The organism is Pseudomonas sp. HN2 (assembly GCF_020736465.1).
Lineage (GTDB): Bacteria > Pseudomonadota > Gammaproteobacteria > Pseudomonadales > Pseudomonadaceae > Aquipseudomonas > Aquipseudomonas moraviensis_A.
Window position 1 is genome coordinate 2,471,145 of the sequence record NZ_CP085885.1, and the last position, 55,833, is coordinate 2,526,977.

Annotated in this window: 56 protein-coding genes and 1 pseudogene (2 of these 57 running past the window's edge); 28 read left to right on the forward strand and 29 right to left on the reverse strand. The window is 61.1% G+C overall.

The features are described 5' to 3' along the window. Both macA and LIS66_RS10815 read left to right on the forward strand, forming a co-directional pair. Positions 1-246, forward strand: the end of a protein-coding gene (gene macA / locus LIS66_RS10810) for a macrolide transporter subunit MacA (protein WP_042609572.1). The gene continues 903 nt to the left of window position 1, outside the view; only the last 246 of its 1,149 coding nucleotides appear in the window; its start codon lies beyond the left edge, outside the window; it ends in the stop codon at positions 244-246. 2 nt (positions 247-248) lie between these two features. After that, positions 249-2,207 carry a MacB family efflux pump subunit gene (locus tag LIS66_RS10815; protein ID WP_042609573.1) on the forward strand — a complete coding sequence of 653 codons (1,959 nt, stop codon included), beginning with the start codon at positions 249-251 and terminating at the stop codon, positions 2,205-2,207. A 10-nt stretch (positions 2,208-2,217) separates the two neighbouring features. Here the strand turns inward: LIS66_RS10815 and LIS66_RS10820 are convergent, their stop codons facing one another. Then, positions 2,218-2,940, reverse strand: coding sequence for a helix-turn-helix transcriptional regulator (locus LIS66_RS10820; protein ID WP_083353080.1), 723 nt, complete (start codon positions 2,938-2,940; stop codon positions 2,218-2,220). A gap of 248 nt (positions 2,941-3,188) precedes the next feature. On the opposite strand from LIS66_RS10820, the gene LIS66_RS10825 reads away from it, so the two are divergent. After that, a complete protein-coding gene (locus LIS66_RS10825) occupies positions 3,189-4,115 on the forward strand; it encodes a Gfo/Idh/MocA family protein (RefSeq protein ID WP_227974225.1) in 927 nt (308 codons plus the stop codon). A gap of 130 nt (positions 4,116-4,245) precedes the next feature. Beyond that, complete coding sequence (ycaC, locus tag LIS66_RS10830) at positions 4,246-4,875, forward strand: isochorismate family cysteine hydrolase YcaC (protein WP_016774235.1); 630 nt, start codon at positions 4,246-4,248, stop codon at positions 4,873-4,875. A 48-nt stretch (positions 4,876-4,923) separates the two neighbouring features. On the opposite strand, the gene LIS66_RS10835 is transcribed toward ycaC (LIS66_RS10830), so the two are convergent. Both LIS66_RS10835 and LIS66_RS10840 read right to left on the reverse strand, forming a co-directional pair. After that, positions 4,924-5,661, reverse strand: coding sequence for a Fic family protein (locus LIS66_RS10835; protein ID WP_227974226.1), 738 nt, complete (start codon positions 5,659-5,661; stop codon positions 4,924-4,926). After that, positions 5,658-5,921, reverse strand: a complete 264-nt coding sequence (locus tag LIS66_RS10840) for a hypothetical protein (RefSeq protein ID WP_227974227.1) — start codon at positions 5,919-5,921, stop codon at positions 5,658-5,660. Before LIS66_RS10840 ends, LIS66_RS10835 begins: the two co-directional genes overlap by 4 nt. Positions 5,922-6,127: 206 nt before the next feature. Here LIS66_RS10840 and ycaC (LIS66_RS10845) point away from each other — a divergent pair, with 206 nt between their 5' ends. Together ycaC (LIS66_RS10845) and LIS66_RS10850 are read left to right on the forward strand one after the other, a co-directional pair. After that, complete coding sequence (gene ycaC / locus LIS66_RS10845) at positions 6,128-6,757, forward strand: isochorismate family cysteine hydrolase YcaC (RefSeq protein ID WP_016774235.1); 630 nt, start codon at positions 6,128-6,130, stop codon at positions 6,755-6,757. A gap of 151 nt (positions 6,758-6,908) precedes the next feature. Then, a complete protein-coding gene (locus tag LIS66_RS10850; protein WP_016774226.1) occupies positions 6,909-7,109 on the forward strand; it encodes a hypothetical protein in 201 nt (66 codons plus the stop codon). 34 nt (positions 7,110-7,143) lie between these two features. Here the strand turns inward: LIS66_RS10850 and LIS66_RS10855 are convergent, their stop codons facing one another. Continuing rightward, positions 7,144-7,770, reverse strand: coding sequence for a helix-turn-helix domain-containing protein (locus tag LIS66_RS10855; protein ID WP_123418540.1), 627 nt, complete (start codon positions 7,768-7,770; stop codon positions 7,144-7,146). Between the two features lie 46 nt (positions 7,771-7,816). On the opposite strand from LIS66_RS10855, the gene LIS66_RS10860 reads away from it, so the two are divergent. Then, positions 7,817-8,512, forward strand: a complete 696-nt coding sequence (locus LIS66_RS10860) for a B3/4 domain-containing protein (RefSeq protein WP_227974228.1) — start codon at positions 7,817-7,819, stop codon at positions 8,510-8,512. Between the two features lie 164 nt (positions 8,513-8,676). Here the strand turns inward: LIS66_RS10860 and LIS66_RS10865 are convergent, their stop codons facing one another. Together LIS66_RS10865 and LIS66_RS10870 are read right to left on the reverse strand one after the other, a co-directional pair. Then, positions 8,677-9,414, reverse strand: a complete 738-nt coding sequence (locus LIS66_RS10865; protein ID WP_227974229.1) for an SDR family oxidoreductase — start codon at positions 9,412-9,414, stop codon at positions 8,677-8,679. A gap of 127 nt (positions 9,415-9,541) precedes the next feature. Next, positions 9,542-10,423 (reverse strand): helix-turn-helix domain-containing protein, encoded by an 882-nt coding sequence (locus LIS66_RS10870; protein ID WP_083201977.1) that lies wholly within the window; start codon positions 10,421-10,423, stop codon positions 9,542-9,544. A gap of 258 nt (positions 10,424-10,681) precedes the next feature. Here LIS66_RS10870 and LIS66_RS10875 point away from each other — a divergent pair, with 258 nt between their 5' ends. Further along, a complete protein-coding gene (locus tag LIS66_RS10875) occupies positions 10,682-11,446 on the forward strand; it encodes an SDR family NAD(P)-dependent oxidoreductase (protein ID WP_227974230.1) in 765 nt (254 codons plus the stop codon). 174 nt (positions 11,447-11,620) lie between these two features. After that, complete coding sequence (locus LIS66_RS10880; RefSeq protein ID WP_064361978.1) at positions 11,621-12,538, forward strand: AraC family transcriptional regulator; 918 nt, start codon at positions 11,621-11,623, stop codon at positions 12,536-12,538. 16 nt (positions 12,539-12,554) lie between these two features. On the opposite strand, the gene LIS66_RS10885 is transcribed toward LIS66_RS10880, so the two are convergent. Further along, on the reverse strand, positions 12,555-13,484 hold the full coding sequence (locus tag LIS66_RS10885; protein ID WP_042609581.1) for a LysR family transcriptional regulator: 930 nt from the start codon (positions 13,482-13,484) through the stop codon (positions 12,555-12,557). A gap of 94 nt (positions 13,485-13,578) precedes the next feature. Continuing rightward, a complete protein-coding gene (locus LIS66_RS10890) occupies positions 13,579-14,289 on the reverse strand; it encodes an SDR family NAD(P)-dependent oxidoreductase (protein ID WP_116657463.1) in 711 nt (236 codons plus the stop codon). A 364-nt stretch (positions 14,290-14,653) separates the two neighbouring features. Between LIS66_RS10890 and ycaC (LIS66_RS10895) the strand changes: the two genes are divergently transcribed. After that, positions 14,654-15,283: an isochorismate family cysteine hydrolase YcaC gene (ycaC, locus tag LIS66_RS10895; protein WP_016774235.1), complete on the forward strand. Its 630-nt coding sequence runs from the start codon at positions 14,654-14,656 to the stop codon at positions 15,281-15,283. A 231-nt stretch (positions 15,284-15,514) separates the two neighbouring features. Here ycaC (LIS66_RS10895) and LIS66_RS10900 read toward each other — a convergent pair whose 3' ends face one another. The 3 genes from LIS66_RS10900 to LIS66_RS10910 all read right to left on the reverse strand — a co-directional run bounded on the left by LIS66_RS10900 (position 15,515) and on the right by LIS66_RS10910 (position 17,769). Beyond that, positions 15,515-16,213, reverse strand: a complete 699-nt coding sequence (locus tag LIS66_RS10900; protein WP_042609584.1) for a tRNA (adenine(22)-N(1))-methyltransferase — start codon at positions 16,211-16,213, stop codon at positions 15,515-15,517. A 130-nt stretch (positions 16,214-16,343) separates the two neighbouring features. After that, a complete protein-coding gene (locus LIS66_RS10905; protein WP_227974231.1) occupies positions 16,344-17,393 on the reverse strand; it encodes an NAD(P)-dependent alcohol dehydrogenase in 1,050 nt (349 codons plus the stop codon). A 148-nt stretch (positions 17,394-17,541) separates the two neighbouring features. Beyond that, positions 17,542-17,769: a hypothetical protein gene (locus LIS66_RS10910; RefSeq protein WP_227974232.1), complete on the reverse strand. Its 228-nt coding sequence runs from the start codon at positions 17,767-17,769 to the stop codon at positions 17,542-17,544. Positions 17,770-17,934: 165 nt separating this feature from the next. Here LIS66_RS10910 and LIS66_RS10915 point away from each other — a divergent pair, with 165 nt between their 5' ends. Further along, positions 17,935-18,144: a DUF2945 domain-containing protein gene (locus tag LIS66_RS10915; RefSeq protein ID WP_051600414.1), complete on the forward strand. Its 210-nt coding sequence runs from the start codon at positions 17,935-17,937 to the stop codon at positions 18,142-18,144. On the opposite strand, the gene LIS66_RS10920 is transcribed toward LIS66_RS10915, so the two are convergent. From LIS66_RS10920 to LIS66_RS10940, 5 genes and pseudogenes are all read right to left on the reverse strand, one after another. Beyond that, on the reverse strand, positions 18,141-19,394 hold the full coding sequence (locus LIS66_RS10920) for an NAD(P)/FAD-dependent oxidoreductase (protein ID WP_227974233.1): 1,254 nt from the start codon (positions 19,392-19,394) through the stop codon (positions 18,141-18,143). The two genes, LIS66_RS10915 and LIS66_RS10920, sit on opposite strands and share 4 nt — an antisense overlap. Then, positions 19,384-20,976 (reverse strand): aldehyde dehydrogenase (NADP(+)), encoded by a 1,593-nt coding sequence (locus tag LIS66_RS10925; protein ID WP_227974234.1) that lies wholly within the window; start codon positions 20,974-20,976, stop codon positions 19,384-19,386. Before LIS66_RS10925 ends, LIS66_RS10920 begins: the two co-directional genes overlap by 11 nt. Positions 20,977-21,039: 63 nt before the next feature. Next, positions 21,040-21,987, reverse strand: a complete 948-nt coding sequence (locus LIS66_RS10930) for a dihydrodipicolinate synthase family protein (protein ID WP_042609590.1) — start codon at positions 21,985-21,987, stop codon at positions 21,040-21,042. A 54-nt stretch (positions 21,988-22,041) separates the two neighbouring features. Further along, on the reverse strand, positions 22,042-22,968 hold the full coding sequence (locus tag LIS66_RS10935; RefSeq protein WP_227974235.1) for a 4-hydroxyproline epimerase: 927 nt from the start codon (positions 22,966-22,968) through the stop codon (positions 22,042-22,044). Between the two features lie 22 nt (positions 22,969-22,990). Beyond that, positions 22,991-24,614: pseudogene (locus tag LIS66_RS10940) on the reverse strand (APC family permease). Between the two features lie 223 nt (positions 24,615-24,837). On the opposite strand from LIS66_RS10940, the gene LIS66_RS10945 reads away from it, so the two are divergent. Continuing rightward, positions 24,838-25,608 (forward strand): AraC family transcriptional regulator, encoded by a 771-nt coding sequence (locus LIS66_RS10945; protein WP_227974236.1) that lies wholly within the window; start codon positions 24,838-24,840, stop codon positions 25,606-25,608. Here the strand turns inward: LIS66_RS10945 and LIS66_RS10950 are convergent. Both LIS66_RS10950 and LIS66_RS10955 read right to left on the reverse strand, forming a co-directional pair. Beyond that, positions 25,605-26,201, reverse strand: coding sequence for a LysE family translocator (locus LIS66_RS10950; protein WP_227974237.1), 597 nt, complete (start codon positions 26,199-26,201; stop codon positions 25,605-25,607). The genes LIS66_RS10945 and LIS66_RS10950 overlap by 4 nt on opposite strands. 54 nt (positions 26,202-26,255) lie before the next feature. After that, a complete protein-coding gene (locus LIS66_RS10955) occupies positions 26,256-27,092 on the reverse strand; it encodes an AraC family transcriptional regulator (protein ID WP_227974238.1) in 837 nt (278 codons plus the stop codon). Positions 27,093-27,533: 441 nt separating this feature from the next. Here LIS66_RS10955 and LIS66_RS10960 point away from each other — a divergent pair, with 441 nt between their 5' ends. Beyond that, complete coding sequence (locus LIS66_RS10960) at positions 27,534-27,869, forward strand: hypothetical protein (RefSeq protein ID WP_227974239.1); 336 nt, start codon at positions 27,534-27,536, stop codon at positions 27,867-27,869. Between the two features lie 77 nt (positions 27,870-27,946). Here the strand turns inward: LIS66_RS10960 and LIS66_RS10965 are convergent, their stop codons facing one another. The 3 genes from LIS66_RS10965 to LIS66_RS10975 are packed head-to-tail and all read right to left on the reverse strand — an operon-like array spanning position 27,947 to position 31,491. Beyond that, positions 27,947-29,185, reverse strand: coding sequence for a nucleoside permease (locus tag LIS66_RS10965; RefSeq protein WP_123418527.1), 1,239 nt, complete (start codon positions 29,183-29,185; stop codon positions 27,947-27,949). Positions 29,186-29,228: 43 nt separating this feature from the next. Further along, on the reverse strand, positions 29,229-30,311 hold the full coding sequence (locus tag LIS66_RS10970) for a sugar phosphate isomerase/epimerase family protein (RefSeq protein ID WP_227974240.1): 1,083 nt from the start codon (positions 30,309-30,311) through the stop codon (positions 29,229-29,231). Beyond that, positions 30,301-31,491 carry a Gfo/Idh/MocA family protein gene (locus tag LIS66_RS10975; RefSeq protein ID WP_227974241.1) on the reverse strand — a complete coding sequence of 397 codons (1,191 nt, stop codon included), beginning with the start codon at positions 31,489-31,491 and terminating at the stop codon, positions 30,301-30,303. The genes LIS66_RS10970 and LIS66_RS10975 overlap by 11 nt, the downstream gene beginning before the upstream one ends. 178 nt (positions 31,492-31,669) lie before the next feature. On the opposite strand from LIS66_RS10975, the gene LIS66_RS10980 reads away from it, so the two are divergent. The 10 genes from LIS66_RS10980 to LIS66_RS11025 all read left to right on the forward strand — a co-directional run bounded on the left by LIS66_RS10980 (position 31,670) and on the right by LIS66_RS11025 (position 43,249). After that, positions 31,670-32,692, forward strand: a complete 1,023-nt coding sequence (locus LIS66_RS10980) for a LacI family DNA-binding transcriptional regulator (RefSeq protein WP_227974242.1) — start codon at positions 31,670-31,672, stop codon at positions 32,690-32,692. A 157-nt stretch (positions 32,693-32,849) separates the two neighbouring features. Beyond that, positions 32,850-33,896 (forward strand): isopenicillin N synthase family dioxygenase, encoded by a 1,047-nt coding sequence (locus LIS66_RS10985; protein ID WP_065617051.1) that lies wholly within the window; start codon positions 32,850-32,852, stop codon positions 33,894-33,896. A 27-nt stretch (positions 33,897-33,923) separates the two neighbouring features. Continuing rightward, positions 33,924-34,733 (forward strand): MetQ/NlpA family ABC transporter substrate-binding protein, encoded by an 810-nt coding sequence (locus LIS66_RS10990; RefSeq protein ID WP_227974243.1) that lies wholly within the window; start codon positions 33,924-33,926, stop codon positions 34,731-34,733. Further along, the gene (locus LIS66_RS10995) at positions 34,730-35,530 is read left to right on the forward strand and encodes a methionine ABC transporter ATP-binding protein (protein ID WP_227974244.1); all 801 of its coding nucleotides are present in this window, start codon (positions 34,730-34,732) and stop codon (positions 35,528-35,530) included. The genes LIS66_RS10990 and LIS66_RS10995 overlap by 4 nt, the downstream gene beginning before the upstream one ends. After that, positions 35,527-36,198 (forward strand): methionine ABC transporter permease, encoded by a 672-nt coding sequence (locus tag LIS66_RS11000; RefSeq protein ID WP_227974245.1) that lies wholly within the window; start codon positions 35,527-35,529, stop codon positions 36,196-36,198. The genes LIS66_RS10995 and LIS66_RS11000 overlap by 4 nt, the downstream gene beginning before the upstream one ends. Next, positions 36,195-37,763 carry a sugar ABC transporter ATP-binding protein gene (locus LIS66_RS11005; protein ID WP_416220750.1) on the forward strand — a complete coding sequence of 523 codons (1,569 nt, stop codon included), beginning with the start codon at positions 36,195-36,197 and terminating at the stop codon, positions 37,761-37,763. Before LIS66_RS11000 ends, LIS66_RS11005 begins: the two co-directional genes overlap by 4 nt. After that, entirely contained in the window at positions 37,756-38,781 is a 1,026-nt protein-coding gene (locus LIS66_RS11010; protein WP_227974246.1) for an ABC transporter permease, read from the forward strand. Before LIS66_RS11005 ends, LIS66_RS11010 begins: the two co-directional genes overlap by 8 nt. A 24-nt stretch (positions 38,782-38,805) precedes the next feature. Further along, a complete protein-coding gene (locus LIS66_RS11015) occupies positions 38,806-39,861 on the forward strand; it encodes a substrate-binding domain-containing protein (protein ID WP_227974247.1) in 1,056 nt (351 codons plus the stop codon). An 81-nt stretch (positions 39,862-39,942) separates the two neighbouring features. Further along, a complete protein-coding gene (locus LIS66_RS11020) occupies positions 39,943-40,608 on the forward strand; it encodes a sulfite oxidase-like oxidoreductase (RefSeq protein WP_227974248.1) in 666 nt (221 codons plus the stop codon). Positions 40,609-40,867: 259 nt separating this feature from the next. After that, positions 40,868-43,249: a TonB-dependent receptor plug domain-containing protein gene (locus LIS66_RS11025; RefSeq protein ID WP_064361955.1), complete on the forward strand. Its 2,382-nt coding sequence runs from the start codon at positions 40,868-40,870 to the stop codon at positions 43,247-43,249. Between the two features lie 227 nt (positions 43,250-43,476). Here the strand turns inward: LIS66_RS11025 and LIS66_RS11030 are convergent, their stop codons facing one another. Together LIS66_RS11030 and LIS66_RS11035 are read right to left on the reverse strand one after the other, a co-directional pair. Then, the gene (locus tag LIS66_RS11030) at positions 43,477-43,938 is read right to left on the reverse strand and encodes a DUF3574 domain-containing protein (RefSeq protein WP_227974249.1); all 462 of its coding nucleotides are present in this window, start codon (positions 43,936-43,938) and stop codon (positions 43,477-43,479) included. A gap of 108 nt (positions 43,939-44,046) precedes the next feature. Further along, on the reverse strand, positions 44,047-46,431 hold the full coding sequence (locus LIS66_RS11035) for a DUF3772 domain-containing protein (RefSeq protein ID WP_227974250.1): 2,385 nt from the start codon (positions 46,429-46,431) through the stop codon (positions 44,047-44,049). Between the two features lie 165 nt (positions 46,432-46,596). Between LIS66_RS11035 and LIS66_RS11040 the strand changes: the two genes are divergently transcribed. From LIS66_RS11040 to LIS66_RS11060, 5 genes are all read left to right on the forward strand, one after another. After that, positions 46,597-47,106: a CinA family protein gene (locus tag LIS66_RS11040; RefSeq protein WP_042609609.1), complete on the forward strand. Its 510-nt coding sequence runs from the start codon at positions 46,597-46,599 to the stop codon at positions 47,104-47,106. Further along, positions 47,103-47,621 carry a hypothetical protein gene (locus tag LIS66_RS11045; protein ID WP_227974251.1) on the forward strand — a complete coding sequence of 173 codons (519 nt, stop codon included), beginning with the start codon at positions 47,103-47,105 and terminating at the stop codon, positions 47,619-47,621. Before LIS66_RS11040 ends, LIS66_RS11045 begins: the two co-directional genes overlap by 4 nt. Positions 47,622-47,628: 7 nt before the next feature. After that, positions 47,629-48,084, forward strand: a complete 456-nt coding sequence (locus LIS66_RS11050) for a DUF421 domain-containing protein (protein WP_227974252.1) — start codon at positions 47,629-47,631, stop codon at positions 48,082-48,084. 86 nt (positions 48,085-48,170) lie between these two features. Continuing rightward, positions 48,171-48,398, forward strand: coding sequence for a PLD nuclease N-terminal domain-containing protein (locus LIS66_RS11055; RefSeq protein WP_227974253.1), 228 nt, complete (start codon positions 48,171-48,173; stop codon positions 48,396-48,398). A gap of 40 nt (positions 48,399-48,438) precedes the next feature. Then, entirely contained in the window at positions 48,439-48,576 is a 138-nt protein-coding gene (locus LIS66_RS11060; RefSeq protein WP_165839178.1) for a hypothetical protein, read from the forward strand. Between the two features lie 77 nt (positions 48,577-48,653). Here LIS66_RS11060 and LIS66_RS11065 read toward each other — a convergent pair whose 3' ends face one another. The 6 genes from LIS66_RS11065 to LIS66_RS11090 form a co-directional block, all read right to left on the reverse strand. Beyond that, positions 48,654-49,835, reverse strand: a complete 1,182-nt coding sequence (locus tag LIS66_RS11065; protein ID WP_064361951.1) for an MFS transporter — start codon at positions 49,833-49,835, stop codon at positions 48,654-48,656. Between the two features lie 110 nt (positions 49,836-49,945). Beyond that, positions 49,946-51,232 (reverse strand): aminotransferase class V-fold PLP-dependent enzyme, encoded by a 1,287-nt coding sequence (locus tag LIS66_RS11070; protein WP_227974254.1) that lies wholly within the window; start codon positions 51,230-51,232, stop codon positions 49,946-49,948. An 80-nt stretch (positions 51,233-51,312) separates the two neighbouring features. Continuing rightward, positions 51,313-52,209, reverse strand: a complete 897-nt coding sequence (locus LIS66_RS11075) for an EamA family transporter (protein WP_227974255.1) — start codon at positions 52,207-52,209, stop codon at positions 51,313-51,315. Positions 52,210-52,240: 31 nt separating this feature from the next. After that, positions 52,241-53,467: an ATP-grasp domain-containing protein gene (locus LIS66_RS11080; protein WP_227974256.1), complete on the reverse strand. Its 1,227-nt coding sequence runs from the start codon at positions 53,465-53,467 to the stop codon at positions 52,241-52,243. 30 nt (positions 53,468-53,497) lie between these two features. After that, positions 53,498-54,829 (reverse strand): ATP-grasp domain-containing protein, encoded by a 1,332-nt coding sequence (locus LIS66_RS11085; protein ID WP_227974257.1) that lies wholly within the window; start codon positions 54,827-54,829, stop codon positions 53,498-53,500. A gap of 71 nt (positions 54,830-54,900) precedes the next feature. Then, a protein-coding gene (locus tag LIS66_RS11090; protein WP_227974258.1) for an ATP-grasp domain-containing protein crosses the window boundary here: on the reverse strand, positions 54,901-55,833 show its 3' portion. 408 nt of this gene lie beyond the right edge of the window; 933 of the gene's 1,341 nt are visible here — the last part of the coding sequence; its start codon lies off the right edge, out of view; the stop codon is at positions 54,901-54,903.

Genomic DNA, 55,833 nt, shown 5'->3' on the forward strand with positions numbered 1-55,833 from the left:
ACTGCGCAAGTCCGCGTGGTGCTCGACACCGCCAAGTCCGTGCTGACCATTCCGGTGGCGGCGCTCGGTGCGCGCAACAGTGACGGCAGCTATCCGGTGCGGGTGCTCGACGCCAAGGGCCAGGCCCAGGTTCGCACGGTGCAGGTCGGGATCAACAACAACGTCAAGGTGCAGATCAACGACGGCCTGGCGGAAGGCGACCGCGTGGTGATCGGTGATCCGGTGTCCGCCGTGGCGGGGTCCTGACCATGGCCGAAGCCCTGCTGCAACTGAGCGGCATCACCCGCAGCTTTACCGCGGGCGACCGCGAGTTCCTTGCGCTGAAAAACATCGATTTGACGATCCACGCCGGGGAAATGGTGGCGATCATCGGTGCGTCTGGCTCTGGCAAGTCGACCCTGATGAATATCCTCGGTTGCCTGGATTACGCCACCGCGGGCAGTTACAAAATCAACGGCCGGGAAACCCGCGACCTCGACAGCGAGGCGCTGGCGGAACTGCGCCGCGATTACTTCGGGTTCATCTTCCAGCGTTATCACTTGCTGCCGCACCTCAGCGCCATGCACAACGTCGAGATTCCGGCGATCTACGCCGGAACCCCGGAGCTGCAACGCCATGCCCGCGCCCGTGAGCTGTTGGCGCGGCTGGGTCTGGAGCGACATCTGACGCATCGGCCGAGCCAGCTCTCCGGGGGGCAGCAGCAGCGCGTGAGCATTGCCCGCGCGTTGATGAACGGCGGTGAAGTGATCCTCGCCGATGAACCGACCGGCGCCCTCGACACCACCAGCGGCAAGGAGGTCATGCACATTCTGCAAGAGCTGCACGCCGCCGGGCACACGGTGATCCTGGTGACCCACGACCCGAAAGTCGCGGCGAATGCCGAGCGGATCATTGAGGTCAGCGACGGCGAAATTCTCAGTGACCGCCGTAATGTGCCGGACAGTGACGCGTCGGCGAACGACGATCGGCTCGCGCCCCACGCGACCGCAGCGCGGCGTCTGGTCGCCAGCCTCGGGCTGTTCAAGGAAGCCTTCAACATGGCCTGGGTCGCGTTGATTTCCCATCGCATGCGCACCTTGCTGACCATGCTCGGCATCGTCATCGGCATCACTTCGGTGGTATCGATCTCGGCGATCGGCGAGGGCGCCAAGCGTTACGTGCTCAAGGACATTCAGGCGATCGGCAGCAACACCATCGATATCTATTCCGGGACCAGTTTCGGCGACAGCCGATCCGCCGCCATCGAAACCCTGGTGCCCGCCGATGTTGCAGCGCTCAATCAGCTGTATTACGTCGACAGTGCGACGCCAGTGGTCGGGCGCAATCTGCTGTTGCGTTACCGCAATATCGATGTCGATGCGCAGGTCAATGGCGTCAGCGATCTGTACTTCCAGGTGCGCGGGATCAAGATGGCCGCGGGCATTCACTTCAGCGAAAGCGATGCGCGGCGGCAGGCCCAAGTGGTGGTCATCGATCACAAGACCCGCCAGCGCCTGTTCGGCGAGCAGGTCGATCCGCTGGGGCAGGTGATTCTGATCGGCAATCTGCCGTGCACGGTGATCGGTGTGGCGGCGGAGAACAAGAACCTGTTTGCCGCGAGCAAATCGCTTAACGTCTGGGTGCCCTACGAAACCGCTGCCGGGCGCCTGCTGGGCCAGCGTTATCTGGACAGCATCAGCGTGCGTATCAAGGATGGCCAGCCGAGCAAAGTGGTGGAAGACAACGTCAACAAACTGATGCTGCAGCGTCACGGCACCAAGGATTTCTTCACCAACAACCTCGACAGCATCATGCAGACCGTGCAGAAAACCAGCCGCTCGCTGGCGTTGCTGCTGTCACTGATCGCAGTGATTTCGCTGGTGGTCGGTGGCATCGGCGTAATGAACATCATGCTGGTGTCGGTCACTGAGCGTACCCGCGAAATTGGTATCCGCATGGCGGTCGGCGCGCGCCAGTCGGACATTCGTCAGCAGTTTCTGGTGGAAGCGGTAATGGTCTGTCTGATCGGTGGCGCGATCGGCATTTCCCTGTCGTATGCCATCGGCCATCTGTTTTCGCTGTTCATCAAGGAATGGGAGATGGTGTTTTCAATGGCCTCGGTAATGACGGCGGTGTTCTGTTCGACCCTGATCGGTGTGGTGTTCGGCTTCGTACCCGCGCGCAACGCTTCGCGGCTCGACCCGATCGAAGCGCTGGCGCGGGACTGACCTCCCGTGGTCAGGGGGAGGCCGGGCTGTCCTGCGGCGAATACATCCACTTCATCAGCGAGTGCCGGCCGCTGATGCCCAGTTTGATCGCGGCGCGCTTGAGGTAACTCTCGACGGTGTTGACCTTCAGCTGCAACTGCGCGGCCAGTTCCGGCGCGGTGTGCCCGGCGAGCAGGCCGATGCACACTTCGCTTTCGCGGTTCGACAGTTTCAGCCCCAACTGCTGCAAACGCTCGTTGAAGCGCAGGCGCAGGGTCTCCAGCCCGCTGGTTTCGCTGGCTGGCGCCAGACTTTGCGCATCGACTTCAAGCGGCTGCACAGCGTTGATGTGTTTTTCCACCATCGGGAGCAGGACCGGGGAGATGTCCTGCAACAGGCTGCGTTCCTGAGCGGAAAAACGTTCCGACTGATCGTTGCGGTACACCGAAATCACGTAGCGGTAACCGTCCTTGCGCCGGGTGAGGTGCAATTGCGTGGCGTCGGCGGCGGTCGAGGATGGCTCGGGTGGCGGTCGGTCGCTGTGCTCGCTGAACAGGGTATCGGCTCGCAGCGCCTCGTCCTTCATCGGCTCGGGTTCGCAGCGCTGCGTCACCGGTTCGACGCGCATCTGGCGGATATGTGTGGCGTCCACCGCCAGTTGCGTGCGGATCAAGTCATGCAGCATGCGCGGGAAATGGCGGCTGCCGGTGCTGGCGATGACCTTGCCGATGTGCGGGAACAGGTGTGAGTTCATGTCTTCATCCGTGAGTGGCATTGGGCGGGGCGTGTTTCTGCGGCACCCGGCGTAGAGCTCCTTGGCCGGAAAAAATCTGCAGGTTTGGATCCTATCCTAGTACAACGTTTCAACTTGCGTTTAATCAAGCGCCAATGTGTGCGTTGCGATGATGCGCGATTTAAATAGTATGACGATTGGAGGCTAGCGCAGAAACACGTACTCTTGCCGCTGCGCTGCAAAGACCAAAACAACAACAGGAGTCTGTAATGCAACCGATTCGTCTCGGCCTGGTGGGCTACGGCAAGATCGCCCAGGATCAACACGTCCCCGCCATCCTCGCCAACCCGGCATTCCAGCTGGTGGCGGTCGCCACCCAGGGCAAACCTTGCGCCGGGGTGGAAAACTTCCAGTCGCTGGGCGAGCTGCTCAAGAACGGTCCGACCGTCGATGCGATTGCGTTCTGCACGCCGCCGCAGGGGCGCTTCGCGCTGGTGCAACAGGCATTGGCGGCCGGCAAGCACGTGCTGGTGGAAAAACCGCCGTGTGCGACATTGGGCGAGGCCATGGCCTTGGTCGATCAAGTCGCCGGGCAAGGCGTCAGCGCTCTGTTCGCCTGGCACTCGCGCTATGCGCCGGGCATCGCCGCCGCCCGTGACTGGTTGGCCGGCCGCACCCTGCAAAGCGTTCGGATCGACTGGAAGGAAGACGTACGTAAGTGGCATCCGGGTCAGGCGTGGATCTGGCAACCGGGCGGCTTGGGTGTGTTCGATCCGGGCATCAACGCCTTGTCGATCATCACCCACCTGCTGGCACTGCCGCTGTTCGTCGAAGCCGCCGAACTGCGCGTGCCGAGCAACTGCCAGTCGCCGATTGCCGCCTCGATCAAAATGTCCGATGCGCGTCGGCTCGACGTGCGCGCCGAGTTCGATTTCGACCATGGGCATGACGAACTGTGGAGCATCGAAATCCGCTGCGCCGAAGGCGTCCTGCGCCTGGACAACGGCGGTGCCGTGCTGAGCATCGACGGCGTCCGGCAAAGCGTATCGGAGGAGGGCGAGTACGCAGCGGTCTACCGCCACTTCCAGCAACTGATCGGCGACAAGGCCAGCGACCTGGATCTGCAACCGTTGCGCCTGGTGGCGGACAGTTTCTTTGTCGGCAGCAGGGCGTTGGTTGAGCCGTTTTACGATTAAGGATCGATTGTCCGGTTTGAGTGGACGGTGAAACGCTTTTCAGCCGATTTATCCCTTTGCTGTGCGTCAGTAATCTGTACCCAACTTGAACGCAACAACAAAACTTCAAACTTGAAAAGGGACGCACACCATGACCACTCCAACCTACAACCGCCTGAACAAAGACGACGCTATCGTGCTGCTGGTTGACCACCAGACCGGTCTGATCTCGCTGGTGCAGGATTTCTCGCCGAACGAGTTCAAGAACAACGTGCTGGCGCTGGCGGATCTGGCGAAGTTCTTCGACCTGCCGACGATCCTCACCACCAGCTTCGAACAAGGCCCGAACGGCCCGCTGGTACCGGAGCTGAAAGAGATGTTCCCGGATGCGCCGTACATCGCTCGCCCTGGTCAGATCAACGCTTGGGACAACGAAGATTTCGTCAAGGCAATCAAGGCCACCGGCCGTAAGCAGATCATCATTGCCGGTGTGGTCACGGATGTGTGCGTAGCGTTCCCGACCCTGTCGGCACTGGCGGAAGGTTTTGATGTGTTTGTGGTGACTGATGCGTCCGGCACCTTCAACACCACCGTGCAGCAAGCCGCGTGGAGCCGCATGACCCAGGCCGGCGCACAGATGATGAACTGGTTCTCGGTGGCCTGTGAGCTGCACCGCGACTGGCGCAACGACATTGAAGGTCTGGGTAACCTGCTGTCGCAGCGCATCCCCAACTACCGCAACCTGATGAACAGCTACTCGGCGCTGACGCAGCAGAAGTGAGTCATCGCTAACTAAAAAGCCTGCTTTGAAAGCAGGCTTTTTGCGTTTTCACTCGATTGGCTGCGTTCTGTAAGTTTTATACAGTTGCTGAATGTCGGGATTGTCGAGATTCGCGTAAATGATTCCTTCCTTATCCAGACCGTCTAGCCCTTTGATACCGCCAATCACTCCTGGCCATTCCTCACGGCCTGAGATGTCTACGACGTGGGGCTTCAGATATTCGTCCAAGTGACCTCTGAAGGGATCGCGGATCTCGTCGCTGAGCGCTCGCAAATATGCATCCTTGTTGGTCTTCGACCAATCGATGGCAAACCTGGCCCGATAGCACAGCTCCATGTAAACGAGCAGGATAGTCCGTCCGTTTCCATCCAGAAACGGATGAGCCGAAGCCAATTGCCCCATCACCTCGCCGGGGCGATCACGGAAGCGTTTTTTGTTTGCAGCGAGCTCCAGCGCATATTCGATGGATCTTTTGATCAGCTCTGGACGCTCGAATGGTGTGTGATGCGGATCGTCTAGCGATCCTTTGAAAACCGCCAGATGGGGAACCAGCTCATTTCTGTCTTTACCTGACCACGGATAGAAACCGGCGAACAGGATTTCATGAGTCTTGAGTACCGCTTGATAGTTGATGGGTCTTCTTTTTGCCAGATAGGCAAGCGCTTCTTCGATACTGGCCTCGAATGAGAGATGTTCCGATTCCTTGACTTCAACCGGGTCTTTCAGCTTGAGCGAGTTGCGAAGGTAGCCTTCAGTTTCGAAATCGCCGAAGGGGTCGAACGTCATGCGCTGAGCTGCTTCTTCGAATGCCTTTTTTCCTGAAGATAACGTCCTTGCAAGGCCATGATTTCAGCCTTGTTCAAGACGCCCTTTCGCTTCAGGTTGACCAGCAGTTGCTCCACACTGTCCAGTTCAACGGCATCACCGGCCAGCCGCGTTATCGTCACTGCCATGCGACTCACTCCGTCACGTTCGGCGCCCACCCTGTGTTTTTCCGCGAGCTTGCGAACTTCGCTCGCGACGCTGCCAGTGGCTGATTCGCTCATCTTCTAACCCCTCGTTGTCTCTGTCGGAGCATAGCATGGCGTCCTTCTGAGGGATTAACCGTCAAGCATGTCGACTTTTGGCATTGTCCGGTTTGAGTGGACGGTGAAACGCTTTTCAGCCGATTTATCCCTTTGCTGTGCGTCAGTAATCTGTACCCAACTTGAACGCAACAACAAAACTTCAAACTTGAAAAGGGACGCACACCATGACCACTCCAACCTACAACCGCCTGAACAAAGACGACGCTATCGTGCTGCTGGTTGACCACCAGACCGGTCTGATCTCGCTGGTGCAGGACTTCTCGCCGAACGAGTTCAAGAACAACGTGCTGGCGCTGGCGGATCTGGCGAAGTTCTTCGACCTGCCGACGATCCTCACCACCAGCTTCGAACAAGGCCCGAACGGCCCGCTGGTGCCGGAGCTGAAAGAGATGTTCCCGGACGCGCCGTACATCGCTCGCCCTGGTCAGATCAACGCTTGGGACAACGAGGACTTCGTCAAGGCGATCAAGGCCACCGGGCGCAAGCAGATCATCATTGCCGGTGTGGTCACGGATGTGTGCGTAGCGTTCCCGACCCTGTCGGCGCTGGCGGAAGGTTTTGATGTGTTTGTGGTGACTGACGCGTCCGGCACCTTCAACACCACCGTGCAGCAAGCCGCGTGGAGCCGCATGACTCAGGCTGGCGCGCAGATGATGAACTGGTTCTCGGTGGCCTGTGAGCTGCACCGCGACTGGCGCAACGACATTGAAGGCCTGGGTAACCTGCTGTCGCAGCGGATTCCCAACTACCGCAACCTGATGAACAGCTACTCGGCGCTGACGCAGCAGAAGTGAGTCATCGCTAACTAAAAAGCCTGCTTTGAAAGCAGGCTTTTTGCGTTCATGACCGCCAGGCCAGCCACCGTTCGTCCATTGTCGGGCACTTGTCATGCGCTGGCATTTCACACGTTCAGGTACCTATCGCTGAATCACATCGGAGACCGACATGGACATTGACGAAAACGCACCGGGCAACCAGTCGCAACAAGCCGTGACGCGCACCACCGACAACGAGACCGGGCACGATCCCAAGCGGGAAAATCCCGAGGTGCCCTTGCCGCCGGACGATGAAGCGCCGGTTGAGGAAGACATGTCGGATGTGGATGCGGCCAACTCGGTTTCGACCGAGCATCCGCCATCACGCTGATCGAGCGATTTGATCGATGCCTCCCACTCTGGAATTAGAGTGAGAGGCTCTCCCGCGCACCCTGATGCAGTTCAGTCACCGACATGGTAAAGACCAGTTTCGACCGGCCATGGTTGGCATATCCATGCGCCACATCCGTACGCGCTACCGCCGAACACCCAGGCCCGACAATCAGTTCGGCATCGCCAACCGTCAAATGCAACGTGCCTTTCTCGACGTGAAACAACTCGGTGGTGCCGTTCGGGTGACCGGCTGAAGCAAACGACTCACCGGGAAACAACTCCCAGCGCCACAACTCGAGCATGTTCGGGCCGCTGGTGCCGGCCAGCAATCGTGCCGAACCGCCCAGCTCGCCGCTCCACAGCGTAGGGATGTCCTGACTGGCGATCAGGTGCGCCGCCGGGGTCGCGGCGACATTGACGAAGTCCGCCACGGACAAGCCCAGCGCCGCGGCGATCTTGCACAAGGTGGCGATGCTCGGGTTGGCCGAGCCTTTCTCGATCTCGACCACCATGCCTTTGCTCACGCCCGAGCGACGGGACAGTTCGTCGAGCGTGATGCTCTGCTGTTTGCGTGCCTGTTTGAGCGTGCGGGAAACCGCTGCGCTGACGGTCTGGACGTCGGCGCCGGCCTCGGTCGGTATATTGACTTTCTTGGTCATTGATAGCTAGCATCGTTGGAAATTCGGGTTTGAGGGGGATTCTGGGATGCTGTCTGTCGTGCCGTCAATCGATCCGGCTGTGGCGCAACTGGCGCCGGGCTTCAGAGCGCTGAGTATTGTCGTGCAAGCCGCACCGATTCTTGACGCTGAGGTGGCAGGTGTTGCGCTGGCCAGAGCCTGCCAGGCCGTCGCCGCCGGTGGCCCGCAGTGGGCCCCTGCGCATTTGCAGGCCTGGGCCGACGTATTCCGCCAGTTCGGCGCCAAGCCGCAGCGCACGCCTTGCTCGGCCGAAGCACTGCGCAAACGCGTATTGCGCGACGGCAACTTGCCGAGCATCGATCCGGTGGTTGATCTGTACAACGCCATCAGCCTCGAATACGCGATTCCAGTAGGCGGCGAAAATGCCGAAGCCTATGTTGGCTCACCGCGCCTGGTCGTGACCGATGGCAGCGAACCATTCGATACGATGAAGGAAGGCCAGCCCGCGCATGAGTTCCCGGACACTGGGGAAGTGGTCTGGCGCGATGACCAGGGCGTGACCTGCCGGCGCTGGAACTGGCGCCAGGGTGTGCGAACCCGCCTTGACGCCCAGGCCCAGCACATGTGGTTCATCCTCGAAAGCCTGCCGGCCATGCCGCTGGAAGCGCTGACCGAGGCCGGCGACAGGCTGATCGAAGGTTTGCAGCAGATGATGCCCGGCGCCGAGATCGAAAGCATGTTGATCGGGCCCGGGGCGCGGTAGGTTCGATAATGTCACTGAATCTTCAGGCTGGCAGAGTTCCCTTGTAGGAGTGAGCCTGCTCGCGATCGCGTTAGGCCAGTCAACATCTTCATTGACTGGCGTGACGCTATCGCGAGCAGGCTCACTCCTACAGTTGATTGGGTTTTTTCAGGAGGAATGTAGCCTCAGTAAGGGCTGGCTGTTGGGCGCACGATCAGTTCGCTGACGTCGACATCTGCCGGTTGTTCTACGGCGTAGGCAATCGCGCGGGCGATGGCTTCGGCGGGGATGGCGATCTTGCGGAAGGACTTCATCTCGGCGCGGCCGCCTTCGTCGGAGATGCTGTCGGCCAGTTCCGATTCGGTCACGCCCGGTGCAATGACGGTGACGCGGATATCGCCACCGACTTCCTGGCGCAAGCCTTCGGAGATCGCCCGTACCGCGTATTTGGTCGCGCAGTACACCGCCGCGGTAGGGCTGACCGCGTAGGCGCCGATCGAGGCGATGTTGATGATCTGCCCGGCGCGCTGGCGCTGCATCAACGGCAGGCTGGCGGCGATGCCGTGGAGTACGCCACGGATGTTGACGTCGATCATGCGGTTCCACTCATCGACCTTCAGGGCGTCCAGCCGCGACAACGGCATGACCCCGGCATTGTTGACCAGCACATCGACGCGGCCGTAATGCTCCACGGCAAAATCGACGAAGCGCTGCACATCCAGCTGATCGGTGACGTCCAGCGCGCGGCACTGCGCGTGGCCACCGGTGCCGTTGATTTCCTCGGCGATCAGCGCCAGACGCTCGGTGCGCCGCGCGCCCAATACCACTTTGGCGCCACGGCTGGCGAGCAGGCGCGCGGTGGCTTCGCCGATGCCGCTGCTGGCGCCGGTAATCACGATCACTTTGTCTTGAATGTTCAGCATGATGTCTTCCTCTTCGCGGTGCCCGGGAGTGGGCTTGGAAGAAGGTTAAGCGCGGCGGCTCACAGGCTATTAATCGATTTCTCCACGGGATTTGCCCAATTCTGCTGCATCGCTTTTCGACAGGTTTTCAGGCCCCGCGTGGCGCATCGCGGTAGGCACTCGGGGTGACCCCGACTTCACGGCGGAACACCTGGGAAAAATGGCTGGGGCTGGAATAGCCAACCTCCAGGCCAATGTCGATCACGCTGCGCGCGGTCTCCAGTAACAGATGACGCGCGCGGCTCATGCGCAGGCGGATGAAGTATTGCGAAGGCGACAAGCCGGTGGCGCGCTTGAAGGTGCGGCTGAAGTGGTAGTCGCTCAGCTCGGCGATGGCCGCCAGATGACCGAGGCTGAAATCTTCCGCCAGATTCGCATTCATCGCTTCAAGCACCCGGCGCAGTTTGTAGGCGGGCAGGGCGTTGTCGCGGCGCGGGTTGCTGTCCGGGTCGAGATAACGACGCAACAGATGGATCGCCAATGCCTGGGCCAGGCTGTGCACCAGCAGTGCGCTGGGCTGGCGTTGCTCGGTCAGTTCGATGCGCAGTTGTTCAAGGATGAAGCTGACCTGCTCGTCACGCGCACCGGACACGTCGATGAACGTCACTGTACCGGCCTGTTCGCCGAACGCTTCCCGCGCCGCTTGTTCGATCAGGCCCAGACCGAGGTACAGGTGCATGACTTCGAAAACCTCACAGCCTTCGGTCTGCCAGCGCATTTCGTAGGGTTCGCGGGTGTTGGTCAGGAAGAAATCGCCGGCCGTGACCTGGCTCGCCTGCCATTCGCCACCCAACGAACGTTCCTCGACCCGCGCGGTGCCGGCCAATACCAGCACCAGCAGCGGTTCGGCCACGCATGGCACGCGAATCGGTTCGAGCAGGGTTTGATGGCGGAACAGTTGTACCACTGCATCCTTGATCTGCGGTCGCGGCGTGGTGGTTTCCGCAACACCGGGCAAATGCTCTGGCATGGCCTCGGCGGCGATGCGCGCGGGCTGGCTGATTGTCGGTGTAGCGGGGCTGGCAGAGGGCACAGGACGCTCCATCAAAAGCTTCGGCTGCGGATGGTTTCGAAGATTAGGGCGGGCGGACAGGAAACTCCAGCGCAAAACTCCGACAGTCCCGGCAATCGCCCGAAAGCCCGGCGGCGGACAGTGCGCGACAGTGAAGCCGTGTTTACGACCGCGCCATCAGGCGCAACACCGATTCGCTATCGAGGAGTTAAAACCATGACTGATTTCAATCACACCCTGCCACAAGAAGTCGCCGGTAAAGTTGCCCTGGTCACGGGTGCAGCCAGTGGCATCGGCAAGGCGATTGCGCTGATGCTGCACGCTCGCGGCGCCAAGGTAATTGCCGAAGATCTCAACCCGGCTGTTGAAGAGCTGGCTCGTCCCGATCTGCTGCCTCTGGTGGCGGACATCACCGAGGACGGCGCCGCCGAACGCGCAGTAGGCCTTGCCGTCGAGAAGTTCGGTCGCCTGGATATTCTGGTCAACAACGCCGGGATCATCATCAACAAAGCGGTGATCGACATGAGTCGCGACGATTGGGAAAAAATCCAGGCAGTGAATGCCACGGCGGCCTTCCTGCACTGCCGCGAAGCGGTCAAGGCGATGATCCCGAACAAGTCCGGTGCAATCGTCAATATCGCTTCCTATGCCTCGTACTTCGCGTTCCCGACCATTGCCGCCTACACCGCCTCCAAAGGTGCGTTGGCACAACTGACCCGCACGCTGGCCCTGGAAGTCATCGAGCACGGCATACGCGTCAACGCCATCGGTGTCGGCGATGTGGTGACCAATATTCTCAATGATGTGGTCGAGGATGGCCCGGGATTCCTCGCGCAGCACGGCGAAGCGGCGCCGATCGGTCGGGCGGCGCAGCCGGAAGAAATCGCCGAGATCGTGACCTTTCTCGCTTCCGACCGCGCCAGTTTCATGGTCGGCTCGGTGGTCATGGCCGATGGCGGCATGACGGTAACCGCAGGCTGATAGCGGGGCGGCAAGCCATGGGCACGTGCGATCACGTGCCCATGGCTTTACCAGAATCTGACCGACGCAGAATCAGGCAAATCTGCAGCATCTTTGATCTAGTCGTCGCTGGGTAAAACTGGCTACTCTTCCTCCGCAGTTGACCCACCTTCGTCTGCTTTCGAGGCCCTTTGCATGGATAACCGCGACGCTTCCATCCTCCACGACACGGCGGTCTACCGCGCCGAACTGGTGCGCTTGCTGACTCAACGCTTCGACGCGCCGGGCACCTACGAAACGGCGATTGCGCCGCTGCACGTGATCCGTCTCGATGGGCCGTCCGAGCTGATCCATGTCGTGCACCGTCCGGCGCTGTGCCTGATCGTGCAGGGTCGCAAGGAAGTCGGGCTGGGCGACGAACGTTTCCTCTATGACCCGCTGAATTACCTGGTGGTGTCGGTGACGTTGCCGGTATCGGGCCGGGTGATCGAAGCCTCGCCCGAGGCACCGTATTTTTGCGTTCGGCTGGATTTCGACCCTGCACAACTGACGCAACTGATTGCCGAATCGCCGCCGACCGGGGTGCCGCAGGAAGCCGGGCGCGGCATGTTTCTCGACAAGATCGACGTGACCCTGCTCGACACCATGCTGCGTCTGGTGCGCCTGCTGGATAACCCGCGCGACATCGGCATGCTCGCGCCAATGGCGTTGCGTGAGCTGTATTACCGCCTGCTGCGCGGCCAGCACGGTCATCTGCTGTACGAAATCGCGGTCAGCGATTCGCAGACCCACCGGGTCACGCGGGCCATCGACTGGCTGAACAGGAATTTCACCGAGCCGCTGCGCATCGACGCGCTGGCGCAGGTGGCCAACCTGAGCAATTCGGCGCTGCACCATCGCTTCAAAGCCGTCACCGCGATGAGCCCGCTGCAGTATCAAAAACAGCTGCGCCTGCAAGAGGCGCGTCGGCTGATCATCAATGAAGGGCTGGACGTGTCCAGCGCCTGCTATCGCGTTGGCTATGAAAGCGCTTCGCAGTTCAGCCGCGAATACAACCGCCAGTTCGGCTGCCCGCCATCGAAAGAACTCAGCCGCCTGCGCCAGACCGGTTGACGGCCTGAGGTTCTGTTTAACGCGCGGGTTCCGCCCACTCATCACGGAACCCCAGGAGAAAATCCACAAACGCCCGTACCCGTTGTGGCACATAGCGGCCGTGCGGGTAGAGCAGGGTATACGGCCGCGAACGGCCGGTGTACGGCTGCAGCACTTCAATCAGGCGGCCATCCGCCAGTTCCTGTTCGACGATGAAGCGGTACGTCTGAAACAGTCCGGCGCCGTGCTTGGCGAGCGTCACACCGCCGAGCACATCGTCGGAGCAGGAGTAGCCGCCGTCGGAAATCACTTCCCGGTCCCGGCCGTTTTCCTGAAACAGCCAGGAAATCCGCCGGCCACTGCTGGGCAGTTCGAACTGGATGCACTCATGCTCGATCAGATCGTCGAGGGTTTGCGGCGTGCCGGCTCTCTGCAGATATTCAGGGGAGGCGACCACCACCAGGCTGGCGTCTTCCAGCAGGCGAGCGATCAGGGTCGAGTCCGGTTGCGCGCGCACGCGTATCGCCAGGTCGTAGCCTTCCTCGACGAAGTCGATATTGCGATTGCCCAAGTGCACGTCCACCGTAACCTCGGGGTACAACGCCCGAAACTTTGGCAGCAGCGGCAGGATGCGGTGATGCCCGTAAGTGGTTGGCAGGCTGATGCGCAGTCGCCCCGACGGCGAAGTCTGCGCGCCCATGACTTCCTGCTGCGCTTCGACCAGTTGCGTCAGGGCCTGGCTGCATTGTTCGAAGAAGCTGCGGCCGGCGTCGGTGAGGCGGATGCTGCGCGTGGTGCGTGCGAACAGGCGTGAACCCAGGCGTTGCTCCAGGCGCAGAATCGACCGGCTGACAGCCGCAGGCGTGACCCCGGCCAGTTGCGCGGCGGCGGTGAAGCTGCCGGCTTCGGCAGCCAGGCAGAACAGTTCGATACTGCCTAATTGCAAGTCTTCAAAATGGCGTTTCATTGTGGCTCGCACCGAAGATCGACGGACGTTCATCCTCTGTGTACCACAACCCACGACGCCGCCGGTATCCACCGGCGGCGTTGCAGGGGTTCGATCAATGGCCGGCGCTCTGGCCACCGTCGACATGCAGGATTTCGCCAGTGACGAACTTCGCGCTGTCGAGGTAGAGGATCGCTTGCACGATGTCGTCGATTTCACCCATGTGGCCGACCGGGTGCAGGCTGCCCAGCGCCTGATGGGTTTCCTCGGCGTGCATCGGCGTCTTGATGATGCCCGGCGACACCGCGTTGACCCGAATGCCGCGCTTGGCGTACTCGATAGCCAGGGATTTGGTCGCCGCGTTGATGCCGCCCTTGGTCAGCGATGCCAATACCGAAGGCACGCCATCAACCGCATGATCGACCAGACTGGTGGTCACGCTGACGACGTGGCCGCTGCCGTGCTTTTCCATCTCGCCGATGGCCAGTTGCGAGATATGAAAGAAGCCACTCATGTTGGTCGCCACGACCTGGGCGTAGTCCGCCTGGCTGTAAGCGGTGAACGGCTTGGCCAGAAAGATCCCGGCATTGTTGACCAGCGTATCGACGCGACCGAACCGGGCCACTGCGGCGCGAATCACTCGCTCAGCGGTTTGTGGATCGGCGATGTCACCGGCGACGGCCAGAATATCCGGGTCGCGCGATTCTTTGATCGAACGCGAGGTCGCGACCACTTGATGGCCAAGGGCGCGAAAGCCTTCGACCAGACCTGCGCCAATGCCTTGCGAGGCGCCGGTGATGACAACTACTTTTTTCGATGTGCTCATGATGGTTTCCTCTGTCGCTTGCCCGTCGGGATGGCGGGTGGCTGTTGGAGGAGACTTTAGGAATTTGCGAGGAGTTGATAAATGGGGGCGCGGGTACTTCATTTGTACTTCGGTGTATCTAATCGGGGATGCGTTTGTAGGAGTGAGCCTGCTCGCGATGGCGCCAGTTCAATCGATAAAAATGGTGGCTGACATGACGCTATCGCGAGCAGGCTCACTCCTACAGGGGGGCATCTTTCGATTGTCCTGCTCAGGTGGACGGTGAAACGCTTTTCAGCCGATTTATCCCTTTGCTGTGCGTCAGTAATCTGTACCCAACTTGAACGCAACAACAAAACTTCAAACTTGAAAAGGGACGCACACCATGACCACTCCAACCTACAACCGCCTGAACAAAGACGACGCTATCGTGCTGCTGGTTGACCACCAGACCGGTCTGATCTCGCTGGTGCAGGACTTCTCGCCGAACGAGTTCAAGAACAACGTGCTGGCGCTGGCGGATCTGGCGAAGTTCTTCGACCTGCCGACGATCCTCACCACCAGCTTCGAACAAGGCCCGAACGGCCCGCTGGTACCGGAGCTGAAAGAGATGTTCCCGGATGCGCCGTACATCGCTCGCCCTGGTCAGATCAACGCTTGGGACAACGAAGATTTCGTCAAGGCAATCAAGGCCACCGGCCGTAAGCAGATCATCATTGCCGGTGTGGTCACGGATGTGTGCGTAGCGTTCCCGACCCTGTCGGCACTGGCGGAAGGTTTTGATGTGTTTGTGGTGACTGATGCGTCCGGCACCTTCAACACCACCGTGCAGCAAGCCGCGTGGAGCCGCATGACTCAGGCTGGCGCGCAGATGATGAACTGGTTCTCGGTGGCCTGTGAGCTGCACCGCGACTGGCGCAACGACATTGAAGGTCTGGGTAACCTGCTGTCGCAGCGCATCCCCAACTACCGCAACCTGATGAACAGCTACTCGGCGCTGACGCAGCAGAAATAAGCCTTCACCCACCGAAAAAGCCTGCCTCGAAAGCAGGCTTTTTTGCGCTCGTGAATTTGAAACGCGGTCACTGTAGGAGTGAGCCTGCTCGCGATTGCATCCACACATTCAACATCTTCATTGACTGGTGTACCGCTATCGCGAGCAGGCTCACTCCTACAGGAGATCGCGTGTGGCCTGACGACACAGTCAACTGTGGGAGCGAGCCTGCTCGCGAAGACGGCGGCACAGTCACCCGAGCAGTTCGCTGATCCACTGCACCTCTTGCTTCAACGCGCGGATTTTGTCCTGCGGCAACACCTGTTGCGCTCTCGTAAACTGCCCCAACGTCTTCTGCCGCTGATTCAGCCTGCGTCGCCACTTTTGCACAAAGGCAGAGCTTTGCGTCTGCAGATGCAGCGGTCCGAAAAACAATTCCCGGGCATCGTAAGTCACCGGCTCAGAGGCTCGTTCGGCAACGATGATTTCGTAGTCGAAGCGGTTCTCGTGCAGCACCTCTTCACAGATGATCCGGTAGCCGTTGTCCATCAGCCACCGGCGCAACGCCTGCTCGCCGCCGTTGGGCTGCAGGATCAGCCGTTCGTTGCCATTAAGGTGGGATTTGCCGCCATCGAAAATATCGCGAATGGTTTCGCCGCCCATACCACAGAGGGTGATGGCGGTGACTGCATCGTCGGGTCTGATCGCCGCCAGACCGTCGGCCAGGCGCACGCTGATCTGGCCGTGCAGGTCGTTGTCATTGACGGTGCGCTGCGCCGCGAGGAACGGCGTGCGCGCGACCTCGCCAGCCACCGCCGTTGCAATCAGGCCTCGACGCATCAGGGCTACCGGCAGATAAGCGTGGTCGGAGCCGATATCGGCCAGCCGTGCACCGAGCGGCACGTGGGCGGCGACGCGTTCAAGGCGCATGGACAATGTCTGTTGGTTCAACGGCGACCCCTGTTCACCCGACGGTGGAAAAAGGGGTGCGACTCTGGCGAGCAACGCTGGCGCTGTCAAATCGCGCCGATGGAATTCCCCGAGCCATCGGCAGCACAGCGCTGCCGATGGCGGCTTGCGCTTAGCCGGCGAGGGTTGCGTTGTCGATGACGAAGCGATATTTCACATCGCCCTTGAGCATGCGCTCGTAGGACTCGTTGATCTGGTCAGCGCGGATCAGTTCGATGTCGGAAACGATGCCGTGCTCGGCGCAGAAATCCAGCATTTCCTGGGTTTCAGGAATGCCGCCGATCATCGAGCCGGCGATGGTGCGGCGCTTCATGATCAGGTTGAACACATTGGGCGATGGGTGCGGCGAGGCGGGCGCGCCGACCAGGGTCAAGGCGCCGTCGCGCTTGAGCAGGACGAGGAAGGCGTCGAGATCGTGCGGCGCGGCGACGGTATTAAGGATCATGTCGAAGCTCTTGGCGTGTGCCGCCATTTCCTCGCCATTGCGCGACACCACCACTTCGTCCGCGCCCAGCGCCCTGGCCGCTTCGCGCTTGGATTCGGAGGTGGTGAAGGCGACGACATGGGCGCCCATGGCGTGAGCCAGTTTGATGCCCATGTGGCCCAGGCCACCGATGCCGACCACGCCGACTTTCTTGCCGGGGCCGGCGTGCCACTGACGCAGCGGCGAGTACGTGGTGATGCCGGCGCAGAGTAGCGGCGCGACGGCGGCCAGTTGCGCTTCGGGATGACGGATGCGCAATACATAGCGCTCGTGCACGACGATGTTTTGCGAGTAACCGCCGAGGGTCCAGCCCGGTGCGTCCGGGGTCGGGAAGTTGTAGGTGCCGATCATGCCGTCGCAGTAGTTTTCCAGACCGGACTCGCAGTCAGCGCAGTGTTTGCAGCTGTCGACGATGCAACCGACACCGACCAGATCGCCAACCTTGTAGTCTTTGACGTGATCGCCAACCGCCGAGACGCGGCCGACGATTTCGTGGCCGGGCACGCAGGGGAATTGCGTGCCAGCCCATTCCGCGCGCACCTGGTGCAGGTCGGAATGGCAGATGCCGCAGAAGGCGATATCGATCTGCACGTCATGCGCCGCCGGCGCGCGGCGGTTGATCTGCAGGGGCTCGAGGGGTTGGTCGCCAGCGTGGGCGCCGTAGGCTTGTACAAGCATGAAAGCATCCTCCATGGTTGGTTCGGACGCCCATTGTTGCGCCCGGGTCCGAATGCGAAGTAGTGCATTTCTGTGAAATGCTTGCCTGATTCTGCCGTTGACTGCAGGACCGAAAGGCAGCCGTATGGCGACGGCTGCCGTTCAGGGCTCAACGCGGATTGGGCTGATCGTCCATCTCGGCGTTATCGGTTTCCTGACGTACGCGTTTGGGATCCAGCCCGGCATCGTCATCATCCAGCGGGATTTCGCCTTCGTTGTTGGGCAGTTCGTCGATGCCACGCTCCTTCATCGGATCGACCTCGGTACGCCCCGGACTCAGCGGATCCGGTGTAGTTGGGAGCGGATCGTCACCTTGCTTGCCTTGATCATTATTCATCTCACGCCTCGCTATGGCCGTTTTGTACGGCGTGTGCAGGTTGGAGGTGCGGGCGATTTTCACCGTTCGATTTTTTTGCCTGCCGGTGGTCGCCTCGCAAAAAAGCGGAATTTCTCCAACGCGTGCGGCTCCATACACCAACAAGCCAGAGGTGAGGAGGCAATGATGAGCAGCTCATTCAAGGTCGGTGACGCGGTGCGCTGGAATTCCGAGGCCGGCGAGATCCACGGCAAAGTGGTCAAGGTGCACACCCGCGACACCGAGTTCATGGGCCGCCACCGGCCAGCCTCGAAAGACGCGCCGCAATACGAGGTCAAGAGCGACAAGACCGGCCACTTGGCCATGCATCACGGCGACGCGCTGAAGCACGCTTAAAAACGTTCCAGTCGGTAGGCCTTAATGTCGGGCAACGCGACGGTGGCGCCCGAGACCATCTGCCCGATCATCTCCGCCGTCACCGCCGCTTGGGTCAGCCCGAGATGTTGGTGACCGAAAGCAAGCAACACCTTGCCATCGCAGACCTGATCGATGACTGGCAGCGAATCCGGCAGCGACGGGCGAAAGCCCATCCACGGTGTTGCGCCATCAGCGTTCAGGTCATGGCGAAACAGACCTTGGCTCAAGCGCTGCAACTGCCAGGCGCGCGCCATGTTGGCTGGTCGCTCCAGTCCGGCGAACTCGACCGTGCCGGCCAGGCGCAGGCCTTCGCGCATCGGCGTCATGATGAATTTGCGTTCCAGCGAGGTGACAGGGAAGGGCAGGCGATCATGCTCGTGCGGCAGCATCAGGTGATAGCCACGTTCGGTGTCCAACGGTACCTGCTTGCCGGTCAGCGCGGCGGTGAGTTTCGCCGAATGCGCACCGCAGGCGAGCAGTACGCGGCGCGCCGTTACACCACCATTGCCGGTCACCAACAAAACACCGTTTTCCTGCACGTAGCCGCCCTGAACCTGCTGCCGGAGAAAACTCACGCCGCTGCTGCGAGCCGCCTCGACCAGTGCACACACCACGCGGTACGGGTCAAGGAAATGCCCGGTGCGCGGGAAAAACAGTCCGCCCTGAAGCTGCTCGCTGAGCTGCGGCGCCGTCTCGCGGATCGCCCCGGCGTGCCAGTAATCCACCGGCACTTGCTGCTGCTTCAGGCGAGTCTGCAAGGCTTCGATGGCCTGTCCGGATTCAGGTTTTTCAAAGACCAGTAAGGATCCGTCAATTTTCAGCAGATCCGTGCGCTGGATATCTCCGAGCAAGCGTTGCCACGCGTCGAGGCTGCTTTCGTTGAGCGCCCGCAAACCTGCGACGGTTTGCTGGAACGGTTCGGGTCGCAGGTTCAGCAGCAATCGGGTGAACCACGGCAGGGCGCGCGGCAGGTATTTCCAGTCCAGACGCAGCGGCCCCATCGGGTCCATCAACATGGCCGGCAAGCGCTTGAGGATCGACACGTCAGCGATCGGAAACACCTGTTCGGTGGCCAGATGCCCGGCGTTGCCGAACGAAGCGCCATGGCCCGGTTCCTGCTGATCGATGACCACCACGCGCAGGCCCTGGCGCGCCAGACGCAGTGCGCAAGCGACGCCGATGATCCCCGCGCCAACCACGGCGATGTCGTGCGAAGGATTATTCGCCATGGCGTGTCGTTTCCCGTTGACCATCGAGCAGCCGCCGCAGGTGCAGCGGGTTGGCCTGTTGCAGCGCCGTCGGCAGCAAGCTGTCGGGGAAATCCTGATAGCACACCGGCCGCAGGAAACGCAGGATCGCTGCGGTGCCCACCGAGGTGCTGCGCGCATCCGAGGTCGCCGGGTAAGGCCCGCCATGGACCATCGCCTCGCAGACTTCCACGCCGGTCGGCCAGCCGTTGACCAGCAGGCGCCCGGCCTTGCGCTCCAGGGTTGGCAGCAACGTACGCGCCAGTGCAAGGTCGGCGTCGTCCACGTGCAGGGTCGCGGTCAGTTGGCCTTCGAGGTGTGCGCAGACCTCACGGATTTCTTCGTCGCTGCTGCATTGCAGGATCAGCGATGCAGCGCCGAACACCTCAGCCTGCAAACGCTGATCTGCAAGAAAATCCGCCGCCTCGGTGCTGAACACCTGTGCCTGACATTGATTCGGGCCGTTGCCGATCTCTCCAGCCGCCACGGCGCGTGCATGGGGATTGTCTTGCAACGCCGTCACGCCTGCTTGGTAAGCGCTGAAAATGCCGGGCGTAAGCATGGTTTGCGCCGGACTGCTTGCGATCAGCTTCGCAACGGCGCCGAGAAACCTGTCGAGCGCCGGACCTTTGCGGGCAATCAGCAACCCTGGGTTGGTGCAGAACTGCCCGGCGCCCAGCGTCAGCGACGCGACAAACCCTTCGGCCAGCGCCTGCGTGCGATTTTCCAGCGCAGCAGGAAACAGCAATACCGGGTTGATCGAACTCATTTCCGCATACACCGGAATCGGCTCCGGCCGCGCCTGCGCGGCTTTCATCAAGGCCAGACCGCCAGTGCGTGAACCGGTGAAACCAGCGGCTCTGATGCGCCAGTCGCTGACCAGTGCAATACCCACTTCGTAGCCCGAATCGAACAACAACGAAAACACGCCTTCGGGCAAATTGCAGGCCTTGACCGCTTGCGCCACCGCGCGGCCGACCAGTTCGCTGGTGCCGGGATGCGCACTGTGCGCTTTGACGATCACCGGGCAACCGGCCGCCAGTGCCGCAGCGGTATCGCCGCCGGCGACGGAAAATGCCAGCGGGAAGTTGCTCGCACCAAACACCGCGACCGGCCCCAGGGCAATCTGCCGCTGGCGCAGGTCCGAACGCGGCAGCGGTTGGCGTTGCGGTTGCGCAGTGTCGACGCGCACGTCCAGCCATTCACCGGCGCGCACCGTGCGGGCGAACAGGCGCAATTGCGAGCAGGTGCGGCCTCGTTCGCCCTGGAGGCGTGCACGGGGCAAACCGGTTTCGGCGTGGGCACGTTCGATCAGTTCATCGCCGAGTTTTTCGATGTGCTCGGCAATCCTTTCGAGAAATTCGCCACGGGCGCTCAGACTGGTTTCGCGATATTCGTCTTGTGCTGCCCAGGCCAGGGCGCAGGCCTGTTCCACCTGCTCGGCCGACGCGCCGGCGTACTCTGGTTCAAGTGCCTGGTTGGTCGCCGGATTGATCCCGCGAAAGGCTGGACGATTGCCCGCCACGGACTGTTGGCCGATCAGCATGTTGCCCGTCAGAGTCATGGTGTCTTCCTGTGAAATGAGCGAGGCCTGCCGCGAGTCGTGACGATCCGCGGCAGGTGGCGGTCAGGCAAAGTTCTGCTCGGCGGACCAGTTTTCGTACCAGTGCCGGAACAGCGAATACTGCTTCTCGGCATAGCGCCGTTGCGAGTCGCTCAGCACATCGGTTTCGTTGAAGTGCAGGGTGTATTGCTTGTCGCCGTTGAGCACCATCAGGTGTTTGTAATACAGCACCAGATCACAGCCTTCGTCGAACGACGACAGCACCGCCAGCGCCGATTCCAGCTCCCGCGCCTGACGCCGGGCCTTGGCATCGCCCTGCGCCGCCTGCTTGCTCAGCGCCACCAGTTGCAGCACTTCGCGGGGCAGGGCGTTGCCGATGCCGGTGATGGCGCCGGTGGCGTTGCAGTTGACGAAACCGTGGACGACTTGCGTATCGACGCCGACCATCAACGTCACGTCATCGTCCTTGGAGGTGATGTTCTCGGCTGCATAGCGTAGGTCTGCGCCGCCGCCGAACTCCTTGAAGCCGATCAGGTTCGGGTATTCTCGACGCAGTTCGAAAAACAGCTCGGCGCGGGTGGCGAAGCCGTAGTAAGGACTGTTGTAGATCACCGCCGGCAGATTCGGCGCGGCTTGCAGGATGGCGGCGAAGTGCGCCTTTTGCGCCGTCGCGGAAGCACCACGGGAGAGGACGCGCGGAATGACCATCAGGCCTTGCGCGCCGACTTTCGCCGCGTGTGCTGCGTGGGAAACCGCCTCACGGGAGTTCACCGCACCGGTGCCGACAATGGTCGGAACGCCGGCAGCGACCAGCCGTGCCACGCCTTCCTGGCGCTCGGCTTCGGTGAGCAGCGGCCAGTCGCCCATCGAGCCGCAATAGACCACGGCGCTCATGCCGATATCGATCAGCTCGCGACCCTTGGCCACCAGCGCATCGAAGTCCGGTTTGCGCTGGGCGGTGCACGGGGTCATCAGGGCCGGCATGCAACCGGTGAAGATGTTGTCGCTCATGGTTCAACTCCTTGGCATTGCGTTTGATTCGGGGTGGAAAATCGGCGTGGCGGCTCAGATGCCCCACGCGAACGGGTCGCTGTCGTCGATCAGCAGGGTGCTGTCGGCGGTCATGTGGGCGCGGCCGGTGATGAACGGGCGAATGCGTTCACCTTCCCATTCGAAACGGCCTGCGAACTGGCTGCCAGTAATGCTCGCCTGAATCCACGGCGCGCCGGGTTGCAATTTGTCGTCGGCGGCCAGGCAGGCGAGTTTGGCGCTGGTGCCGGTGCCGCACGGCGATCGGTCGTAGGCTTTGCCGGGGCACATGACGAAGTTGCGGCTGTCGGCATTGGCGTCGTCGGCGAACAGTTCGATGTGGTCGATGACCGCGCCGTCTTCGCCAAAGATGCCCTGATCTTCAAGGGCTTTGAGCATCGCCCAGGTGTAAGCGGTCAGGTGTTCGACGTTGTCCATGGTCAGTGTCTGGCCATGTTCGGAGACGAGGTAAAACCAGTTGCCGCCATAGGCGATATCACCGACTACGCGACCAAAACCGGGCACGTCCACCGGCACCTGCTTGCGGTACCGGTAAGCGGGTACGTTGCCGAGGGTGACCGAGCCATCGTCGTGCAGCCTCGCGCTGACTTGCCCCACCGGGGTGTCGATCTTGTGCACGCCCGGCTGGATTTTTCCCAGATGCTGCAACGAATTGATCAGGCCAATGGTGCCGTGGCCGCACATGCCCAGATATCCGGCATTGTTGAAGAAAATCACCCCGCAGGTGGCGTCCGCCGACACCGGCGGGCAATACAGCGCGCCGACCAGCACATCGTTGCCACGCGGCTCAAGCAGACAGGCGCGGCGCCACTGGTCATGCTGGTTGCGCAAGGCATCGCGTTTCTCGGCCATGCTGTTGCCGGACAGCTCGGGGAAGCCGCTCATCACCAGCCGCGTCGGTTCGCCGCCGGTGTGGGAGTCAATGACGTGTACTCGTTTCATGAAGAGATCCCGTTGGATGATTTCAGTAGGCGCCGGCAGGGCGGGCGTTGACGGTGGGCGAGGGTGCAGGGCTTTCGCTTTCCTCGTCCTCGTCGTCCAGACGCAGCAGATGCGCCGGCACACCGGTCGCCGCGCCCCAGTAGTAAATGCCCGTGGCGCAAGCGGCGACGACGATCGTGTCGAATGGGTGAGCGAGGATGCCCAGGCCGCCGAAGGTGCCGAGTTTCGACAGCACGATGGTCACCGCGTAGAACGCGATCAGCCACGCCGATGAACGCACCTGACGCGTCAGACTCAGGTGCGCCGTCGGCACGAAACGGCCGCAGAGCAGGTAGATGACAAACATCAGGATTTGCAGGCCGAGCAGCCACGACACGGTGTTCCAGCCCGACCAGTAGACGATCAGCGCGGCGATGATGAACGACACCGGCCCGAGCAGGCCCATGCTCTTGACCCGGAACGGGCGCGGCATGTCCGGCGCATTGCGACGTAGTGCAGCGACCGACACGGGCGCTACCGCATAGCTCAACACCAGCGCCGCGGAGACCACGTTGATCAGCGCTTCCCACGATGGAAACGGCAGGGTCCAGAACACCGACAGGGCGAAGGTCAGCCACAGCGCCGGACGCGGAATGCCGGACTTTTCGTCGATGTGGGTGAAGACCTTGAAGAAGGTACCGGTTTGCGCCCAGCCGTAGATCACTCGCGGAGTGGTTCATGTAGATGTTGCCGCAGCCGCTCGGCGAGATCACCGCATCGGCGACCACCAGCCAGGCCAACCAGCCCACACCGAGCGCCAGGGCGATGTCGCGATATGGCAGGGCGAACTCCTTGCTGATGCCGGCCCAACCGTTGGCGAGCATTTCCGTCGGAATGCTGCCGAGAAAGGCCATTTGCAGCAGCACGTAGATCAGGGTCGACAGCAGCACCGAGAGAATCAGTGCGATGGGAATGGTGCGCTGTGGATTCTTCACTTCGCTGGCCACGGAAATGATCGGCGTCAGGCCCAGGTAGGCAAAGATGATCCCGCCAGCGGAGACGGCCATTTCCACGCCAGACAGTCCGAATGGGGCGAACCCCTGAACCTGGAAGTTCTCCGGTCTGAAGAAAGTGAACAGCACGCCGATCACCAGCAGCGGCACGATGAACTTGAACACGCTGACCAGATTGTTGGCCTTGGCGAAGGTCTTCACGCTGCGGTAGTTGAGCAGGAAAAACACGCAGAGCAGGCCGAACTGCATTAGCCAGCCGAGGATTGTCGGATCGCCGCTGCCAGCCTTGGTCAGGCCGGGAAACCACGCCGCCGCGTATTGGCGCGAGGCAACCACTTCGATCGCCACCAGACTGGAAAACGCGATCAGCGTGATGAAGCCCATCAGGTAGCCGAGCAGCGGCCCGTGGGAGTAAACCGGGTAGCGCACCACGCCGCCAGCACGGGGCAATGCGGCGCCGAGTTCGCAGTAGACGATGCCCAGCAGCAACACGGCGAAACCGCCCAGCAACCAGGAAAAGATCCCCGCCGGACCGGCGATCGCCGAGACATGGCTGGCGGCGAACAACCAGCCGGAACCGAAGATTGCTCCGAGTCCGATAAAGGTGAGGTCGATCAATGAAAGCTGTTTTTTGAACTTGCCTTGGCCTGACATGGCATCGCCTTCTTGTGAGTTATTGGATAGGCAGTTGTGTCACGGGGGACGACCAGACTTTGCACCGGTCGACGGCGGCGGCGATTGATGTTTTATGCAGGGAACGGTGACGAATTCAGCACAATGGCGCCGATGAATGCGCGACCTCGACAGGGCCGCAACGTTGCTGCAATCTGCTCGCGAACGGCTTTTCTGGCGGTTCATTTCGAGGAGGAAGTCTTTGATGCAGTCTGCGTTTTCGATCCTGTGCCAGAGCACTGACGGCTTGCGTCCGCAGACGCTGGAAGAGATGGTCGCCGCTGCCGCGCAGCTGTTGCCGATACTCGATGTGATCCCCAATGCGGCGATCTTCATCAAGGACCTGCAAGCGCGCTATGTGCTGGCCAATCGCACGCTGGTGCAGCGTTGTGGCTTGAAGGATCTGCACCCGTTGCTCGGCAAGACCAGTGCGCAGGTGTTCCCGGCGCAGTTGGGCCCGGGGTACACCGAGCAGGATCGCAAGGTGCTGGAGGAAGGTTTTGTGCTGGAGGATCAGCTCGAACTGCACCTGTACGGCAGTCGCGAACCGGGCTGGTGCCTGACCCACAAACGACCCATCTACGATCGTGAAGGGCTGATCATCGGCCTGGTGGGGATCTCGGTGGATTTGCAGTCAGCCAGCGAAACCCACCCAGCGTTCGAGCGCCTGGCGGCTGTAGACGAATACATCCGTGGCAACTTCAATCGGCGGGTGACGCTGGGTGAACTGACGCGGATCGCCGGGATTTCCGTGGCGCAACTGGAGCGCTACTGCAAGCGGGTTTTTCACCTGACGCCACGGCAGATGATTCAGAAAGTCCGCCTGGAACACGCGCATCGCTTGTTGCACAGCGACTTGCCGATCACCGAGGTTGCGCTGCAATGCGGTTATACCGATCACAGCGCTTTTACCCGCCAGTTCAAGGCCTCGACCGGGTTTACCCCGCGCGAATACCGGCAGGCGACCTGGCATTAGACCAACACCGCCAGCCAGGCCGAGAGCAGCAGAATAAAGGCCAGTGCCGCGTTCATCCGCTTGAATGCCTGCGGTGAACCGAGCAGCCGTGCGCTGCCGACGCCGAGCAACGCCCAGAGAGTCATGCACGGCAACGACACCAGCAGAAACGCCAGTGACAACACCAGCAGGCGCAACGTCTTGTCGCCGCCGCCTACAAATACGCTGACCACGGCCACCGCCATCATCCACACCTTGGGATTGACCAGTTGCAGCAGCGCCGCGCCGAATACGCTCAAGCCTTGTTCTTGTGGCGCATTCGGGTCCAGCGACGGCGGCGGACTGCGAAAGATCTGCCACGCCAGCCAGCTCAACCAGAGCACACCCGCCCAGGCCATCGCTTGCTGCACACGAGGAAAGCGCAACAGGGTTTCGCCAGCGCCCAGCCCGACCACCAGCACGATCAACGCCGCCGCCCCACAGGCGCCAAAAATGATCGGCAACGTCGCGATCAGCCCACGTCGAGAGCTGTGGCTCAACACCAGAATATTGGTCGGCCCCGGCGTGATCGAGGCGACGAAAGCAAACAGCAGAAAGGGCAGTAAAGAAGCCATGGTGCAGATTCCTGAAAGTCGAGACAGGACACCATGATCGTCAGGGGCGGGGCCTCAGTCTGGAAGATTTGAGCAGCGTTTGCGGTAGTCCGCCGGAGTCAGTTGATAGGCGCGGCGGAACCAGCGCCCCAAGTGACTCTGGTCGGCAAAACCGAGCACGCTGGCGACCTGCGCCGGTGTCTCACCGCGTGCAAGCAATTGCCGCGCCTTGGCCAGTCGCAACTGGATCAGGTAAGCGTGGGGGGCCAGGCCGAAAGCGGCCTTGAACGCGCGGGTCAGGCGAAAGCGGTCCACGCCGCAGGCCTGCGCAAGATCATCGAGGCCGATGTCTTCATAGGTGTGGGCATGCAGATAGTCCCGCGCGACCTGCGCAACCAGTGGCAGGCGCGGATCGAAGGCCTGACGCTTGCGCCAGTCGAGGTGGCGGGTGAGGGGCGCCAGCAGGCCATCGATGGCGGTCTGGCGGACGATGCGCAGGTCACCGTCGTGCAATGCGTGGAAGGCTTGCATGATCGCAGTCGACAGGCGCGGGTCGTGGCTCAGCGTGTCGGCAAAGCCTGGCTGACTATCGGCGGGCGCCTCTTCGAACAGCGCGTGCAGTTCGCGCTCCAGCCAGCACGGATCGAGGTACAGCATCGAGTAGGTAAAGCCATCGTCGGTCGGTGCGTGGCCATCGTGGATTTCACCCGGTTCGAGCAGGAACACATGCCCCGGCGTGCTGCGATGACGCACACGGCGACAATTGAATTGCTGCACGCCTTGCTCGGTGACCCCGACGAGAAAGCTGTCATGCCAGTGCGGATCGTAGGCATGCCCACGGAAATGCGCACGAATCGACTCGATCCCGGTATCGACATCCTGGGACAGGGAGATCCAGTTGCGTTTGTCCATGGGAGTACTCCAGGGGGCGGTTGAGCAGGGGCGTTTTTACAATACCGCGCGGGGGAGGAGAAGGTTTAGAAGATTTGTGCAAGTGAGATGCGGAAATCGAGAAGGGTGTGGCGATGGGAGAGGGTTTCGCAAGAAAACGCAGGCGAAAAAAAACCGCCTTCGCGGGGCGCTTTTTTCATACCTCGGTTTGGAGCCGAGGCCGTGTGCATCACTAGCCACACCAACATGTCCGCGCATGGTATTGAGCTTCGGCCACCAGCGCAACGTAGGTTTATCGGGATGTGGGAGGTTTTTTCGGAGCGTCTAGCGCATGCAACTGCTCCTGCTCCACCACTCATTGATCGCGTCAATAACAACCATTAAGTCAATGAAGTTCTCATATCCGTGGCGCGGCGTAAGATCGGCTCCATACCCAACCACTGCACCTCGGAGCACATCATCATGAAACGCCAGACTATCCTCGGTATCGCTTTCTCGGTTTTTGCACTGAATGCCTTCGCCGCCACTGAAACCGACCCGCTGTTCAGCGACGCGGTCGCCGCTACTCAAACCGACCGTCTGTTCAGCGACGCCGTAGCGGCCACCGAAACTGACCCGTTGTTCAGCGACGCCGTAGCGGCCACCGAAACTGACCCGTTGTTCAGCGACGCCGTAGCTGCTACCGAAACCGATCCACTGTTCAGCGACGCAGTAGCCTCTGACGGTTCCGATCATCTGCAAGGCAATCGGGTCGCTGAAGGCGGTGCCGATCGCTTGCTAGAACGCCGCACTGCTTGAGCGCAACAATGAGCGTCGACAGCGAATGCCGCCTCAAGTACGGGGCGGCATTCGTATTACTCAAGCACCACCCTCAGTCAAACCGCCGTCGGCAGCACAGCCTTGTCGCGATCGCGGCCCCTGAATGTCGCCCAGAAACACAGCAGCACCGCCACAGAAAAACCGGCGGGAAACAGCCAGATACTTGTCCAGTCATGACCCGCACTTGAAGTGAAGTGGTCAGTGATCCGCCCTGCAATCCAGAACCCGATCAACATGCCCAATCCGTACGTGGCCAAGGTGATCAGCCCTTGCGCCGAACTGCGGAAGCGTTCCGGTGCCTTGGCATCGGTGTAGATCTGTCCGGAAACGAAGAAGAAGTCATAGCAGACACCGTGCAGGGCAATACCGATCAGCAGCATGAACGCTTGATCATCGTTATTGCCGAAGGCAAACAGCACGTACCGCAGCGCCCAGGCAGCCATGCCGACCAGCAGGGCGATCTTGATGCCGAAACGATGAATGAATAGCGGTAACAGCAACATGAACAGCACTTCCGAGACCTGACCGATGGCCATCTTCGCCGTCGGGTTGGTCACGCCGATCTCAGCCAGAAACGGGTTGGCATTCTGGTAATAGAACGCCAGCGGAATGCAGATCAGGATCGAGGCGAGGAAGAACACCAGATAGCTGCGATCCTTGAGCAATGCCAACGCATCGACGCCGAGCATCTGTTTCAGGCTCGATGCCCCTGCTGCAGTTTTCAGCGGCGCAGTGTTCGGCAGACTGAAGCTGTAAAGCCCCAACAGCAGCGACGCCACAGCGGACATCAGAAATGTATTGCGCAAGCCACCCGCGGCGATGCTTTGTTGCGAGTCCCAGGCGAACACGAAGCTGATCACCACGCCGGCGACAATCCAGCCCACCGTGCCCCACACGCGAATGCGCGAGAACTCCAGCGCCGGGTCTTTGATCTGCCGGAACGCTACGGCGTTAACCAGTGCCAGCGTCGGCATGTAGACCATCATGTAAGCGAGCACATAGGGATAAAACCCACTGAAATCCGCCGCGCGATAAAGCTGATAAAGCAATACCGCGCCGAGCAGATGCAGCACCGCCAGAATGCGCTCGGCATTGAAGAATCGGTCGGCAATCAGGCCGATGACAAATGGCGCCAGAATCGCGCCCCAGGATTGCGTGGCGAAGGCCATGCCGATCTGGCCACCGCTGGCAGCGAGCGTTGTCGCCAGAAAGGTGCCGAGGGTGACGAACCAGCCACCCCAGATAAAAAACTGCAAAAACATCATCACGCTGAGTCGCGCATTCATTACGTTCATTTCAGATCACCGTATTGTTTTTATGTCGGTAACGCGGATGAAATCAGTCGTCAGCCAGGCCGAGCAGGCGCCGGTTCGAAGCAGCGTCTGCGCTGACCCCGGCGAAATCGTCAAAGGCTTTGGTGGTCTTGCGGATCATGTGCCGTTCGATGAAGGCCGCACCTTCGGCCGCACCCTGCGCGGCGTCTTTGAGGCAGCATTCCCATTCCAGCACCGCCCAGCCGTTGAAGTCGTATTGGCACAATTTGCTGAAGATCGATTTGAAATCGATCTGGCCGTCGCCCAGCGAGCGGAAGCGTCCGGGACGTTCGACCCAGCCCTGATAACCGCCATAGACGCCGGAGCGCGCATCGGGGCGGAACTCGGCGTCCTTGACGTGAAACATGCGGATGCGTTGGTGGTAGCGATCAATGAAGCCGAGGTAATCCATTTGCTGCAGGAGCAGATGACTCGGGTCATAGAGGATTGCCGCGCGAGGGTGATGATTCACCGCTTCGAGAAACTGCTCGAACGACGCGCCGTCATGCAGGTCTTCGCCAGGATGGATTTCGTAGCACAGATCAACGCCAGCCTCTTCGAAGCAGTCGAGGATCGGCAACCAGCGCTTGCCCAGCTCGGCGAAGCCTTGCTCCACGAGCCCGGCAGGACGTTGCGGCCACGGATAGACGTACGGCCAGAGCAGGGCGCCGGAAAAGGTGGCGTGAGCGGTAAGGCCCAGACGCTGGCTGGCGCGGGCAGCAAGTTTCAACTGCTCAATGGCCCACTCGGTGCGCTCGCGCGGTTTGCCGCGCAGCGCGGGCGGGGCGAAGTCGTCGAACAGGCTGTCGAACGCCGGATGTACCGCGACCAGTTGGCCTTGCAGGTGCGTCGACAACTCGCTGATGACTACACCGGCGCGGGCGCAGACGGCGAGGAGTTCGTCGCAATATTCCTGGCTTTGCGCCGCGCGCTGCAGATCAATGAAGCGGGTGCCGAGGGTCGGTAACTGAACAGCTTTGTAACCTTGCGACGCGGCCCATTCGGCGATGTTGGCGAGCGAGTCGAATGGCGCCTCGTCGGCGATGAATTGCGCAAGGAAAATCCCCGGACCTTTCAGGCCTGTCGCGTTCTGCTGATTACTGTTCATTCTGCGGGGCTCCTGTCAGTTGGCCGGGGATCTCGCTCCACTTCTCGGTGCCAAGGTGATTGGCGATCGCCGTTTCGATAAACGCCATGCCGCGCAGGCCGGTTTCAATGCCCGGAACCCCCGGCGCCTGATGGCCTTCGGCGCCTTGTAAAATCGCCTCGGCGAGGTCGCCGTACAGATTGGCCATGGCTTCCAGATACCCTTCGGGATGCCCGGCGGGCAGGCGCATGCGCTGGTTTGCGGCGGCACACAACCACGGCTGACCGACCCCGGATCGCAGAACGCGCATCGGCTCGTTCAACGGTCGATGAATCAGACTGGCCGGCTCCTCCTGACGCCATTCAAGCCCACCCTTGTCGCCGTAGACGCGAATCTTCAGCGGGTTCTCTTCACCCGCGCACACCTGGCTGGCAAGCAGTACGCCGCTGGCGCCGTCGTTCATCTTGAACAACATCGCCACATCGTCATCCAACTGACGGCCCACGACATGCGCACCGAGCATTGCGCTGATGAACTGGATCGATTGCCCGGCGACGAACTCTGCGAGGGAAAACGCATGGGTGCCGATATCGCCGATGCAGCCGCCGATCCCGGATTGCGCCGGGTCGTCGCGCCAGCCGGCCTGTTTGTTGCCTTGCCCGGCAATGTCGGTGCTGAGCCAGCCTTGCGGATACTCGACGATGACTTTGCGCACGTGCCCGAGTACGCCGCTGGCGACCATCTCGCGGGCCTGCCAGACCATCGCGTAACCCAAGTAAGTGTGCGCAAGGCCATAAATGCGCTGACTCTTAACGACCACCGAATGCAGCGCCTGCACCTCGGCGAGGTTCAGCGCCGCGGGTTTCTCGCTGAACACATGAAAACCGGCGCTCAATGCCTCCCGGGCAATCGGTGCGTGCAGATGATTGGGCGTAACGATGATCAGCAGTTGCATGCGCTGCTCGGCGGGCAGGGCCGCCTCGCGGGCGAGCAGGGTTTGCCAATCGTCGTAACAGCGCTCGGTGGCCAGACCCAGCGTGGCAGCGGTGCGCTGATTGTTCTCGGAATCGCGGCTGAACGCGCCGCAGACCAGTTCGAAGCGTCCATCGAGGCCGGCGGCTTGCCGGTGGGCGCGGGCGATGAAGGAACCTTCACCGCCTCCGACAAAACCCATTCTTATTTTTTTTGCGGCAGCGTACATGGCAGTCGTCTCGGTTGCTGGGTGCAATTCTGATGAGTGATGTAACCGGTTACATCGTGGGCGAAATCTAGGCGTGAATTAGCCGAGTGTCAAATGCCAGCGGATGATCGACAGCGTTTCGATCCCTCGTCGCCTGCGGTAAGCTCCGCGCCTGATCGACATGAAGAATGAGGTGGTTTTGTCCAATATTCGCGAAGTGGCTCGGCTGGCCGGCGTTTCCGTGGCGACAGTGTCTCGTACGTTGAAATCGCCCGAGCGCGTTCTCGCGCCAACCCGTGAGCGCGTCATGGCCGCCGTGGAGCAGGCCGGCTACCGGCCGAATCTGATGGCCGTGCAGTTCCGTTCGCGGCGCACCGGCAATCTGGTGATTCTGGTGCCGACCATCGCCAACACCTTTTTCGCCCGGGTGATCAGCGGCGCGCAGCAAGCGGCGCAGGCGGCCGGTTATCGCTTGCTGCTCTGCGACACCCAGGGCCGGGAAGAACTGGAGCGGCAATTCGCCGAGCTGGTCTACGCCTATCAGGCCGACGGCGTGATCCAGTTGCGCGCCTACGACCCGTTCGAAAACGCCCCGGCCGACGCCGATCTGCCGCCCATCGTCAACGCCTGCGAAGTGATCAAGGCCGGGCGTTATCCGACCATCAGCCTGGACAACGTCGCCGCTGCCAAAGCCATGACCGATCACCTGATTGCATTGGGACACCGACGCATCGGCCTGATCAAGGGCTCGAAGAACAGCCCGCTGACCCGAGATCGCCTGGCTGGCTACGAAGCGGCATTGCGCGAAGCCGATATCGCCTTCGACGAGGCACTGATCTGCCATGGCAACTTCACCCTCGAGGCCGGCTTCGCAGGCGCGGAAAAAATGCTCGCAATGGCTGAGCGACCCACGGCGCTGTTCTGTGAAAACGATGAAATGGCCATCGGTGCGCTCAAGCGCATCCGCCAAGCGGGATTGCGTGTGCCTGAGGACATTTCCCTGGTGGGCTTCGACGACATTCCCATGGCTGCCTACTGCGATCCGCCGCTGACCACTATTTCGCAACCGGCCGAATCCTTCGGTGAGAAAGCCGTCGAGATGCTGATCGCCCTGATCGAAAAACAGCCGCTGCCAGAGAGGCATGTCATCCTGCCGTTCGAGCTGACACCTCGTGGCAGCACGGCAACTCTCAGTGGACAGGGCAAATCACTGAAGAACTAAGGTAATGCGAAAAAGATATTGGATCGGTTTTTTTAAGATCGTTTAGTTTTGTCTCTCGACGAATCAACGCATCAAACCGATTGACCCCCGATTGCCATGACGGCACACGCTGAATCGATCAAAGGCTCATCAGGTTTGGTTCACACGGGAGTGAATCATGCCGCATACCCTCGACATCAGCACATTGCCAACCCTCGACCTGTCCCTGTTCGAAGGCACAGCGCAACAGCGCTACGAATTTCTTGAAAGCCTGCGCCATGCCGCGCGTGACGTGGGTTTTTTCTATCTCACCGGCCACGGCATCGACAGTAGTTTGCTCAAGCAGGTACAGGCGCTCGCCCGGCAATTCTTTGCCTTGCCCGACAGTGAAAAACACGCCGTCGGCATGCTCAATTCGCCGCACTTTCGCGGCTACAACCGCGCCGCTTCCGAGATCACCCGAGGCCAGCCCGATTTGCGCGAGCAGTTCGATCTGGGCGCCGAGCGCGAAGCCCTGCCGGTGACTGCCGAGAGTCCATATTGGGCTCGTCTGCAAGGCCCCAACCAATGGCCGGCAGGGTTGCCCGAACTCAAGCCGTTGCTCCTCGAATGGCAGCAGGCGATGACCCGCATGTCCCTGCGTCTGTTGCGCGCATTTGCTCAGGCGTTGTCACTGCGCGCCGATGCGTTCGACCAGCTCTACGGTGACAAGCCCAACGAACACGTGAAGCTGATGCGCTACCCCGGCCAGGCCGCCGACGCCAGCCAGCAAGGTGTCGGCGCCCACAAGGATTCCGGCTTTCTCAGTTTTCTCCTGCAAGACCAGCAGGCCGGCTTGCAAGTCGAAATCGAAGAGGGGCGCTGGATCGACGCGCTGCCCCGTGAGAACACCCTGGTGGTAAACATCGGCGAATTGCTTGAGCTGGCCAGCAACGGATATCTGCGCGCCACTGTGCATCGCGTAGTCAGTCCGCCCGAGGGCAGCGAGCGCCTGTCCATCGCCTTCTTTCTCGGTGCGCAACTCGACGCCGTGGTGCCGCTGTATCCGCTGCCCACAGCGCTGCTTCGCGAGGCGCGGGGGCCGGCCAGCGATCCGCTCAATCCGCTGTTTCGCGATGTCGGCTGGAACTACCTCAAGGGCCGCCTGCGCTCACATCCGGATGTTGCGCAAAAGTTCTACGCCGACGCGCTGCTGCCTCCCGCGGCGGTTCGCAAAACTGCCTGATGCACCCCTCGATCAAGGATTGCGCTCATGATTAAAAAAGCAAGTTTGACCCTGACCGTGCTCGGCGCGCTGATGACGTCATGGGGCGCTCAGGCGCTGGAACCGTTGCGGGTTGCCGTGGACCCGGTGCCCCATGCGCAGATTCTCGCCTACATCCAGAAAATCGATCCGCAGCTCAAGCTCGACATCATCGAAATTCCCAACGGCGTGAACTCCAACGAGTTGCTGGTGCACGGCGATGTCGACGCCAATTATTTCCAGCATCTGCCGTATCTGAAATCCCAGGAACAGGCCCTTGGCGAAAAACTGGCGGTGGCCGCTACGGTGCATATCGAACCGCTGGGCATTTACTCTCGGCGGCATAAAAACTTCGCTGACGTGCCGGAGAAAGGCACGGTCGCCGTTCCCAACAACGTCACCAATCTCAGTCGCGCCCTGTACCTGTTGCAGGACAACGGATTGATCAGGCTCAAGCCCGGTTTCAGCGACCCCGCCGCCGACCAGGCCTCGCCCAAGGACATTGCCGAGAACCCGAAACAGCTGAAAATCCTCGAAATCGAATCGCCGCAACTGCCGCGCTCGCTCGACGATGTTGACCTCGCCGTGATCAACGGCAACTACGCGCTCGACGCCGGGCTGGTGCCGGCCAGGGATGCGCTGAGGTTGGAGAAGGCGGAGCACAATCCCTACGCCAATATTCTGGTGACCACGCCCAGGCTGCAGAACGATCCACGCATCGTGCAACTGGCCAAAGACCTGACCTCGCCGCAGGTCGCCAAATACATCACCGAGCACTTTGCCGGTTCGGTGATTCCAGTGGCGGGCGGCAAGCCATGATCGCCGTCGAGCAGTTGAGCAAAACCTACCCGTCGGCCTCCGCACCGGCGCTGGATCAGGTGTCGCTGAATATCCCAGACGGCGCGGTGTACGGCATTCTCGGACGCAGCGGTGCGGGCAAATCGACGTTGCTGCGCTGCCTCAATCTGCTCGAACGCCCGGACAGCGGGCGGGTTGTGCTGGATGGTGTGGATCTGCTGACGCTGTCCGATAGCGAACTGCGCCAGCAACGCCAGCGCATCGGCATGATATTTCAGGGTTTCAACCTGCTGCATTCGCGCACGGTATTCGACAACATCGCGGTGCCGCTGGAGATCGCCAAGGTCGGCAAACCGTGGCGCCATGTGCGGGTTCGCGAGCTGCTGGAACTGGTCGGCCTGAGCGACAAGGCGCAAGCGTTTCCCTCGCAATTGTCCGGCGGCCAGAAGCAGCGCGTCGGTATCGCCCGCGCCTTGGCAGCGGAGCCGGCCTATCTGCTCTCGGATGAAGCCACCAGCGCCCTCGATCCGCAAACCACCGAGTCGATTCTTCAACTGCTGCGCGACATCAACCGCCAGTTGAGCGTGACCATCGTGCTGATCACCCACGAGCTGGAGGTGGTCAAAGCGATCTGCGACCACGCCGCCTACATGGCCAACGGGCGCATCGTCGAAGCCGGGCCGGTGCCGCGCCTGCTGGCGGATACGCAATCGTCTCTCGGTCAATCGCTACGCCCTGCCTGTGGCTTGCCGCTGGGCCACGATGCGCCCGGGCTGAGCTTTCTCAGGCAATACGGCGTGCGGGCGGCCCAGTCATGAACCGCTCGATCAACTGGGATGAAATCCTTCAATTGCTGCTCACCGCCACGGGCGAAACGGTCTACATGGTCTTGCTCGCCGGGCTGTTCACCTTGCTGATCGGCTTGCCGCTGGGCGTGCTGCTGTTCATCAGCCGTCGCCACGGGTTGATGCCGCTGCCGCGTTTCAATGCGGCGGTGAGCGGTCTGGTCAACCTTGGTCGTTCGTTGCCATTTGTGGTGATGCTGATTGCCTTGATCCCGCTGACCCGGCTGGTGGTCGGCACGACCCTGGGCAGCACCGCGGCCGTGGTGCCGATCACCATCGGTGCCTTTCCGTTTTTTGCACGTATCGTCGAGAACGCGCTGGATGAAGTCGACGGCGGGCGCATCGAAGCCATCCTCGCCATGGGCGGCGATATTCGCGACGTGATTTTCAAAGTGCTGCTGCCCGAAGCGTTGCCGGCCTTGCTCGCCGGCATCACCTTGACGCTGGTGATGCTGATCGGCTTTTCCTCCATGGCCGGGGTGATCGGTGGCGGCGGGCTGGGCGATCTGGCCATTCGTTATGGCTACCAGCGCTTCAAAAACGAGGTGATGGTGGCGACGGTGGTGGTGCTGGTGATTCTGGTCCAGGGCGTGCAAAGCCTCGGTGATCGATGGGTGCGTTCGCTGGCGCATCGGCGATGAGCAAACACAGGAGTGAGCCGGTCGCCATGGTCCGTGAACCGCTGATTCGCCTGCGGGAATTGAGCAAGCGTTTTGGCGCGCAGCGCGCGCTGGATCGAGTCAGCCTCGATATCCATCCCGGCGAAGTGGTCGCCTTGCTCGGTGCCAACGGTGCGGGCAAGTCGACGCTGGTGAAAATACTCGCCGGCAGTCAGCCAGCGGACAGCGGCGAAATCCTCGTCGAGGGTGAACGGCGACAGTTCAGTTCACCGCTGTCGGCGCGGCGTGTCGGCATCGTTGCGGTGCATCAGCAGATCAACGAAGGCATTGCGCCTGGCTTGAGCGTGGCGGAGAACCTGCTGCTCGATGAACTGTGCAGGCCAGAGACGGACTTCTGGCTCAATCGTCAGCGTCTGCTGACCCGCGCCGGGAACATTGCTGCAGGCCTCGGGCTGACATTGCCGCTGGAGCAACCCGTCGAGCAACTCGGCCAGGCGGAACGGCAACTCGTAGTGTTGGCGCGGGCCTTTGCGTTACAGCCGCGCCTGCTGATTCTCGATGAACCGACGGCGGCGTTGTCGGATGCAGAAGCGCAGCGATTGTTCGGGTTGATCGACACCTTGCGTAGTCGAGGCGTGGCGATCGTGTACATCTCCCATCGTCTTTCAGACCTGCAGCGGGTCGCCGATCGCGCCATTGTCTTGCGTGATGGGCGAATGGCCGGTGAGTTCACTGCGCAGCAGTTGCCCGCAGCGGTGCACGCCATGCTCGGTCAGGCGCTTGCTGCGCATCGCTACACCCCGCGTCTGCCGGGGCGCGCGGTGCTGGAAGTGCACGGGATGAAAGTCCACCCGCAGTCGCAACCCTTCGATCTGACCCTGCGCGAAAACGAAGTGGTGGTACTGAGCGGATTGCTGGGTGCCGGTAAAAGCGAGATCGCCGAGGTGTTATTCGGCCTGCGCAAACCGGCTGCGGGCAGGGTCAAGCTCAATGGTGCCGAGTGGCTGCCGCGCTCGCCGCGCGAGGCGATTCGCAGCGGCGTGTTTTACGCAGCCGAAGACCGTGCCAATCAATCGCTGGTGGCGGATTTTTCCTTGCGGCGCACGCTGACCCTGCCATTTCTCGAACGCTTCACTCGCGCCGGTTTCATCCGCAATCGCGCCGAAGCGGCCGCGGTGCAAGCGCAGGTCGCAGCGTTGGGCATCAATACCGTCGGCATCGACGTGCCGATGGCGGCGCTGTCCGGTGGCAACCAGCAGAAAGTCATCCTCGGTCGCTGGCTGATGGGCGAGGGCAGGGTATTGATCCTCGATGAGCCGTTTCAAGGAGTCGACGTGCGCGCTCGCCGCGAGATCGGCCAACTGCTGCGCGACAGCCCCCAGGGCAGGGCGACGCTGGTGATTTGCGCCGATGTCGATGAAGCGCTGGAAATCGCCGATCGCGTCCTGCTCGTGCGTGATCACTCGGTGGTTGCCGAATACTCGCGAGCGGCTCTGGATCGCGCCACCCTGGTCGCCGCATTGGCCGGCTCCGAGATCCGTCAACATTCCCCTCAAACCGCGCCAAGGAGCACCGTCAGTGCCTGATTCACATTCACTGCTCGCGCACGCGCCGGCACCCGCCGAGCGCTTTTTACAAGCACTGATCCGCTATGGCCTGTTGTGGCTGCTCGCGCTGATCGTGGTGGTTTTCAGCGTCGCGGAGCCAGCGTTTCTACGGGTTGGCAATCTGTTCAGCATCCTGCAATCGGTATCGATCGTCGCGCTGCTGGCATTGGGTGTGACGTTGACCATGGCCGTCGGCGGACTGGATCTGTCGATCGGCGCAGTGGCCGCCATGAGTTTGATGATTGCCAGTTACGTCATGGTGGTGCTCGGCTGGGGTGCGCTGCCGGCAGTGCTGATCAGTCTGGCGGGCGGCGCGCTGGTCGGACTGCTCAACGGCTGGCTGATCGTCAGACTGCGGGTGCCGGACATTCTAGCGACGCTGGGCAGCATGTTTCTGGTGATCGGCGTGCAACTGATTCCCACTGGGGGGCGTTCTATTGCCGTGGGCATGACGCTTCCCAACGGTGCGGAAGCCGAGGGCAGCTTCAGTGCCGGGTTTCTCGCCTTGGGACGCGGACGTTTGTGGGAGGTGGTGCCGATTCCGGTGTTGATCAGCGCGCTGGTCGCACTGGCCGTCTGGCTGTTTCTCGAGCGCACGCGCATCGGTCGGCTGTTCTACGCCATCGGCGGCAACGAGCAGGCGGCGCGACTGGCGGGGGCGCCGGTGCAGCAGTTCAAACTGCTGGCGTACGTGCTCTCGGCGTTGCTGGCTGCGCTTGGCGGTCTGTTACTCGCGGCGCGGCTCGGGCGTGGCGATGTCAGCTCAGGCAATGGCCTGGTGCTCGATGCGCTGGGCGCCGCATTGATTGGTTTTGCCGTGCTCGGCGCGAAGAAGCCGAACGCTTTTGGCACCCTGGTCGGTGCGCTGCTGGTGGCCTCGCTGCTGAATGGCCTGACCATGCTCAACGCGCCGTATTACGCGCAGGATTTCGTCAAGGGCCTGGTGCTGGTGCTGGCCCTGATGTTCACTTTCGGCCTCGCGCATCGGGTGCGATGAGCCGCTTTCAGCCAAGGAAGTTGTATGCACGGTTCAATCACCCCATTCGTCCGCCGTTGCTTTGCCGTCGCTGTGTTTTCGGCGGTGACATTGAGCGCACAGGCCAAAGCCCTGCCCGGCGCACCGGCGCCGTTCGACCAGGGCCAGGTGCAGATCGCGCTGGTGGGTTATCTGTTTTCCGGGGATTTTCCTGAGGCCTATCTGCGTGGAGTGGAGCAGCAGAGCGCAGCGCTGGGCGCCAGTCTGCGGGTGTTCGATGCGCGGCAGCAGGCGGCGAGTCAGGGCGAGATGATCGATCAGGCGACGGAACTGGGCGTCGACGGGATCATCGTCCAGCTCGGGTTGGCGGAGACCCTCAAGGCACCCATCGAGCGAGCCATTGCCAAGGGCATCAAGGTTGTTGCGTTCGATGTCGACCTGGACACACCGCAGGTGACTCAAGTCGAACAGGATCACCATGCACTGGCACGCCTGGCGCTGGATCAGGCGGTCAAGGACAACGGCACGCGCTTCGACGCCGGTTATGTCTACATCAGCGGCTTTACACCGATGGAGCGGCGCGACGAGATCTGGAGTCAGGTCAAAAAAGCCAATCCGGGCATCGTGGAAAAGGCCCGGTTCGGTACGTTGAATCCGCCGATTGCCAATTCCGTGGCGGATCAGGCCAGCGCCGTACTGCGCGCCAATCCAGACATCAGCGTGATCTTTGCGCCGTTCGACGAGTTCGCCAAGGGCGCGAAAATCGCCGTCGATGAAGCCGGGCTGGCCAGTCGAGTGAAGATCTACAGTGCCGACATTTCCACTGCCGACATCCAGATCATGAAAGAACCGGGCAGCGCCTGGGCGGCGACGGCAGCGGTCAATCCGCAGGTCGCCGGGGCGATCAGCGTACGCAGCCTGGCGATGCTGATCGCCGGTGAGGATCCGGGTCACCAGGTACTTGTGCCTCCGACGTTGATCACCCGCCAGCAGTTGCTGGATCTCGACGTGAAAAATGTCCGTGATCTGGCGCAGAAGCTCCCGGCGTTCGGCGATACCGCGAATGTGGCGCGGGCGTCGTGGATTCCGGTCGCGAATTAGAACATCGCCGCGACATTGTTCTGGTGGCAGCGAGCCTGCTCGCTCCCACAGGGATGGGTGACCTTCGGACAAGGAGTGAAGATGCACACTAAGGCTTCACGCTTACGCAAAAGCCGTTCTCCGAAAGTGGATCCGGCGTCCGGCAATCGCCTGCCGCCGGGGCAGGTGCTGACGGAGCGCTTTCCGATTCTGCATGAAGGTGCGGTACCCGAATACGATACGGGCGACTGGTCGCTACGTCTGTTCGGCACGCTCGACCGGCCAATCGAGTTGGGTTATGCCGATTTGCAGGCGCTGCCGCAACGGGTCTTGCGCTGCGATATCCATTGCGTGACGCGTTGGTCGAAGTTCGATACCGAGTGGGGCGGGGTACACCTGCAGGATTTGTTGCAGACTTTCGATATCCAGCCGACGTCGTCGTATGTCATGGCCCATGCCGACCCCGATTACCAGACCAACTTGTTACTGGACGATTTATTGCAACCGCAAAGTTTGCTGGCCACCCATTACGCCGGCCAACCGCTGACTGCGCAACATGGCTGGCCACTGCGGCTGGTAATAGCGGGACGATACTTCTGGAAAAGCGCGAAATGGTTGCGCGGCCTTGAATTTGTAGCGCAGGAACAACCGGGTTTTTGGGAACAAAACGGCTTTCATTTACATGCTGACCCGTTTGCCGAACAGCGTTTCAGTGGTGAAGAACTGGATATCGCCGAAGATGCCTGGCTGGAAAAGGAGTTCGATTAAGCATTATCGAACACAGATCGACATGTGGGACTTCGCCAGCCGGGGATAGGGTTATATCTGTCGACATCATTGTCCGATGCTAGACCGCTATCGCGAGCAGGCTCACTCCTACACGGACATCTGCAATCAGAGACTGGTGTTTAGATAATTAACCGATGTAATAAAACCCAAACTACAGCAGCCATTACTACGCATTCATTGCCGTCCTTTTAGTGTCGGCAAACGGCCAGGTATTAACTGCAATTCAAGGAGCTGATACATGCATTACCGTTCCCGTTCATTACTGGCCGCTGCTGTTGTGACAGCGATCTGGCAACTTCCTGCTCAAGCTGAAGAGACTTCTGCCGAAGATGAATCCCGCCTCGGAACCGTGCTGGTCACCGGTACCCGCGGTACATCGCGTACGGTGCTGGATTCGCCGGTGCCGGTGGACGTGCTGACCGCCGAAGATCTCAAGTCCGCCGGCGCTGCGGGCGGTGAACTGGGGGCGGCATTGCAGACGCTGCTGCCGTCCTTCAGCCTGCCGCGTCAGTCCAACTCGGGCGGTGCTGACCACGTGCGCGCCGCGCAACTGCGAGGCATGAGCCCCGATCAGGTGCTTGTGCTGGTCAACGGCAAGCGTCGGCATACCTCGGCGGTGGTCAACGATTCGTCGAAAATCGGTCGTGGTACTGCGCCAGTGGATTTCAACTCGATTCCGCTGAGCGCGATCAAGCGCATCGAGGTACTGCGTGACGGTGCCGGTGCGCAGTACGGCTCCGATGCGATCGCCGGGGTGATCAACATCATCCTCGACGACGCCCCCGAAGGCGGCGAAGTCTCGACCAGTTACGGCGCTTATCACACCCGTCAGGACGCGATCGACAAGACCACCACCGACGGCCAGAACAGCGTGACCACGGCCAAGATCGGCACACGCCTGGGCGAGGAGGGCGGTTTCATTCGCGGCGGCACGGAATACAAGAATCGCAACCCGACCAACCGGGCCGGCTTCGATGGCTTCGCCGATACCCCGGGCCAGCGCAACTATGTGATGGGCGACGGCCTCGCGCGCGACGTCAACGCCTGGTTCAACGGAGAACTGCCGCTGGCCGCTGGCAAGCTCTACAGCTTCGGTACCTACAACCAGCGCCACACCACGGGCGCCGCGTTCTATCGCTATCCGTACGAGCAACCGCAGTTCTACCCCAATGGTTACCTGCCGCAGTCGTTGGGCGACAACAAGGACATCTCTGCCACCGCCGGCTTCAAGGGCTTGATCGGGGAAGAATGGGACTTCGACAGCAGTGTCACCCATGGCCGCAACCGCTTCGAAGGCTCGACCCGGCGCACCCTCAACGTCAGCCTTGGCGAGGACTCGCCGACCAGGTTCGATACCGGCGACTACGAACTGCGCCAGACTACTGGCAACCTCGATTTCAGCCGTGAGTTGCGTCTTGGCGAGCGCTCGTTCGTCTTGGCAGTCGGTGGCGAATACCGCTACGAAAACTACCTGACCTACGCGGGTGATGCAGCATCCTATGTCGGTGCCGGCGCGGATGGTGCCAACGGTCTGCGCCCGAGCGAAGAGTCGGATCTGGATCGCAACGTGTTCGGCACCTATGCCGAATTGTCCGGCGATCTCACCGAGCGCTTCTTCATCGACGCTGCCACACGCTGGGAACATTACGATGACGCCGGCAGCAAATTGACCGGCAAGCTCAGTGGCCGCTACAAACTGACGCAACAGTGGGCCTTGCGTGGCGCAGTGTCGAACAACTTCCGCGCACCTTCGCTGGCGCAAAGTGGCTTCCAGCACACCACCAGCAACTTCGGCGATGGCGGTACGCTGACGGACATCCGCGTGCTCTCGGTCAACGACCCGATCGCCCGCGCCCTCGGCGCAGAAAAGCTTGATCCGGAAACCTCGAAGAACTTCAGCCTCGGTCTGACTTTCCAGTTGAACGAACGTTTCGACGCGTCGCTGGACGTGTTCCGCATCGACGTCAAAGACCGCATCACCCTGTCGCAGCGGATCGGCAATGATGCTCTGGAAAGTTACATCGACGACAACTTTGGCGTGGCCGGCGTCCACGACGTCAACTTCTTCACCAACGCCGCCGACACTCGCACCGATGGCGCCGAACTGGTGCTCAACTATCACCAGCCGTTGTATGAAGGGCAACTCGGCCTGACCACCGCGTATACCTACAACCACACCAAAGTCACCAGCACCAAGGGCACGCCGTCGCAACTGACCGCACTGGGCATCGGCAATGATGCTCTGGTTGGCGTCGAGGAGACCAACACCCTGACCGATGCCGCGCCGAAGGATCGCGTCGTGTTTTCCGCCAACTGGACAAGCGAACACTGGGGCCTGCTCGGACGCCTGACCCGCCAGGGCGAGACCACCCGCGTGTTCGATTTCGGTGATTCGCAACCCGAGCAGACTTACGGCGCGGTGTGGCAGCTGGATGCGGAGGTGGCATACAAATTCACCCCGACATTCAACCTCGCTGTGGGCGGCAACAACCTCACCGATAACTACCCTGAGCGCTCGGGCTCAGCGATCAATTATGGCGGCAACCTGCCGTACGACGTGCTGTCACCCATCGGTACCAACGGCGCGTATTACTACGCCCGGGTTACTTATGGTTTCTGATGCCGCCGGTTTGGGGCTCCAGCCTGAAATCGGCGTCAAACCCCGCCCCTCACCCCAGCCCTCTCCCAAAGGGAGAGGGGGCCGACCGAGGTTTCTTGCGTCATCCATCGACCTGAAAGACCCGGTCGATTGTGGATTCACTGAAGTCTTTTCAGGTCGGTGCAGATGCTGAATATCCCCCAATCAGTCCCCTCTCCCTCTGGGAGAGGGCTAGGGTGAGGGGCGTTTCAGAACGACACCTGTGCCGGTTGCGACAGCCGCAGTACCGACAAATCGCCAGTGATCCGCTTGTACGCCAACCTGATGGCTTCGATGTCACTCGAACGCTTTGCGCTGTTCTCATGCAGGATCACGATCACCTTGGTGCTCAAGCGCTCTGGTTCCTTCGCGCCCTTGTCGCGCCATTGCCCGTATGCATCGAACACGCTGAAGCCATCAGGGAAGCGCGGCGTGACTTGCTGATCGAGAAACTCGCGCCAGCGCGCGGGGCTGACAGCGCCTTCCTGGCCATCCAGCGAACCGACGGAAAAGTACAGTTCAGTGCGAATCCACTGGGCCTGCGCCGGCCGTGAGGCATCGCCTTGCAGGGTCGAACTGGCGGGATCGAACGTGTGGACGGACGCAGGAGGAGGGCTGGCGCAACCGGCGACCGTGAGCAAAAGCGTCGCCATTAACAGACGTCGAGGCATGAAGCATCCTTATCGAAAGTGGGGTAAGCCGCTGGAGTATAAGGTTGCGGCCCAAGCGCCAATAAAGACCGAAAAAGCAGCTTGATAGGTGCGTGGGGAATAACCCGATCACGGCGGCGCCGGCGGCTTCGCCAGCGCAATGCCCGCGGCGCCCAGGCGCTTGAGCACTTCGAACAACAGATCACTTTTGGTCAGCCCGACGATCCTCGGACTGCCGACATAACCGGTGACCGTGAGCGTTATGCCGTCCGGCGACAACTTGCTGAAGCGCACGAACGGTGCCGGTTTATCGAGGATGGTTTCATTTTCGTGATAAGCGTCGAGCAGCAGCTGTTTGACCTCCTCAGGATCGATATCCAGTGGAAACATCAGCTCCAGCGACGCCACGCCCTGAGCACTGCCGCCGAGGGTGACGTTGCGCAGGTTCTGCGAGATCAACTGCGAGTTGGGCACGATCACGATTGAGCGGTCGCTGAGCTGGATTTCCGTGGCGCGCACGTTGATCCGGCGGATGTCGCCCTCCACGCCACTGATGCTGATCAAGTCGCCGACCTTGACCGGGCGCTCGGTGAGCAGAATCAGGCCGGACACGAAGTTCTTGACGATCTCCTGCAGGCCGAAGCCAATGCCCACCGATAGCGCACTGACGATCCAGGCGAGGTTGGTCCACTGCACGCCCAACGACGACAGCGTCAGCAGAATCACAAAGGCGTAGCCGATATTGGAAAACAGCGTGCTCAGCGACGCGCACATCCCGGGGTCCATGTCGGTCTTGGGCAGGAACTCTTCGTCGAGCCAGCGGCTCAATGCGCGGATCAGCCAGATGCCGATCATCAGCGCCAGCAGCGCGTTGAGCAGATGCCCCGGGACGATGTTCAGCTTGCGCAAACCGGCGCCACCAAGGATCGACATGATATTGGTCAGCAACTGGCCCAGCGTGGTGCCGATGCCGCCGACGAACAACGAAATCAGCGCCATCAACATCAGTCCCGCGCGGCTGAAACCGGACAGCAGAATGGAAATCTGATCCAGACGCCGATCACTGATGCCGAGCAACTGCTTGAGCGCCTTGCCGCTGGCGTGTTTCGGTGAAAACAGGTGCTCGCAGGCGTCCTTGACCAACTGAATCAGCAGGTAGAAGCCCGACAGCACGATGTAGCTCCACACCAGTTCATAACTGATGAAGCGCGCCAGCGACACGTAACCGGCAAGCAGTGCAATGGCCGTGACAAACATCGAAACGCTGGCGACGCTGTAGATCAGCCCGGCGAACACGCTGTTTGTCGCCGAGGCGTCATTGGCCGCGACCAGTGCCTTGCGCACTTTGCCGACGCGCAACAGCAGGGTGCCGATGATCGCCAGCACCACGATTGAAATCACGCCGCGCCCGGCCATGACGATCTGGCTGCTCATGCCCGTGGCGTTGCCGACCTGCACCAGCGTCACCAATACCAGTAAGGAGCAGGCGAGAATTCGCGGATAAGGCCTGAGGGCCAGCGCCACCGGATCGGCAATGCCCGGCAGGCGCCACGACGGATGCTCGGTCGACAGTAACGCCCGGCTGAGCCCGGTGATCAGCACGCAGGCATACACGACTTTTTCGAACTCTTCGGAGAAGGTTTCCAGCACCGGCGGCAGGGCGTCGTGGCGGGTGCAGGCGTAGAACAGCAATTTCAGGGCGATGGCGGTGGTGATGAAGGTCGCGGCGGCCGAAGCAAACGCGAGGGCACTGCGGCGCAAGCGCCCCTCCGCTACACGATGAATGCAAAACCAGGTCAGCCCGCGCTCAGCCAGACGCCGGCCGAACGTCCACACCAGCAGCGCCAACAGCACCAGCGCGCAGGTGTAAAAACGCTCGCCCGGCGCCCAGACCGTGGCCCAGACGTCACCTACCTGTGTAACGAACAGGCGCAGCCGCTGGCGGTCATCCTCGCTCGGATTGACCAGCGGCGCCCAGAAATGCGGACTCAGTACGCTGCGGGTACTCAGAGTCAGTTCGCTTTCCAGCAATGTGCGGCGGATGCCGGCAATCTGCGTGATCAGATCGGCGGCGTTCTGTTTCAGTGCCGCGAGGCTTTTCAGGGTGCCGTCGACCTTGCTTTTCTGCTCCGCCAGCGCGGCCCGCTGCGCGACGATATCGGCTTGCTCGGCGGCCACCTCGGCGTCTGGCGCCGTGCCCAGAACGCCCAGTTGCACCGCCAGTTGCGCCTGTTGCGGCAACAGCGCAGCCGACAACCGATCAACATCGAGAATGAACGCCTGGACCCGATCCTGCGGGCCTTCGAGCTGGTTGTAATTGTTCGCCGCCGAAATCTGCTGCTTGAGCCCGTCGAGCCGTTGTTGCAAGGCTTGCAGATCACTTTGCGAAATCACCGGCAGCGGCGCCGCGCTTGATTGGGCCGGCGTCGGCAGGTCTGCCGCCCACAGCGAAGCACTGGCCGGAATCAGCAGCAGGAACAAGGCCAAAAACAACGACTTGAATGAACAGCGCATGACGGCGGCGGGCTCGAGTGGATCACACAGTCTATGAGGGTAGGTGATCGCGCCGAATGGGGCGGAAAACTTTCTCGGCGTGGACCATCTGCACACGCGTCAATTCCAGCGGAATGATCAGCGCAGCGTACGGTCAACCGGCAATAAAAGCTTCGAGAGCACGCCATGTCCATCGCCAACGATACGATTGAATACCTGCGCCAACATTCATTGATCATCACCACCGCCGAGTCCTGTACGGCGGGGGAAATCGTCATGCTGTTGTCGGCAGTGCCCGGCAGCGGCGAGCTGATCGAGTGCGGCTACGTGGTCTATTCGCCGCAGGCCAAGCAGCGCCTGCTGCACGTCCGCCCGGCGACCATGGAGACCTTCAACCTGACCAGCGTGGAAGTCGCCAGTGAAATGGCCATCGGTGCGCTGCGCGACAGCACCGCCAACGTCGCGGTCGCCACCACCGGCATTCTTGGCCCCGACGATATGGATGGGATCAAGGCCGGTACGGTGTGTTTCGCCTGGGCATTTCAGTTCGATGACCGGCATTTTCTGTTCAGTACGCAGCAATGGTTTCCCGGATCGCGCTGCGAAGTGCAGACCCGCGCCTCGGAATTCGCCTTGCAGCAATTGCCTGATTTCCACCGTCGCGCCTTGCGCGGTGAAGGAGGGTGGAGTCAATGAAGGATGATGCTGATCACCCCGATCTGCGCAGCAGGCAGTTCCCGGTACAGGAAGACATGGCATATCAGTTGAAGGTTTGGCGCTTCGAACACATCGGTTGGTATCTGCTGGTGGTGTGCATGCTGCTCGGCCTGTTGGGGCTGTTTTCCCGTGGCGTGCTCAGTTCCCGGGATGCCCGCAGCGATGACGGCAAAGTCCAGATCGAGTACGAAATGTTCCACCGCAACGGCTCGACCAACCCGCTGAAGCTCAGCGTGCACACCACGCCGGAGGCCACCGTCGAACTGGACATCGGCGGTGAGATGCTCGACGGCTTCAGCATTGAGACGATGCAGCCGGCGCCCGTGCGAATGCGCAGTTCAGCGCAAGGCATGCGCCTGTGGTTGCAGGCGGATGCGCAGGGCCAGGCGACGCTTTATCTGACCCTGCGCGGCGACGGACTCGGCCTGTATCGCAGTGATATCAAAGCGACGGGCTCGAACGATGTGCAGCTCACTCAATTCATATTTCCGTAGGTGACCCATGGATTCGGTCTTGCGCGCACTCGCGATGTATCTGGCACTGATGGTGCTGTTCAAAATTGCCGGCCGCCGTTCGCTGGCCGAGCTGACCACTTTCGATTTCGTCTTGCTGATGATCATCGGTGAAGCCACTCAGCAAGCGCTGCTGGGCGATGATTTCTCCCTGACCAATGCGTTTCTGGTGATCATCACACTGATCGCCATCGACGTCGGGTTTTCCCTGCTCAAACAGCGTTCCAGCTGGATCTCGCGCCTGATCGATGGCGAGCCGACGATCATCGTCGAGAACGGCAAGCTGTTGCATCGGCGTCTGCGCCATGCGCGGTTGGTCGAGGCGGATGTCATGGAGGCGGCCCGTTCGAGTCAGGGCATTGAAACCATCGAGCAGATCAAATTCGCGATCATTGAGCGCAACGGCAAGATTTCCGTGATCCGCCAGGATCCGGAAGGCGGCTGAGCCTTTGGCACCATGCGGTCGCAATTTTTTTGAACGCTCAAAAGGCCTCGCAGCCCAATGCTTACCAGTCATTGGAGGATCGCGAAATGAACGAGGCAGCGAGTTATTTTTCCATCGCCGTGGCGGTGATCATTCTGCTGGTTGACCTGTGGGCGATCGTCAGCGTGTTTCGCAGCAACAAAAGCGTCGGCGTCAAAGCCGCCTGGGCGATCGGCTTGATCGTGTTCCCGGTGTTCGGCCTGATCGTGTGGGGCATCGCCGGCCCGCGCGGCATCAAGGAAGGGCCTTCGTCGCCGGAGCACAGCAAGGGCTGATATTTGATGCAACCTGACCACTGCTTTTAAGGAGATCGTCATGAAAAAAATCTGTGTATGCCTTGGCTTCTGCTCAATGTTCCTATTGCACGGCTGCTTCGATTCGAACAAAGCCACCAGCAAGGACGAAGACAACAGCAAGGCCTCCGTGCAAATGGAGCAGAAGAAGGCGGATTAACCCGAATAACACGACACACGCGAGCGAGCTTGCTCGCGAAGGCAGTCCATGGTGGACCGCCTCCTTACACGCCGGTGTCAGGCCCCTACGGTTTCGATGGGGGCCTGCCCTCTGGCGAAACGCGTGGCTGAAGTCTGAAGCAGCAGCCCCACGGATAGACACACCAACGCGAAGGGCAACAGCCAGGCATTTTCGATAATCGCCAGTTGCAGCGTCAGTATCAGGAACAGCACGGGCGTCGCCAGCGCATTGGCCTTGCTGACGTAGAGTCCGACGGCGGCTTCACTGTATCGGCAGGCAATCGCAGCACGGATGTGTACACGCGCGCCACCGAACGCCATGCCAAGAATCAACAGGCTCAGTGCTTTGAGTACGAGGGTGTCGGGCATCAGCACCCACATTGCGGTGGCGATCAGTGCCAGCGCGATCAGGGCAAACAGATACGCCAGCAGATTGCGCCCGGTGTTGGCAACGATCACCAGCACCCCGATCAGCGCCATGCCCAGGCCAAACACCGCGTCGAGTACGCCGAGCTCCAATAATGACCAGCCATGGTTGGATACATAAACCGGCAGCATGAAGTTGAACGCCCCGAGGATGGGCCAGATCAGCAGCATCGGCACAAACAGGGTCAGCGGCAGCGGCGCCGGAACTGCTCGCGTGCTGGCAGGCTCGATGACGGTCGGCACACTGTCACGGGTATGGCAGATGCCGGCAACCAGGAGGAAGCCGCCGCTGAGCACCAGAGCAAAACCGATACCGCTCAAAATAGGCATCAGCCCCGCCGCGAGCAGCGGGCCGATCATCAATGCGGCCTGGCTGGTGGCGGTAGTGGCGCCACTGATGCGGCGCACGCTGACTTCGTTCATCCCCCGTTGCAGCTGGGTAAACCACATGTCCAGGCTGGCCTCCAGTGACATCACCATCAACCAGACGAAGAGGTTGGTGATCAGCAGCCCGACGGTGTAGTTCCTCGAAAGTCCGGAGATCATGGCAAGACCGGCCAGGCACAGAATGAACAAGCTGCTCATCTGCCGGCCATTCATCTTGCGCGACAGGCGTTTGATCATCATCGGGGTGATGAAAGCGGGTATGAACGAGCAGAAGATCGCCAGTGCCAACGGCAGGTAATCGTCGTTGCTCTGTTTGAGAATGGTCCAGGTCAGCGACACCAGCAATGCCCCGGAAAACAGCCGGTAGACCGTCGAGCAGAACAGGAAAATCGCCAGTTCTCCGGGAGTCTCGTTGTTTTTATTCATGTCATTGTTCCTGCCCATGGAAAGGCGCGCTTCAATCATTCGAATAGCCGAGGTCAGCCTCAGCCCGCGCAGAAAACGCTGGCTGGAGGCTGACTTCGGTCCAGGCCGGTTCAGGCGAAAGTGCGCATGACCCTGAGGGTTTGCTCGATGTCCTGCGGGGTGTTGATGATCCCGGCGGAGAATCGAACCGTGGAGTGCCGATACGGTGTGGCACTGGCGATGATGTTCTGCGTTTTCAACTTCGCCACCACATCCTTCGGCGTCCAGCCCTGGACATCGCAACAGACGATGCCGGCGGAGAACTCGGCGGAGCAGGGCGTGTGCAGGTGCACGTTGGGCAGCTTCGCCAGGCCTTCTTTCAATTGTCCGTTGAGCTCGGCTACACGATCGGCGATGCGCTTGCGGCCGATTTTCTTGATGAAGTCGAAGGCTTCGATCACACCCCACTGGTTTTCAAATGCGAGGAAGCCGCCGGGACTGACCCAGGCTGCTTGCGTTTGCCCTTGCGGGTCGCGCTCCTGGCGCCAGGCGTTGGCGGGCTCGGCAGCCATGATGGTCGGTATGGTCGGAATCACCTGTGGCCACTGACCCTCGCGAGCCCAGACCAGCCCGGTGCCATGAGGGCCAAGAATCCATTTGTGTGTTCCGGCGCTGAAAAAGTCGCAACCCAGGCTGGCGACTTGCGCCTCGGAACAGCCGAAGCCGTGCACACCATCGATCACATAGATGATCCGGTCAGCCTCTGAGCGGTCCCCGTTGAGCCGCGTGACCAACGCGCCGATGTCCTTGACCGGCAAGCGCACGCCTGTGCCGGAATGCACCCAGGTCATGGCGAGGATGCGGGTCGATGGCCGGATGGCGGCTTCGATGCGCGAGACAATGGCATCGGTACTGACATCCTCCGGACCCTGGTAGAGGTCGATGCGGCGGATGCTGCCGCCCCACTTGAGCACCGCCAGGCGCATGGCCTCGTCGTGGGTATACCATTCGTGATGGGTGGTGAGGATTTCCTGCTCCGGTGTCAGTTTGAGGCCGTTGTAGACCATCGCCAGACCCTGCGTGGTGCTGGTGGTCAGGGCGATGTCTTCGGCTCGGCCACCGGTATAGTCGGCCGCAGCGGCGCAGACTTTGCGCCAGACCATGTCTTCGGGCCTGGCAAACATGTTGTCCTCGAGATAAGTGTAGGGATTTTCATCGAATGCCTGACGGTGACGGGCCATCGCCTCGCGCACGGGTCTGGGATTGGATGCCAGAAAAAAGTTGGAAATGTGCACGAACTGCGGCGACAGATTGAACTGCGCACGCACCGATGCCCAGTCGCCCGGATCGAATGTCGCCGCGGTTTCATCCTGCGCGGGCTCTTGCCCCGCCTGTGCACTGGCAAACCCTGCAATCATGCTGCCTCCAATCAGGGTCGCTCCTACAGTGGCGCCCATGAAATCACGTCTTCCCAGACCCATACCGATTCCCTGTCGATTCATAGTGAAGTGCGCGCAGGGCGCGCGAACATAGCATTGAAAATCCGCTGACCATAGAGGCCGACCGCCAGACCGACCACGATCAGTACCACCGCCAGCACTTTGTTCAGTGGCACGCTTTCGTTGAACACCACGACCGAGCCGAGCATGCCGAAAATCGGCACCAGCAACGACAGCGGAGCGACGGTCGAAACCGGATAGGTCTTGAGTAACGAGTTCCAGATCCAGTACGCGAACAAGGTATTGGGGTAGACCTGGAAAAGGATCGACAAGACCGCCATGGTATCGATCTGGTTGACCAGTGTGGTGTAACCGACGCTACCGTTGACGGCGTAATCCAGCGCAAACAGCGGGATCGGTGCGAAAGCGCTCGACCAGACCAGAAAACCGAAGACATCACGGGTGCTGGCTTTCTTGTTGATGATGTTGGCAACGCTCCACGACGCCGCACCCACCAGGACCAGCAATACCCCGGAAAGGCTTACCGATCCGTCGCTGATGCTGATGATGCACAGCAGGCCGGCCAGCGCGATCAACATTCCCAGAACCTGAAAGCGGGTCAGGGCTTCCTTGAACACCCAGCCACCGAGGAGGATGGTGAAGAATGCGCTGAACTGCAGCACCAGCGAAGCGATGCCCGCAGACAGCCCCGCCTTGATGCCCAGGTTGACCACGCCCCACAGTCCGATGCCGAACACCAGGCCGTAGCCGATGATGTAGCGCCACGGGACATCGGGTTTGCGAATGAAAAAGATCGCCGGCAAGGCGCACAGGCTGAAGCGGATACCCGCCAGAATGAACGGATCTACCGTCGCCAGCCCCAGTTTTATCACCGAGAAATTCACACCCCAGATCGCCGTTATCAATACAGCCAACACTACGTGCAGTGGTTTCATGGTTATTTGCCTTGTGGAGAGGTAGGTCGGCTCACGCTACGGAAGTCAGGTTGCGGGCGAGGCTCACGCGGTCGAACAACGTGCGCATCCAGTCTCGGGTCTGTTGCGGTTCGCTTGTCTTGACGATACCGGCCAGTGGCGCCTCGAACGCGGAGTAGGTCACATGCTCGGGCAGCAAGGCACCTGGCGGCAGTTCGTTCCATTGCACGATGAACGGGCTCGCGCGTAATTCCTCGGCTCCGTCCAGCCCTTGATACAACCGCTGTGAATGCGTGTGACCGGGGAAAACGAACCAGCCGAAGCCCAGATCCGGCTGGCGGTCGGGCAAATGCGCAGTGTTCAATTCGCCGTCCACGTGAATGCGCAGTTCCAGCGATGGCAGGTGAATGCCGGTGGCCAGTTCATAGGTCGCCACCACGTCAGCGCCGCCGACGCGATTACCCACCTCCAGGAACACCGGTTCGTCAGCATCCATGATCGCTTCCAGATGGAATGCGCCGTTGTGAATCTGCACGGCCTGCAACGCCGTGCTGACCCAGGCCTGCATCCCGGCGCTGACCTGCAGGTGCCAGGAACCGAGTGGATGTCCGCGCTCCATGTAATCCAGGCAGGTGCCGACGTACTCGCTGGCCAGCAGGGTGACGATTTGCCCGTTCAGCACCAGTCCGTCGAAATGACGAATAGAGCCGCTGATGTATTCCTCAACCTGAAAGTCCGCGATGGGCAATGAAAGCTCGCTGATCGTTTGCCGGATCGCATCAAAGGCGCCCGCTGCTGGGTGGATGCTGACATCCATGCTGGACGCGCCGCTGTGGGGTTTGAGCACGGTCGCACCGTTCCAGGGAACCCGGCCCTGAAATGCCAGATAACGCTCAAGCGACATGAAGCGCGGCACGCGCAACCCACTGGCTTGAACGGCCGCTTTCATCGCCAGCTTGTTGCGCGCCAGGGTGACCGCTTGCAGCGAAGCGCCTTCGACATTCAGCGCTTCACGCAGGCGCGCCGCGTCGAGCAGTTCGTATTCGGACATGGAAATGATCCGATCGAAGGTTTGCGGATATTGCGCCAGCCAGGCCAGCGTCTCCTCGAATGCGCTGCCCAGACCGGCCCTTGTTACGGCTGTGCAACGCAAGTCTGCAGGCAGCGTATCGATGGCCGATTGTTTGCCCAGATACGTGACCTCATGCAGATCGTGATCGATGCCGCGGTGATATTCGATGCGTGGATAGGGCACACGGTGAAGGATGAGAATTTTCATGCCAGAGTCTCGAAGCGAATAAGAGAGGGGTCAGGAGGCGACCTTGAGTGGCTGCGCGGCGGCCAGATGACCCTGCAGAATCTCAAGCCATTGTTCGCGCAGGACTGTCACTAGATCGCGGATGTCCACGCTGGCGTCATGCAAGGCGACGCAGGCGTGGGCAACAAAGTCGCTGTTGTCTCTGGGAATCGCGTGGATGAGGCGCGAGTGTCCGGCGATCCATGCACACTCCAGCAGCACGAGGTCTTTCCTGGCGAGGTCGAGCGCTTGGGCCGTTCGAGCCAGCGTCTCGTCGACTATGCTGTGGATCTCGCCGAGGTCAGCCACATCCAGGGTCATGTCATGGGGCACGCCGAACATGACGGTCGCGGCACTGCAGGTCGTGGGCGGCAAATCGGCCGGGATTGTTGCGGCAAACACCGAATCAACCCACGCGGCATACAGGTCCAGGCCATGAACGGCCTGCGCCAGGGTCCAGATTTTCATGCCTCCGGGGCGACGATTGGGTTCGATCACGGCGGTGCGGCAGTCGCTGTCACTGAGCTTGATCTCATTATGAAATGGCCCGATGCGCTGGCCGACGAGGCGATTGACCTGCTCGCCAGCCAGGCGAATGGCCTGACGTTCGTGCTCGTCGAGGCGAGCGGGCAGGATCTGCGCCACCTCCACGGGATAACGCCCGGTGGCGCTGACTTTCTCAGTGATGAACCACAGTTCGCCCAGCCCGTCATAGGAATATTCGCGAGTGAAGGTAATGAATGCCTCTGCCAGCACACCCCCGTCCAGGTAGGGCGCCACTTCGTTGAATGCCTGCTCGCAGTCCCCTCCGGGCGTGACCATGACCACGCCGCGGTTGTTGCCTTCACACGCGGGTTTGATGACGAAACCACGCTCCTGGCGCACGGCAAAGTTGCGCACATCGTTGAGGCATTCGATGGCCTGGAAGTCTGGAAGCATGACGCCCGACTGGTTGAGGAGGGCGCGCTGTTCGTACTCGGCGATGCGGTACGCCAGTTTGTCAAAAGCGCCCAGTGCCAGTTCGGCATCATCCACGGGCAGCCCGAGACGTTCGAGCAACGCGGCGCCGCTGGCTACCGCGTTATCGGAAAAAACCATCCCGGCACTGATTCTGGCGGCGTCGTCACCCAGCTGTGCCAACGCCTGGCGTATGAAATCATCTGCCAGAGGATCGGCATCGATCACCCGGTCGCTGATCGCCAAGTCATGATCCTGAGGATCGCTGCGTACCAGCCACGTCTCGGCCCCCCAACGCGCGCGAGCGTAATTGCGCATGTGCAGAACGTCACCGATCCGGCTCAGGTTGTAATCCACTATCAACAATACAGGCGCACGCTGCGGCATGTCGGACATCCTCGAATACTTGCAGTTGTTCAGAGAGGCAAGGCTGTTTCAGGCAGTGGTTCGGCGGCCGCTCAAGGGCTTTCCGGCTGATACTGAATGTCCAGCGCCGTGGCGCTGAGTTGGGCCAGTTGATGCAATTGCGCCGCCTGATCGGCGCGCTCGAAGGTCCACAGCAACTGGCCGAGGAACACCTCACGCGCATGCGCGGGCACTACGTCGCCGGCCTTGAGCAGAATGTGCTGAACCACCGGTGCGAGCGGTAACGCGTTCAAGGTGACGGAACTCAGCGTTCCCGGTCTGGCGAAATACACGCGAAAAAAAGTCGCCGCCGACTGCGTGCTCGTGCCGTCCGAACGCCAGCCGTAATCAACCAGTCGCTGCACCAGTGACGCACGGGTCGAGGTATCGTCCTGACTGGCCAACAGCAGATCGATCCACAGCGACAGCATGCTGTGCCCGCCAGTGACGGCCTCGACGCTGTGGGAAATCAGGCTGCCACCGACCCGCGGGTTGATCTCGATCAGGTCCCAGTACTGGCCAGTGAACCGCGCTTCGACGTGGTAGCAGCCCCATTTGAGCGCCATGCGCCCCAGCACTTTTTCCAGCCATTGCAGGCCCGCCGCGATCTGTGCCTGATCAAGGCTGGCTGGCGGGGTGGTGCAGCTGTCTTCCAGCACCGTGTCGGCGGTCTCGGTGACTTCATATTTCTCGTGAATGGCCACGACATGCATTTCGCCATCCACCAACAACGTTTCGAAACTGAATTCCTGGCCCGGGATGTAATCTTCAGCCATGAACTGCAGGCCGTCGTGGAATGCCGAGGCATAGACGGTGTCTTCGGTCGAGGCCAGACGCAATGCCTCCAGCGCCTGCCAGTCCGTGTCCTGGCGCATCGGAAACGCGGCATAGGAAGCGATGCCGTGGATCGGTTTGATGAAGTAGCGTTGGCTGCTGGCCTTCAGTGTTTCGAGGACAGGGGCGGTCAGCGCATGGGCCTGGGCTCT

Coding starts and splice junctions, on each gene's coding strand:
- LIS66_RS10815 (WP_042609573.1), top strand. CDS start 249: ATGGCCGAAGCCCTGCTGCAACTGAGCGGCATCACCCGCAGCTTTACC.
- LIS66_RS10820 (WP_083353080.1), bottom strand. CDS start 2,940: ATGAACTCACACCTGTTCCCGCACATCGGCAAGGTCATCGCCAGCACC.
- LIS66_RS10825 (WP_227974225.1), top strand. CDS start 3,189: ATGCAACCGATTCGTCTCGGCCTGGTGGGCTACGGCAAGATCGCCCAG.
- ycaC (WP_016774235.1), top strand. CDS start 4,246: ATGACCACTCCAACCTACAACCGCCTGAACAAAGACGACGCTATCGTG.
- LIS66_RS10835 (WP_227974226.1), bottom strand. CDS start 5,661: ATGACGTTCGACCCCTTCGGCGATTTCGAAACTGAAGGCTACCTTCGC.
- LIS66_RS10840 (WP_227974227.1), bottom strand. CDS start 5,921: ATGAGCGAATCAGCCACTGGCAGCGTCGCGAGCGAAGTTCGCAAGCTC.
- ycaC (WP_016774235.1), top strand. CDS start 6,128: ATGACCACTCCAACCTACAACCGCCTGAACAAAGACGACGCTATCGTG.
- LIS66_RS10850 (WP_016774226.1), top strand. CDS start 6,909: ATGGACATTGACGAAAACGCACCGGGCAACCAGTCGCAACAAGCCGTG.
- LIS66_RS10855 (WP_123418540.1), bottom strand. CDS start 7,770: ATGACCAAGAAAGTCAATATACCGACCGAGGCCGGCGCCGACGTCCAG.
- LIS66_RS10860 (WP_227974228.1), top strand. CDS start 7,817: ATGCTGTCTGTCGTGCCGTCAATCGATCCGGCTGTGGCGCAACTGGCG.
- LIS66_RS10865 (WP_227974229.1), bottom strand. CDS start 9,414: ATGCTGAACATTCAAGACAAAGTGATCGTGATTACCGGCGCCAGCAGC.
- LIS66_RS10870 (WP_083201977.1), bottom strand. CDS start 10,423: ATGCCAGAGCATTTGCCCGGTGTTGCGGAAACCACCACGCCGCGACCG.
- LIS66_RS10875 (WP_227974230.1), top strand. CDS start 10,682: ATGACTGATTTCAATCACACCCTGCCACAAGAAGTCGCCGGTAAAGTT.
- LIS66_RS10880 (WP_064361978.1), top strand. CDS start 11,621: ATGGATAACCGCGACGCTTCCATCCTCCACGACACGGCGGTCTACCGC.
- LIS66_RS10885 (WP_042609581.1), bottom strand. CDS start 13,484: ATGAAACGCCATTTTGAAGACTTGCAATTAGGCAGTATCGAACTGTTC.
- LIS66_RS10890 (WP_116657463.1), bottom strand. CDS start 14,289: ATGAGCACATCGAAAAAAGTAGTTGTCATCACCGGCGCCTCGCAAGGC.
- ycaC (WP_016774235.1), top strand. CDS start 14,654: ATGACCACTCCAACCTACAACCGCCTGAACAAAGACGACGCTATCGTG.
- LIS66_RS10905 (WP_227974231.1), bottom strand. CDS start 17,393: ATGCTTGTACAAGCCTACGGCGCCCACGCTGGCGACCAACCCCTCGAG.
- LIS66_RS10910 (WP_227974232.1), bottom strand. CDS start 17,769: ATGAATAATGATCAAGGCAAGCAAGGTGACGATCCGCTCCCAACTACA.
- LIS66_RS10915 (WP_051600414.1), top strand. CDS start 17,935: ATGAGCAGCTCATTCAAGGTCGGTGACGCGGTGCGCTGGAATTCCGAG.
- LIS66_RS10920 (WP_227974233.1), bottom strand. CDS start 19,394: ATGGCGAATAATCCTTCGCACGACATCGCCGTGGTTGGCGCGGGGATC.
- LIS66_RS10925 (WP_227974234.1), bottom strand. CDS start 20,976: ATGACTCTGACGGGCAACATGCTGATCGGCCAACAGTCCGTGGCGGGC.
- LIS66_RS10930 (WP_042609590.1), bottom strand. CDS start 21,987: ATGAGCGACAACATCTTCACCGGTTGCATGCCGGCCCTGATGACCCCG.
- LIS66_RS10935 (WP_227974235.1), bottom strand. CDS start 22,968: ATGAAACGAGTACACGTCATTGACTCCCACACCGGCGGCGAACCGACG.
- LIS66_RS10945 (WP_227974236.1), top strand. CDS start 24,838: ATGCAGTCTGCGTTTTCGATCCTGTGCCAGAGCACTGACGGCTTGCGT.
- LIS66_RS10950 (WP_227974237.1), bottom strand. CDS start 26,201: ATGGCTTCTTTACTGCCCTTTCTGCTGTTTGCTTTCGTCGCCTCGATC.
- LIS66_RS10955 (WP_227974238.1), bottom strand. CDS start 27,092: ATGGACAAACGCAACTGGATCTCCCTGTCCCAGGATGTCGATACCGGG.
- LIS66_RS10960 (WP_227974239.1), top strand. CDS start 27,534: ATGAAACGCCAGACTATCCTCGGTATCGCTTTCTCGGTTTTTGCACTG.
- LIS66_RS10965 (WP_123418527.1), bottom strand. CDS start 29,185: ATGAACGTAATGAATGCGCGACTCAGCGTGATGATGTTTTTGCAGTTT.
- LIS66_RS10970 (WP_227974240.1), bottom strand. CDS start 30,311: ATGAACAGTAATCAGCAGAACGCGACAGGCCTGAAAGGTCCGGGGATT.
- LIS66_RS10975 (WP_227974241.1), bottom strand. CDS start 31,491: ATGTACGCTGCCGCAAAAAAAATAAGAATGGGTTTTGTCGGAGGCGGT.
- LIS66_RS10985 (WP_065617051.1), top strand. CDS start 32,850: ATGCCGCATACCCTCGACATCAGCACATTGCCAACCCTCGACCTGTCC.
- LIS66_RS10990 (WP_227974243.1), top strand. CDS start 33,924: ATGATTAAAAAAGCAAGTTTGACCCTGACCGTGCTCGGCGCGCTGATG.
- LIS66_RS10995 (WP_227974244.1), top strand. CDS start 34,730: ATGATCGCCGTCGAGCAGTTGAGCAAAACCTACCCGTCGGCCTCCGCA.
- LIS66_RS11000 (WP_227974245.1), top strand. CDS start 35,527: ATGAACCGCTCGATCAACTGGGATGAAATCCTTCAATTGCTGCTCACC.
- LIS66_RS11005 (WP_416220750.1), top strand. CDS start 36,195: ATGAGCAAACACAGGAGTGAGCCGGTCGCCATGGTCCGTGAACCGCTG.
- LIS66_RS11015 (WP_227974247.1), top strand. CDS start 38,806: ATGCACGGTTCAATCACCCCATTCGTCCGCCGTTGCTTTGCCGTCGCT.
- LIS66_RS11020 (WP_227974248.1), top strand. CDS start 39,943: ATGCACACTAAGGCTTCACGCTTACGCAAAAGCCGTTCTCCGAAAGTG.
- LIS66_RS11025 (WP_064361955.1), top strand. CDS start 40,868: ATGCATTACCGTTCCCGTTCATTACTGGCCGCTGCTGTTGTGACAGCG.
- LIS66_RS11030 (WP_227974249.1), bottom strand. CDS start 43,938: ATGCCTCGACGTCTGTTAATGGCGACGCTTTTGCTCACGGTCGCCGGT.
- LIS66_RS11035 (WP_227974250.1), bottom strand. CDS start 46,431: ATGCGCTGTTCATTCAAGTCGTTGTTTTTGGCCTTGTTCCTGCTGCTG.
- LIS66_RS11040 (WP_042609609.1), top strand. CDS start 46,597: ATGTCCATCGCCAACGATACGATTGAATACCTGCGCCAACATTCATTG.
- LIS66_RS11045 (WP_227974251.1), top strand. CDS start 47,103: ATGAAGGATGATGCTGATCACCCCGATCTGCGCAGCAGGCAGTTCCCG.
- LIS66_RS11050 (WP_227974252.1), top strand. CDS start 47,629: ATGGATTCGGTCTTGCGCGCACTCGCGATGTATCTGGCACTGATGGTG.
- LIS66_RS11055 (WP_227974253.1), top strand. CDS start 48,171: ATGAACGAGGCAGCGAGTTATTTTTCCATCGCCGTGGCGGTGATCATT.
- LIS66_RS11060 (WP_165839178.1), top strand. CDS start 48,439: ATGAAAAAAATCTGTGTATGCCTTGGCTTCTGCTCAATGTTCCTATTG.
- LIS66_RS11065 (WP_064361951.1), bottom strand. CDS start 49,835: ATGAATAAAAACAACGAGACTCCCGGAGAACTGGCGATTTTCCTGTTC.
- LIS66_RS11070 (WP_227974254.1), bottom strand. CDS start 51,232: ATGATTGCAGGGTTTGCCAGTGCACAGGCGGGGCAAGAGCCCGCGCAG.
- LIS66_RS11075 (WP_227974255.1), bottom strand. CDS start 52,209: ATGAAACCACTGCACGTAGTGTTGGCTGTATTGATAACGGCGATCTGG.
- LIS66_RS11080 (WP_227974256.1), bottom strand. CDS start 53,467: ATGAAAATTCTCATCCTTCACCGTGTGCCCTATCCACGCATCGAATAT.
- LIS66_RS11085 (WP_227974257.1), bottom strand. CDS start 54,829: ATGCCGCAGCGTGCGCCTGTATTGTTGATAGTGGATTACAACCTGAGC.